53 protein-coding genes, 1 tRNA gene, 2 pseudogenes and 1 riboswitch (1 of these 57 running past the window's edge) are annotated in these 56870 nt (G+C 59.5%); of the genes and pseudogenes, 22 read left to right on the top strand and 34 right to left on the bottom strand.

Annotated elements, in window-relative coordinates:
• The 3 genes from GOB83_RS10715 to GOB83_RS10705 all read left to right on the top strand — a co-directional run.
• Positions 1-619, top strand: partial view of a threonine aldolase family protein gene (locus tag GOB83_RS10715; protein WP_165926061.1) — the 3' portion only. Its footprint begins 461 nt before the window's first position; the window shows 619 of its 1080 coding nt (coding positions 462-1080); the start codon falls outside the window, past its left edge; its stop codon occupies positions 617-619.
• Positions 620-774: 155 nt separating this feature from the next.
• Positions 775-2571 (top strand): aspartate--tRNA ligase, encoded by a 1797-nt coding sequence (aspS, locus tag GOB83_RS10710; protein ID WP_165926060.1) that lies wholly within the window; start codon positions 775-777, stop codon positions 2569-2571.
• A gap of 74 nt (positions 2572-2645) precedes the next feature.
• A complete protein-coding gene (locus GOB83_RS10705; RefSeq protein ID WP_165926048.1) occupies positions 2646-3503 on the top strand; it encodes an EipB family protein in 858 nt (285 codons plus the stop codon).
• A gap of 37 nt (positions 3504-3540) precedes the next feature.
• On the opposite strand, the gene GOB83_RS10700 is transcribed toward GOB83_RS10705, so the two are convergent.
• The 12 genes from GOB83_RS10700 to GOB83_RS10645 form a co-directional block, all read right to left on the bottom strand.
• The gene (locus tag GOB83_RS10700; RefSeq protein WP_206752414.1) at positions 3541-5127 is read right to left on the bottom strand and encodes a hypothetical protein; all 1587 of its coding nucleotides are present in this window, start codon (positions 5125-5127) and stop codon (positions 3541-3543) included.
• A gap of 62 nt (positions 5128-5189) precedes the next feature.
• A complete protein-coding gene (locus tag GOB83_RS10695; protein ID WP_242005832.1) occupies positions 5190-5732 on the bottom strand; it encodes a hypothetical protein in 543 nt (180 codons plus the stop codon).
• A 14-nt stretch (positions 5733-5746) separates the two neighbouring features.
• The gene (locus GOB83_RS10690; RefSeq protein ID WP_194301376.1) at positions 5747-6991 is read right to left on the bottom strand and encodes an aminopeptidase; all 1245 of its coding nucleotides are present in this window, start codon (positions 6989-6991) and stop codon (positions 5747-5749) included.
• A gap of 227 nt (positions 6992-7218) precedes the next feature.
• Positions 7219-7773 carry a DUF1643 domain-containing protein gene (locus tag GOB83_RS10685; RefSeq protein WP_165926045.1) on the bottom strand — a complete coding sequence of 185 codons (555 nt, stop codon included), beginning with the start codon at positions 7771-7773 and terminating at the stop codon, positions 7219-7221.
• A gap of 88 nt (positions 7774-7861) precedes the next feature.
• On the bottom strand, positions 7862-8452 hold the full coding sequence (locus GOB83_RS10680) for a sugar O-acetyltransferase (protein ID WP_086645786.1): 591 nt from the start codon (positions 8450-8452) through the stop codon (positions 7862-7864).
• 66 nt (positions 8453-8518) lie between these two features.
• Entirely contained in the window at positions 8519-9655 is a 1137-nt protein-coding gene (locus GOB83_RS10675; protein ID WP_165926044.1) for a thylakoid lumen protein, read from the bottom strand.
• A gap of 97 nt (positions 9656-9752) precedes the next feature.
• The gene (locus GOB83_RS10670) at positions 9753-10928 is read right to left on the bottom strand and encodes a thylakoid lumen protein (protein WP_165926043.1); all 1176 of its coding nucleotides are present in this window, start codon (positions 10926-10928) and stop codon (positions 9753-9755) included.
• A 25-nt stretch (positions 10929-10953) separates the two neighbouring features.
• Positions 10954-12183, bottom strand: a complete 1230-nt coding sequence (locus GOB83_RS10665) for an MFS transporter (protein ID WP_165926042.1) — start codon at positions 12181-12183, stop codon at positions 10954-10956.
• 197 nt (positions 12184-12380) lie between these two features.
• Positions 12381-14363 (bottom strand): acetate--CoA ligase, encoded by a 1983-nt coding sequence (acs, locus tag GOB83_RS10660; protein WP_242005831.1) that lies wholly within the window; start codon positions 14361-14363, stop codon positions 12381-12383.
• A gap of 52 nt (positions 14364-14415) precedes the next feature.
• Positions 14416-15348, bottom strand: a complete 933-nt coding sequence (prpB, locus tag GOB83_RS10655) for a methylisocitrate lyase (protein WP_165926040.1) — start codon at positions 15346-15348, stop codon at positions 14416-14418.
• On the bottom strand, positions 15345-16514 hold the full coding sequence (gene prpC / locus GOB83_RS10650; protein ID WP_086645780.1) for a bifunctional 2-methylcitrate synthase/citrate synthase: 1170 nt from the start codon (positions 16512-16514) through the stop codon (positions 15345-15347). Before prpC ends, prpB begins: the two co-directional genes overlap by 4 nt.
• A gap of 36 nt (positions 16515-16550) precedes the next feature.
• Entirely contained in the window at positions 16551-18113 is a 1563-nt protein-coding gene (locus GOB83_RS10645; RefSeq protein ID WP_165926039.1) for an MmgE/PrpD family protein, read from the bottom strand.
• 130 nt (positions 18114-18243) lie between these two features.
• Here GOB83_RS10645 and GOB83_RS10640 point away from each other — a divergent pair, with 130 nt between their 5' ends.
• The gene (locus tag GOB83_RS10640; protein ID WP_165926038.1) at positions 18244-19662 is read left to right on the top strand and encodes a helix-turn-helix domain-containing protein; all 1419 of its coding nucleotides are present in this window, start codon (positions 18244-18246) and stop codon (positions 19660-19662) included.
• 497 nt (positions 19663-20159) lie between these two features.
• On the opposite strand, the pseudogene GOB83_RS10635 reads toward GOB83_RS10640, so the two are convergent.
• Positions 20160-20810, bottom strand: a pseudogene (locus tag GOB83_RS10635) (YfdX family protein); the annotation flags it as partial.
• Between the two features lie 492 nt (positions 20811-21302).
• On the opposite strand from GOB83_RS10635, the gene GOB83_RS10630 reads away from it, so the two are divergent.
• The 5 genes from GOB83_RS10630 (at position 21303) to GOB83_RS10610 (ending at position 24258) form a co-directional block, all read left to right on the top strand.
• On the top strand, positions 21303-21878 hold the full coding sequence (locus GOB83_RS10630) for an RNA polymerase sigma factor (RefSeq protein ID WP_165926036.1): 576 nt from the start codon (positions 21303-21305) through the stop codon (positions 21876-21878).
• A gap of 175 nt (positions 21879-22053) precedes the next feature.
• On the top strand, positions 22054-22233 hold the full coding sequence (locus GOB83_RS10625) for a hypothetical protein (protein ID WP_165926035.1): 180 nt from the start codon (positions 22054-22056) through the stop codon (positions 22231-22233).
• Positions 22205-22564 carry a hypothetical protein gene (locus tag GOB83_RS10620; RefSeq protein WP_165926034.1) on the top strand — a complete coding sequence of 120 codons (360 nt, stop codon included), beginning with the start codon at positions 22205-22207 and terminating at the stop codon, positions 22562-22564. Before GOB83_RS10625 ends, GOB83_RS10620 begins: the two co-directional genes overlap by 29 nt.
• Positions 22561-23763 carry a histidine-type phosphatase gene (locus GOB83_RS10615; protein ID WP_165926033.1) on the top strand — a complete coding sequence of 401 codons (1203 nt, stop codon included), beginning with the start codon at positions 22561-22563 and terminating at the stop codon, positions 23761-23763. Before GOB83_RS10620 ends, GOB83_RS10615 begins: the two co-directional genes overlap by 4 nt.
• Before the next feature lie 75 nt (positions 23764-23838).
• On the top strand, positions 23839-24258 hold the full coding sequence (locus GOB83_RS10610) for a hypothetical protein (protein ID WP_086645773.1): 420 nt from the start codon (positions 23839-23841) through the stop codon (positions 24256-24258).
• Between the two features lie 20 nt (positions 24259-24278).
• Here GOB83_RS10610 and GOB83_RS10605 read toward each other — a convergent pair whose 3' ends face one another.
• The 3 genes from GOB83_RS10605 to GOB83_RS10595 form a co-directional block, all read right to left on the bottom strand.
• The gene (locus tag GOB83_RS10605; RefSeq protein WP_242005830.1) at positions 24279-24884 is read right to left on the bottom strand and encodes a YceI family protein; all 606 of its coding nucleotides are present in this window, start codon (positions 24882-24884) and stop codon (positions 24279-24281) included.
• Between the two features lie 117 nt (positions 24885-25001).
• Positions 25002-25685, bottom strand: a complete 684-nt coding sequence (locus tag GOB83_RS10600) for a Fe2+-dependent dioxygenase (RefSeq protein WP_165926032.1) — start codon at positions 25683-25685, stop codon at positions 25002-25004.
• A 70-nt stretch (positions 25686-25755) separates the two neighbouring features.
• Positions 25756-25938: a hypothetical protein gene (locus GOB83_RS10595; RefSeq protein ID WP_165926031.1), complete on the bottom strand. Its 183-nt coding sequence runs from the start codon at positions 25936-25938 to the stop codon at positions 25756-25758.
• Positions 25939-26084: 146 nt separating this feature from the next.
• Here GOB83_RS10595 and GOB83_RS10590 point away from each other — a divergent pair, with 146 nt between their 5' ends.
• Positions 26085-27452, top strand: coding sequence for a GGDEF domain-containing protein (locus GOB83_RS10590; protein ID WP_086645769.1), 1368 nt, complete (start codon positions 26085-26087; stop codon positions 27450-27452).
• A gap of 327 nt (positions 27453-27779) precedes the next feature.
• Positions 27780-28448 (top strand): HD-GYP domain-containing protein, encoded by a 669-nt coding sequence (locus tag GOB83_RS10585; protein ID WP_095349746.1) that lies wholly within the window; start codon positions 27780-27782, stop codon positions 28446-28448.
• A gap of 35 nt (positions 28449-28483) precedes the next feature.
• Here GOB83_RS10585 and GOB83_RS10580 read toward each other — a convergent pair whose 3' ends face one another.
• Genes GOB83_RS10580 through GOB83_RS10570 form a run of 3 tightly spaced genes read right to left on the bottom strand, consistent with a single transcriptional unit; the run spans position 28484 to position 30274 of the window.
• Positions 28484-28804, bottom strand: coding sequence for an antibiotic biosynthesis monooxygenase family protein (locus GOB83_RS10580; RefSeq protein ID WP_086645825.1), 321 nt, complete (start codon positions 28802-28804; stop codon positions 28484-28486).
• 45 nt (positions 28805-28849) lie between these two features.
• On the bottom strand, positions 28850-29632 hold the full coding sequence (locus GOB83_RS10575) for a siderophore-interacting protein (RefSeq protein ID WP_165926030.1): 783 nt from the start codon (positions 29630-29632) through the stop codon (positions 28850-28852).
• Between the two features lie 45 nt (positions 29633-29677).
• Positions 29678-30274 carry a PadR family transcriptional regulator gene (locus GOB83_RS10570; RefSeq protein WP_165926029.1) on the bottom strand — a complete coding sequence of 199 codons (597 nt, stop codon included), beginning with the start codon at positions 30272-30274 and terminating at the stop codon, positions 29678-29680.
• A gap of 154 nt (positions 30275-30428) precedes the next feature.
• A riboswitch (Fluoride riboswitch) is annotated at positions 30429-30509 on the top strand.
• A 105-nt stretch (positions 30510-30614) separates the two neighbouring features.
• Between GOB83_RS10570 and GOB83_RS10565 the strand changes: the two genes are divergently transcribed.
• Both GOB83_RS10565 and GOB83_RS10560 read left to right on the top strand, forming a co-directional pair.
• Positions 30615-31433: a universal stress protein gene (locus tag GOB83_RS10565; RefSeq protein WP_165926028.1), complete on the top strand. Its 819-nt coding sequence runs from the start codon at positions 30615-30617 to the stop codon at positions 31431-31433.
• 31 nt (positions 31434-31464) lie between these two features.
• On the top strand, positions 31465-31878 hold the full coding sequence (locus GOB83_RS10560; RefSeq protein WP_165926027.1) for a CrcB family protein: 414 nt from the start codon (positions 31465-31467) through the stop codon (positions 31876-31878).
• Positions 31879-31905: 27 nt separating this feature from the next.
• On the opposite strand, the gene GOB83_RS10555 is transcribed toward GOB83_RS10560, so the two are convergent.
• From GOB83_RS10555 to GOB83_RS10535, 5 genes are all read right to left on the bottom strand, one after another.
• A complete protein-coding gene (locus GOB83_RS10555) occupies positions 31906-32814 on the bottom strand; it encodes an NAD-dependent epimerase/dehydratase family protein (protein WP_165926026.1) in 909 nt (302 codons plus the stop codon).
• An 18-nt stretch (positions 32815-32832) separates the two neighbouring features.
• Complete coding sequence (locus GOB83_RS10550; protein ID WP_165926025.1) at positions 32833-33228, bottom strand: cupin domain-containing protein; 396 nt, start codon at positions 33226-33228, stop codon at positions 32833-32835.
• A 34-nt stretch (positions 33229-33262) separates the two neighbouring features.
• The gene (locus GOB83_RS10545; RefSeq protein WP_165926024.1) at positions 33263-33805 is read right to left on the bottom strand and encodes an RrF2 family transcriptional regulator; all 543 of its coding nucleotides are present in this window, start codon (positions 33803-33805) and stop codon (positions 33263-33265) included.
• Positions 33806-33936: 131 nt separating this feature from the next.
• The gene (gene shc, locus GOB83_RS10540) at positions 33937-35940 is read right to left on the bottom strand and encodes a squalene--hopene cyclase (RefSeq protein WP_198912002.1); all 2004 of its coding nucleotides are present in this window, start codon (positions 35938-35940) and stop codon (positions 33937-33939) included.
• Between the two features lie 148 nt (positions 35941-36088).
• On the bottom strand, positions 36089-36652 hold the full coding sequence (locus GOB83_RS10535; protein ID WP_086645759.1) for a TetR/AcrR family transcriptional regulator: 564 nt from the start codon (positions 36650-36652) through the stop codon (positions 36089-36091).
• 429 nt (positions 36653-37081) lie between these two features.
• Here GOB83_RS10535 and epsC point away from each other — a divergent pair, with 429 nt between their 5' ends.
• The 5 genes from epsC to GOB83_RS10510 all read left to right on the top strand — a co-directional run bounded on the left by epsC (position 37082) and on the right by GOB83_RS10510 (position 42017).
• Positions 37082-37897 (top strand): serine O-acetyltransferase EpsC, encoded by an 816-nt coding sequence (gene epsC / locus GOB83_RS10530; RefSeq protein ID WP_165926022.1) that lies wholly within the window; start codon positions 37082-37084, stop codon positions 37895-37897.
• A gap of 245 nt (positions 37898-38142) precedes the next feature.
• Positions 38143-39516 carry a family 2B encapsulin nanocompartment shell protein gene (locus GOB83_RS10525; protein ID WP_165926021.1) on the top strand — a complete coding sequence of 458 codons (1374 nt, stop codon included), beginning with the start codon at positions 38143-38145 and terminating at the stop codon, positions 39514-39516.
• On the top strand, positions 39503-41137 hold the full coding sequence (locus GOB83_RS10520; RefSeq protein ID WP_165926020.1) for a cysteine desulfurase: 1635 nt from the start codon (positions 39503-39505) through the stop codon (positions 41135-41137). Before GOB83_RS10525 ends, GOB83_RS10520 begins: the two co-directional genes overlap by 14 nt.
• Before the next feature lie 2 nt (positions 41138-41139).
• Positions 41140-41559: a YeeE/YedE family protein gene (locus tag GOB83_RS10515; RefSeq protein ID WP_086645755.1), complete on the top strand. Its 420-nt coding sequence runs from the start codon at positions 41140-41142 to the stop codon at positions 41557-41559.
• Positions 41556-42017 carry a YeeE/YedE family protein gene (locus GOB83_RS10510; protein WP_165926019.1) on the top strand — a complete coding sequence of 154 codons (462 nt, stop codon included), beginning with the start codon at positions 41556-41558 and terminating at the stop codon, positions 42015-42017. Before GOB83_RS10515 ends, GOB83_RS10510 begins: the two co-directional genes overlap by 4 nt.
• A 24-nt stretch (positions 42018-42041) precedes the next feature.
• Here GOB83_RS10510 and GOB83_RS10505 read toward each other — a convergent pair whose 3' ends face one another.
• A complete protein-coding gene (locus GOB83_RS10505; protein WP_095349735.1) occupies positions 42042-42971 on the bottom strand; it encodes a LysR substrate-binding domain-containing protein in 930 nt (309 codons plus the stop codon).
• 119 nt (positions 42972-43090) lie between these two features.
• Between GOB83_RS10505 and betC the strand changes: the two genes are divergently transcribed.
• The 4 genes from betC to GOB83_RS10485 all read left to right on the top strand — a co-directional run bounded on the left by betC (position 43091) and on the right by GOB83_RS10485 (position 49681).
• Positions 43091-44629 (top strand): choline-sulfatase, encoded by a 1539-nt coding sequence (gene betC / locus GOB83_RS10500; RefSeq protein ID WP_165926018.1) that lies wholly within the window; start codon positions 43091-43093, stop codon positions 44627-44629.
• A gap of 7 nt (positions 44630-44636) precedes the next feature.
• Positions 44637-47048 carry a TonB-dependent receptor gene (locus GOB83_RS10495; RefSeq protein WP_165926017.1) on the top strand — a complete coding sequence of 804 codons (2412 nt, stop codon included), beginning with the start codon at positions 44637-44639 and terminating at the stop codon, positions 47046-47048.
• Entirely contained in the window at positions 47048-48268 is a 1221-nt protein-coding gene (locus GOB83_RS10490) for an MFS transporter (protein WP_165926016.1), read from the top strand. The genes GOB83_RS10495 and GOB83_RS10490 overlap by 1 nt, the downstream gene beginning before the upstream one ends.
• A 135-nt stretch (positions 48269-48403) precedes the next feature.
• Positions 48404-49681: an Hsp70 family protein gene (locus tag GOB83_RS10485; protein ID WP_165926015.1), complete on the top strand. Its 1278-nt coding sequence runs from the start codon at positions 48404-48406 to the stop codon at positions 49679-49681.
• 29 nt (positions 49682-49710) lie between these two features.
• Here the strand turns inward: GOB83_RS10485 and GOB83_RS10480 are convergent, their stop codons facing one another.
• The 9 genes and pseudogenes from GOB83_RS10480 to GOB83_RS10445 form a co-directional block, all read right to left on the bottom strand.
• Positions 49711-50748: a threonine aldolase family protein gene (locus GOB83_RS10480; RefSeq protein ID WP_165926014.1), complete on the bottom strand. Its 1038-nt coding sequence runs from the start codon at positions 50746-50748 to the stop codon at positions 49711-49713.
• Positions 50749-50868: 120 nt separating this feature from the next.
• On the bottom strand, positions 50869-52221 hold the full coding sequence (locus GOB83_RS10475) for an NCS2 family permease (protein WP_165926013.1): 1353 nt from the start codon (positions 52219-52221) through the stop codon (positions 50869-50871).
• Between the two features lie 69 nt (positions 52222-52290).
• Positions 52291-53322, bottom strand: coding sequence for an adenine deaminase C-terminal domain-containing protein (locus tag GOB83_RS10470; protein WP_242005833.1), 1032 nt, complete (start codon positions 53320-53322; stop codon positions 52291-52293).
• Positions 53323-53340: 18 nt separating this feature from the next.
• Positions 53341-53742, bottom strand: a pseudogene (gene exbD / locus GOB83_RS14990) (TonB system transport protein ExbD); the annotation flags it as partial.
• Between the two features lie 5 nt (positions 53743-53747).
• Complete coding sequence (gene exbB, locus GOB83_RS10465) at positions 53748-54494, bottom strand: tonB-system energizer ExbB (protein WP_165926012.1); 747 nt, start codon at positions 54492-54494, stop codon at positions 53748-53750.
• Positions 54491-54781: a hypothetical protein gene (locus GOB83_RS10460; RefSeq protein WP_165926009.1), complete on the bottom strand. Its 291-nt coding sequence runs from the start codon at positions 54779-54781 to the stop codon at positions 54491-54493. The genes exbB and GOB83_RS10460 overlap by 4 nt, the downstream gene beginning before the upstream one ends.
• 542 nt (positions 54782-55323) lie before the next feature.
• Positions 55324-55794 carry a DUF1176 domain-containing protein gene (locus tag GOB83_RS15105; RefSeq protein ID WP_165926011.1) on the bottom strand — a complete coding sequence of 157 codons (471 nt, stop codon included), beginning with the start codon at positions 55792-55794 and terminating at the stop codon, positions 55324-55326.
• Positions 55755-56465, bottom strand: a complete 711-nt coding sequence (locus GOB83_RS15100) for a DUF1176 domain-containing protein (RefSeq protein ID WP_165926010.1) — start codon at positions 56463-56465, stop codon at positions 55755-55757. Before GOB83_RS15100 ends, GOB83_RS15105 begins: the two co-directional genes overlap by 40 nt.
• 264 nt (positions 56466-56729) lie before the next feature.
• Positions 56730-56806 (bottom strand) — tRNA-Met (locus GOB83_RS10445).
• Positions 56807-56870 lie beyond the last annotated feature (64 nt).

The following is a 56870-nucleotide window of genomic DNA, read 5'->3' as shown; positions in this document are numbered from 1 at the left end:
GAGCATAAGCCAGCCGACCGAGAACGGCCTGCTCTACTCGCTGGACGAAATACGCGCCATTGCCAATGCCTGCCACGACAACGGGTTACGCCTGCACATGGATGGCGCACGCTTTGCCAACGCCGTGGCCGCGCTGGAATGCACCCCCGCCGCCATGACATGGCAATCCGGCGTGGATGCGCTCAGCTTTGGTGGTGCCCGCAACGGCATGGCCATGGGGGATGCGGTGGTGTTTTTTACCCCCCAGCTGGCTCAGGGCTTTGCCGAGCGCGCCATGCAGGCCGGGCAGATGGCTGCCAGAATGCGGCTCCTGTCCGCCCCGTGGCGGGGCATGCTCCAGTCCGGCGCATGGCTGGCCAATGCCCGCCATGCCAATGCCAGCGCGCAGGCTCTGGCACAGGCCATAACGGCGCTGGATGGGGTGGAACTGGCATGGCCCGTGCAGAGCAATACCGTGTTTGCGCTCATGCCCGAGCATGTGGCCAACACCCTGCGCGCGCAGGGGTGGCGATTCCATACCCTGTTCGGGGGTGTTTACCGCTTTGTCTGTGCATGGGACACGCGCGCAGACTCCATTACCGCCCTTGCCGCAGACCTGCGCCGCAGCACACAGGGCTGAATAACGCGTAAAATGCCCCACAAGCGCTAAAACAGGCAGGCTAAGCCTGCACCAGCCTTGACATAACGCCCCTGCCCCTGCTTCCTCCACCCCAATTCTCTATGGCAAAACACGTGCCCGCCCGCAGGCCGGGCCACAATTTGTGGGACAAGACCATGCACCCTTACCGTACCCATAGCTGCTCGGCCCTTCGCGCAAGCGATGCTGGCACCACCGCGCGCCTGTCCGGCTGGGTGCATAGCAAGCGCGACCATGGCGGCCTGCTGTTTATTGACCTGCGGGACGAAACGGGCATGACCCAGATTGTCATCCCCGCCGGGTCGGATGTCATGGCAACAGCCGAACACATCCGGGTAGAAAGCGTGATTACCGTAACCGGTGAAGTGGTCCTGCGCGAGGAAGGCACGCGCAACCCCGACCTTGCCACGGGTGATATTGAAGTGCGCGCAAAAGACTTTGTCGTGCAGTCCCACGCCGCCGTGCTGCCCCTGCAGGTAGCCGGGCAGGAACATTATTCGGACGAGCTGCGCCTGCGCTACCGCTACATCGACCTGCGGCGTGAAAAAGTGCACGCCAACATCCGCCTGCGCTGCGCCGTTATTGCCAGCATGCGCAAGCGCATGACGGACCTGAACTTTGTAGAACTGCAAACCCCTATCCTGACCGCCTCCTCCCCCGAAGGGGCGCGCGACTTTCTGGTGCCCTCACGCAACCACCCCGGCAAGTTCTACGCGCTGCCGCAGGCACCGCAGCAGTTCAAGCAGCTGGCCATGGTGGCGGGGTTTGACCGCTACTTCCAGATTGCTCCGTGCTTCCGCGATGAAGCCTCCCGCGCGGACCGCTCCCCCGGTGAGTTCTACCAGCTTGACTTTGAAATGGCCTTTGCCACGCAGGACGAAATTTTTGCGGTGATGGAAGAAGTCATGAGCGGGCTGTTTACCGAATTCGGTAATGGCCGCACGGTCAGCACCGCGCCGTTCGAGCGTATTCCCTACGCCCGCGCCATGAAGGTTTATGGTTCCGACAAGCCGGACCTGCGCAACCCGCTGCTGATTACGGACGTCACGGAAGACTTTGCAGGCTCCGGCTTTGGCCTGTTTGCCCGCATTGCCGCCGATGGTGGTGAAATCCGCGCCATTCCCGCCCCCGGCGCGGGGGACAAGCCCCGCTCGTTCTTTGACAAGCTCAATGCCTGGGCGCGTGAGAACGGGGCTGGTGGCCTGGGCTACATCACCTTCAACGCCGAAGGTGGGCAGGGCCCGATTGCCAAGAACCTTGAAGCCGACCGGGCAGAAGCCATTCGCGCCAAGCTGGGGCTTAAGGCGGGCGATGCCGTGTTCTTTGCCGCAGGCAAGGGGCATGAGGTAGACAAGTTCTCCGGCCTTGTGCGCACCCGCATTGCCGAAGAACTGGACCTGATCGAAAAGAACGCCTTCCGCTTCTGCTGGATCACGGACTTCCCCATGTACGAGCTGAATGAGGAAACGGGGCTGGTGGACTTCTCCCACAACCCGTTCTCCATGCCGCAGGGTGGGCTGGAAGCCCTGAACACCAAGGACCCGCTGGATATTCTGGCCTACCAGTACGACATTGTATGCAACGGGATCGAACTCTCCTCCGGTGCGGTGCGTAACCACCTGCCAGACGTGATGGTGCGGGCGTTTGAAATTGCAGGCTATCCCGAAAGCGAGGTGGAAGCCCGCTTTGGCGGCATGCTCAACGCCTTCCGCTACGGAGCACCCCCGCATGGTGGTTCCGCCCCCGGCGTGGACCGCATTGTGATGCTGCTGGCCGATGAACCAAACATCCGCGAGGTTATTCTGTTCCCGCTCAACCAGCAGGGTGAAGACCTGATGATGGGTGCCCCCGCCCCCGTAGCCCCTGAGCGCATGAAGGAACTCTCCCTCGCGCTCAACCTGCCCAAGCCCAAACCAACGGTTAAAAAAGACTGATAACCGTTTTTTGAGACCACAAACATTCATCCGGCTGGTTGCATGACCACGCCGGATGTTTTTTTGTAGGGGGTATGACCATACGTCCCCCGCGCCACCAGACCACCCTGCTGGCAGCCCTTGCCCCAGCCTGCCTTACCCTTACCCTTGCCCTGCTGTGCCCGGCTGCACGCGCGGCAGCCCCCACATCCCCCCTTGTGTCACAACAGGCGGTATATGATCTGGGGCTGGTGGAATCTGCGGGCGGGCAAACGCTCTCTGCTACCGGGCGCATGAGCTACTCCGTACTCAAGACCTGCCTTGGCTGGTCCTCCCACCAGAGGCTGGACATACAGAGTGTCACCCGCAAGCAGGGCGAGGAGCACCTGCTCTCCGACTATGCGGCGCAGGAAAGTCTGGATGGCCGCCACCTGACCTTTAAAAGCCAGGAAACACGCAACGGCAAACTGCTGCGCGTTGTCAGCGGGGAGGCAAGCCTTACCCCCGATGGGTCCGGGGTTGTGCAGTATCGCCAGCCGCTGGCCAAAACGCTGCGCCTGCCCGTGGGCACCCTGTTCCCCGTAACCCATACGGCCCGTATTTTAAGTGCCGCCCGGCAAGGTGAAAAAGACCTGACCACCCCCCTGTTTGACGGCACCCTGCCTGATGGGCCGGAAGACACCTATGTGACCCTGCTCACATGGTCGCCCCCTCCGGCTGGCAACACGCCGTACCAGCCCTTGCAGAAACTGGCCTCCGGGCACGTGCATATCGCCTTTTACGACCGCAACGCCCACACCATGATGCCTGAATACGAAATGGGCATGCGCTATTTTGCCAATGGCGTGTCTGACCAGCTGCATCTGGATTTTGGCGATTTTAAAATGCAGGGCACGCTCAGCACGCTCGACCTGCCCCCCACCCCCACCTGCACGCAGGATACCGCACCGTAAGCACCCGCACAGCGAGGGCGCACACGGCGGGGTGGGCCTATGCCTCCACCGCGTCGCCCATGAACAGCAGGTTCTGGAAATCCATTTTCTGGTTCGGGCTTTTTCTGCGCCACTTCTTTTTATCTGCCCGCCGCCACACACGCGGCACAAACGGGTAGGCCCGAGGCAGGCAGCCGGACAGAAGTGCCGCCCAGCTCATGATCAGGATCGGGGTCAGGCTGGTGCTGGCCAAAGCCCCCATATAGGGGGAATCTGCCATAAGGTTCTGGGACAAAGCCATGATGGAGGACACATCCAGTGCCTCATCCATCCACTGCTCACGGCTGCGACCTGCAAAACCCCACCCTGCCAGTGCGGCGGCCACGGCTTCGGCCTCCTGCTTGCGGGTTAACTGGAGCGCGTGGTCCAGCAAGGGGGTCTGCACCGCTGCCAGATACGCAGCATTTTTGCGCAAAGCAGCCCGCAACCCCGCCACACCCGGCTGGGCTGTCTGTTCGGTATCTGCCAGTTGCCCCATATCCTCCACCTCCTCCGCCAGAGCAGCGCGGACCAGCCGCCCGCGCTGGGAGGGGCTGAGTGCGGGCATAAGGGCTGCAGCAACCAGCGGGTTAAGCAGGGCCTGAGGAATATCGAGCGTGTTGTCTGCCGTCTCCAGCATCTGGAGCAGGGCGGTGGCGGCGGCTTTTTGCTCATCCGTTGCATTGGTGTTTGTCAGCACGGCAGAAAGCGCTCTGAACAGGTCTGGGAGCAGGGCGCTGCTAAGGGCGTTGGTCAAACTCCCCCCCACTCCTGCGGAGGATGCGGGCATGAGTGCGGCCACAGTCCCGGCCTCCACGTCCTGCGGGAGCTGCACAATACCGCCGGGCAGCACGATTTCCTCCTCCTGAGCGCCTGCCATACCTTGCAGGGCGCTGGCCAGCCTGCCGTCCTGCGCGGTGTTGCCAACCAGCCCGTACAGCCCTGCCGTGGTCACAACCGCCCCACCCAGCGCGCCCGGTGCTTCCAGCTGCGCCCCAAGGGACTGGAGCAGGGGCAAGGCCGCGGCAATTCCACCCGCAAGCGCATTGCCTCCCCCACCAGCGGACTGGCCCGCCATGGCTGTGGCCAACTGCACAAGCCTGCTGGCCATGGCTTTCTGGTCTGCTGTGGCGGCAGGGTCATTCAGCACCGTATTTGCGGCCTGCATAAGATCCGCAACAAGGCTTGTGGTCCCGGCCCCTGTGGGCACACGCCCTGCCATGCTGGCGGCGGTATTCTGGCTGGTTGCTGCCGCAGTGGCCGTATTATCCGCACTGGCCGTGGGCTGTCTGGCAGAGGAGGTCCCGCCAAGCAGGGTTTTTGCCCCTTCGGATAATGTGAGCATAACCTCGGCCTGCTGGGCCTGTGCTGCAACCAGTGCCGTGCGCGCACTCTGCACCAGTGCTGTGGCAGAGGGCAAAGCCCCGGCAAGGCGGGACTGCGCGGTAGCCTGCCCGGCCCCGCCATCGGCCATGCTGGTGCCTTGCCCGGCACTTTGTACAGCCTGCCCCAGCCAGTTACCCACGCCGGGCAGGCCGCCTGATCCTGTGGTTGCTGTCATGGCCTGCTCCGTAGCCTTTATGGCATGGTGGACAAAACCCGCCATGCCCCTGCGCGGTGCATTACCCTGCCACACCGCGCAGGCTCAGGCCAACAGGATTAAGCGGCTTAGTGGACCTGCGCGCTGCTGCTGGCGGGCGCACCCTCGCGCAGAACACCCACCAGTTCCTGCAAAGCCTGCGGGTTGTTCTTGAGAATAGCCACATTGGCCGCATCGGGCACAGGCATTTGCGCGCCCCCCTGGCCGGGTGGAATATTGAGCAGGCTGCCGGTCAGCCCCACACAGGTCAGGCTCATGACAAAGCTGCGCGCATCCAGCCCGTGCGCCTTGAGAATGGCATCCAGCCCCGGCACCTGCCCCACAAGGGCGATCTGCTGGTCAAGCGACATGCCCACATGCCCCGGCGGCTGTATTTTGGCAGCCTGAATAGCCCGGAGTGCGGCACTCAGCCGGGGCAGCACATCGGGGGCCAGTTTGTAGTGCAGGGCTGTATCCATGTCATGCTGCATGGTGGCAACCTGCTCGGGCGTGAGGGAGGGGGCCTGCGGCCTGCTCTCGCCAACGGGGGCAACGCTCTGGGCCTGTGCAGCCCCGGCCAGCAGCAGGGCCATAGCCCCCAGAACAGTGGATGCCTTGCGAATAAAAACCATGTTTTTCAACCTTTTCATGCTTCAATCACCCATTCGCCCTTCCGCATGAGCGGCACGCGGCCACCCTGTGCGTCCAGCCCATCCACATCAATCTCACCCGAACCGATCATCCAGTCTATGTGGATCATGCTGGTATTGGCCCCACGTGCGGCCAGTGCGGCTTCGTCCTGTCCCTGCGTGTCGCGCATGCATTTGGTGTAGGACTGGCCAAGGGCTATGTGGCTGGCGGCGTTTTCATCAAACAACGTGTTCTGGAACAGCAAGCCGCTACGCGAGATGGGGGAGGAATGGGGCACAAGCGCGACCTCGCCCAGCCTTCTGGCTCCTTCATCCGTATCCAGCACGCGCTCCAGCACATCCTGCCCACGGGTTGCGTGCATTTCCACAATACGCCCGGCCTCAAACCGGACCCTGATCCCATCAATCAGCGTACCCTGATGCGAGAGGGGCTTGGTGCTGGCCACGGTCCCTTCCACCCGCAGGCGGTGGGGGGTGGTGAACACCTCCTCGGTCGGGATGTTGGGGTTGCACACAATGCCGTTGCCTGCTTTTTCCGCGCCGCCAGCCCAGTCATGCCCATCGGCCAGCCCGACAAGCAGGTCCGTACCGGGGCCGGAAAAATGCAGCGCGTCGTAGCGCACATCGTTCAGGTAGGCTGCGCGGCGGTGCAGAATGGCGTTGTGGGCCTCCCACTGGGCTACGGGGTCATCCCCCGTAAGGCGGGAGACGGCAAAAATGGCCTGCCAGAGTTTTTCCACCGCCTGCTGTTCGGGCAGGTCCGGGAACACCTGCATGGCCCATGCCGGGGTGGCGGCCGCCACAATGCACCAGTTCACATCAAAATTGGTAATGATCTCCATGGCCGGGCGGTTAACCCGTGCCGCCGCCTTGCTGGCGCGGGAGACGTGGTCCGGGTTCTGCCCCGCCAGCAGGGCCGGGTTGGAGCCGGTAATGGCCATACGCGCAGCCCCCGCGCGAAAGCCCTCCGCCATGCCGGCGGACAGCCAGCCCGATGCCGTATCAAACGTGTTTTCCGCACCATATTTGTAGCGGGCCAGCGTGGTTTCCTCATCCGAATAGAATGTGGTGACCAGCGATGCCCCAGCCTTGTACGCATGTTCCGTAATACGGCGCACCAGCGGCACGGCATGCAGGGGAGCGGTCATGATAACCTGCTGCCCCGGAGCCACATTCAGCCCCGTGCGGGCCGCAACCTCGCCCAGCCGGTCAAGCTGGGCTGCAAATTCGGCCGAAGCCAGATAGCCACCATGGGCCTGCGTGTTGCGTTCTGTCACGTTTATGCCTGTCCTTTTTTGTGGCGTAACCCTTTGGTGCTTATGGGATACGTATGGAGCGCGTCCGTCAACTCCGGGTTTTTACGCCCTGCCCTGCTGGCAGGCTCCATTATGGGCCAACGCATGCTGCAAACCCGCAAGACCTGCCTTTTTTGCTGGCCAGCCGGGCAAAGCCTGCCGGGTGCCCCGGCTTACGCCACGGGCAGTTCAAACGGTTTTAATTCCGCTGGCAGGTAAAGCGGGTGGCACGGCCGCCCAGCGTTGCTCAGCCGTAGCGCACACACCGCAATGCCGTGGTCCTGAAGCATCTGCACAACCTGCGGCCCACGGGCGAGCAACGCCTTGTGGTGGGGCGAGCCATAAGCCGCCACGACCCGATCGGCCTTGCGCGCCATGTCCAGCAAAGCGGCATCGTTGCCGGGGCCTATGGGGTCCGGGGTTTCCAGCAGGCGGAGCTGGTCCGTGCAGCGGTAGGCAAAGGTATTGCCAACATACAGGCCACCATAGCCCCATGCGCGCGCATAACGCTGGCACTTGGCTACGGTCCGGTCATCCCCGTGTTCGGTTGCGACCGATGGGTTCATCATCAGCCACATGACCAGCGGCTTGTCCGCATCCCACACCCGGCGCAGGGTGTAGCGGTAGCAGTCATCCGGCCCGCCATAAGTGGCAGTACTGACAACATCCCCCGACAGTTTGAGCGGGCGGGACTGGCCTACATGGTGGCCTGCAAACAGATCGTTCATGATACTCCGGCTGGCAGAGGGTTAGGCACGGCTTTCTCCCCCTCGTTTACGGTGCATTGGCGTGTGGCACAAACCCGCATGCGCGGAACTAGGGGGCAAACCCGGTACGGTCAGCCGGGGTGAGTGCGCGCAGCACCCGGCACGGCACACCAGCCGCCACCACACCTGCGGGCACATCACGCGTAACCACGCTGCCCGCACCAATAACGCTGCCCTCGCCAATGCTCACACCGGGGGTAACATGCACCCCTGCCCCCAGCCAGACACCGCTGCCAATGCTAATGGGCTGCGCGTAACAGCCCCCTGCCGCGCGCTCGTGCATATCCAGCGCATGGTTGGCTGTGTACAGGCCCACACGCGGGCCAAACAGAACATTATCCCCAATTGTAATGGGGGCCGCATCGAGCAGGATGCAGTCAAAATTGGCGTAAAAATTATTGCCAATGCTAATATTACGCCCGAATTCACACCGTAATGCCGGTTCAAAATGCACCTGCTGGCCAACACGGCCCAGCAGGGTGCGTAAAAGCGCCTCCCGCTCGACGGCCGGGCGGCCAAAACTTGCATTGTAACGGTTGCTCAGCACAACGGCATCCGCACGGGCCTGCACCAGTTCTGGTGCTAGGTCATTGTACATTGCGCCAGTGCGCATGAACGCCATGTGGTTTTCCAACGTCATACCGTGCCATTCTCCCTACCTCCGGCCTCTGACCCAACAACGGGGCGCAAAAGGGTGCACGCAGGCCTAGCCGGGGTGTGTTGCGTGCCAGTGTGCCGTGGTGGCCGCCCGGATTGCATCCTGTTCATGCTGTATTTTTTCCGGATCATACCCAAGGGCCACACATTGGGCGTGCGTAATATACCCGGTTTGCAGCAAAAACAGGGCCAGTTGCTGCGGGTATGGCACCGTACGCACATACGGTGCCGGGCAGGCCGTACGCCCTTTACCCCACGCGGATTTATCCAGCGTGCACCATTTTAGCAGATAAGGTGATTGCGGGTTATAACGTGCCAGCATATAGCGCCACCCGGCCTGCAATTGCCCGGCGTTAGCACTGGTTGCCACATAACCTGCCAGATACCCGTTAACCTCGCGGCTTCTGGGAGCAGGTACATCCTCCTCAGTTGGCAAGATCCTGACGGACAGTTCCATGTACGGCCTGAAGCGGGGCTGCCGGGTGATGACATTAAGCTTCCCCTGCGCGTATTCATAAATAACGTCCGGCCCTACAGACAGATCATGCGAGGGAAAAACGGCATCAAACCGTTTATCCGGAAAAATGAACTGCCGCCCGCCATCATGAGCAACATCCACCACCGAGGGCGGCCCGAACCCATTCTGTTTGGGTAGCTGAACCGCATACCACTGACCCGCATCCCCTGCCCCCACAATAGCACTGACCAGACAGCAATGCGTTCCCCCCGTAAAACCGGACAGGAGAAGCTGTGGCAGCACTGCCCCTTGCTCCAGATAGTAAAAAGACAGGTTGAGATCACTAAGTGTCCCTTTTCCTCCGCCTCCGAGCGCTGCAATAACCTGCCTGAAATCAGGGTGACCCGGAGCACTGGCCACCAGTGTGGCAACCTTGCAAAGCCCCCCTGAGCGTGAAAGCGTAGCCTGCTCCTCCCACTCCAGCAGGCCATGGGAGGGGCAGGGCTGGTGCTCGGCAAACTCCACCCGCATGCTCAACTCCCCGACAGTGACACTCAGAGGTTGAGAAAATGACCGATCCGCAGCGTTAAAAACAATTGCACTGGCAAACGGCCCAACATCCCGAGCGACAGCGGAAAAATCATCCTGCGCGGGAGCAGCCAGAGCCTGCGTGCCGCAGACAGCCGCCAGAAACAGGCACAGATGAAGGGGAAGCCTTAAATAACGCATGAACACATATCTCTTTTTGTATCTTCTCTGCCCGACCCGCTTTGCAGGCGCATGCAGAAGGTTTTGAATAGATTGTTATAAATTAAAGACACTTCTTTTACGGGTGCGCTGCTTTCCACCGGGCCGTTGTGCGCGTAATAACCTGCTCCTGCGCCTGCTGTATTTTTTCCGGATCATACCCAAGGGCCACGCATTGGGCGTGCGTAATATACCCTGTTTGCAGCAAAAACAGGGCCAGTTGCTGTGGGTATGGCACCGTGCGCACGTATGGTGCCGGGCAATCCTCCTGCCCCGCTCGGCTCCATACGGACTTGTCCAGCGCGCACCAGACGACACCGGTATTGTCCGTCTTGCGGTTATAATGGCGTAACATGAACTGCCACCCGGCCTGCAACTGGCCAAGGTTGGCACTATTGGCCACATATGCGGCCAAAAAGCCATTCACGGCCCCATGGTCAAACCTGTTCATGTCATTGGCGGTAAAGTCGTGCCTGAAATACGCGCGCAGGAAAGGCCGGTAAGCCGCCTGCGTGGTGACATTTCGTAACTGCCCCTGTGCGTATTCATAAATCACAATCGGCTTGACCGACCAGACATAGCTTTCAAACCTGTAATTGAAGCGCTCGTCCAGAAAAATAAGCTGCCGCCCGTTATCGTGTTTTATGTCTACGGCACCGGACACGCCATCTCCATCCTGAGGTGGCAGTGCGCTCACATGCCATGTGCCAGTGCGGTCTGTGCCAACAAGAGCACTGACCGTGCAGCAATGCGCGCCACCCGTGTAACCAGAGAGCAGGAGCTGAGGTGGCCCATCGCCCGCCTCCAACTGGTAAAGGGCAAGATGCAGCGTAGCCAGCGCCCCGTTATCCCCGGTCAGCAGGGAGGCAATAACCTGCCGGAACTCCGGATGGTTCGGGGCCTGTGCAACCAGTGTGGCAACCGTGCAGAACTGTCCTGGCTCGGGGGAGGTTCCGCCCTCCTCATCATCCATCAGAATACCACGGGTCGGGCAGGGCTGGTGCTCTGCTAACTCCACCTGCGCGGAGGCATCTGTAAACTTCAGCTCCATGGAACGGGGTTTTATGTGCTCAAACCTGTCAAATACCAATGCGCTGGCCAAGGGCCTAACCGGGGCCGGGTCACGCGGGTCATCCACCCCCACCTTGGTTGCGGCAGGGGCCGCAGTGCTGGCAACAGTAGCCAGCAGCACACCACACAGACCAAGCGACAGAAGGCCACGCAGCCGGGCGAACCAGATGTTTGGGCGGTACATGCATGCCTCTCCGTGTCTGTGGTTTTCAGCCCAGCCTGCTTTGCGGGTGCAGGCGGGCGTTCAGCAGGGTCAGCACCAGCACTCCCAGTGCTGCTCCCCCTACAGTGAGCATAAGGGCGGGAGCAAGCCCTGCCCCGATCCACCCTGCAAGCCGGGTTTGCACAAGTGCGTTGCTAGCCGCAATAAGATTACCGCACTGATACGCCAGCCCCGGAAACGTGGCACGGACAGAAGCAGGGGAGAGTTCGCTCAGATACGCCGGTACCACCCCCCACGCTCCCTGAATACAGAACTGGATGCACACAGCCCCCACCCCAAGCCAGAAAATGGAATGCGGCAGGGTCCATAACGGCAGCAGCGGAATAGTCAGCGCTGCGGCCACAGCAATGGCATACTGCCGTCCGATACGCTGGGAGAGCACGCCAAACACCACCCCGCCCGCAATGGCCGCCAGATTGTACAGCACAGCCAGCAGGGTAATGGAGGGAGGAGGCACATGCCGCTCAAGTGCCAGAAATACCTTGGGATACAAATCCTGCGAGCCGTGGCTCATGAAGTTAAAGGCCGCCATAAGCGCCACCGCAAACACGCACAGGGCCATGTTCTGGCGTGCAACCGCCAGCATGCCCGGCGGGCGCTCGGCCCCCACCCCCTGTGCCTGACGGGCCAGCCAGTCCGGGCTTTCGGGCACACACAGCCAGATGTAAAGGGCCGACACAATAGCCCCGCCCCCCAGCACAAACAGCCCCCGCCAGCCCAGTACGGGCAGGAGCAGGAACATAAGCGAGGCCAGCAGATACCCGGCCGGATACCCGGCCTGCAAAATGCCCGATGCCGTGCCCCGCCATGACGGAGGAACACTTTCCATGATCAGGGAGGTGCCAACCCCCCATTCCCCCCCAAGGGCCACACCAAACAGGGCACGCAGAACCAGAAAAACCGTAAGCGTGGGCGCAAAGGCCGATAAGACCTCGATCAGCGAGTAAATGGTAATTGTGCCGATCAGCACCGGTTTGCGCCCGTACGCATCTGCGGCGCGCCCGCATACAAAAGCCCCTATGGGCCGGGTAATAAGGGTTAGTGTGGGGGCCAGTAGCACTACCTCCAGCGAGGTGGAAAAACTGCGGGCCACATTATCAAGCGTGAACAGGACAATAAAAAAATCGCAAGCATCAAGCATCCACCCCAAAAAGGAGGCGGCCACAACATGCCGGGCTGTTGTACGGTCAATGGGGGAGAGAGCAGTGGCGGCCATGGGGGTACTCCTGCTTGCCGGTTACCCACCTTGTGGCATGCCCGCCATTGGCTTTGCCACGCAGGAATAATCACGAATACGCCAGACCCACGCGCAGACTATGGCCTGAATAAGCAGAAGGGCCGGGGCGTTACCGCCTCGACCCCCCCGGTCTTGCCGCGCTTAGCAAGATTCCGCTGTGTGCTGGCCACCAAGCCTCAGGCTCGGGCCTGCACTGCTTCTGGCTGCCCAAAGGCCATTTGCCCCCACACGCGCTCGCGCAGCATGGGCACAATGGACTGATCGCTCAGGGCAGACAGATCACCCAGTTCATTGGTATCCCCACTTGCGATCTTGCGCAACAGGCGGCGCACGATTTTGCCAGAGCGTGTGCGGGGCAGATCGGGCACCAGATACACGGCCTCCGGTGCTGCGTACCGCCCGATCAACTGCACCACAAGGCGGCTTATGCCCTCCTCATCCAGCCCGGAGGTTACATCCTTGCGGGGGATGGCAAACACAACCAGCGCCTGCCCCTTGACCGGGTGCTCCACCCCCACGGCCGCGCATTCCACAATCCTGTGGTCCGCGCCCAGAGCGTCCTCCACCTCTGCCGTGCCAAGGCGGTGCCCGGCAATGTTGATCACATCATCCATGCGGCCGGTTATCCAGTAATACCCGTCCTCATCCCGCCTTGCGCCATCGCCTGTAAAATACAGGCCCGGTGCAAGGGCAAAATACGTCTGGCAGAAGCGGGCATGATCACCCCATATGGTGCGCGCCTGACCGGGCCATGAGCGCGCAATGCACAAAGCACCTTCTGCGGCACCCTGCTCCACCTTGCCCTGCTGGTCGAGTATGGCCATTTCCACCCCCGGCAGAGGCATGGTGGCCGAACCGGGCTTGAGCGAATGCACACCGGGTATGGGGCCAAGCACAATGCCTGCGGTTTCCGTCTGCCACCACGTATCGGCCACGGGGCAGCGTTTTTTGCCCACGACATCATGGTACCACAGCCACGCATCGGGGCTTATGGGTTCACCCGCAACACCCAGCAGGCGCAGGGAGCCAAGGTTATACCGGTTCACCACCGCATCGCCTTCGGCCATCATGGCGCGTACGGCTGTGGGCGCGGTAAAGAGCATGCTCACCTTGTATTCATCAATCAGTTCAAACCACCGCCCCGGCTGGGGGTGAGTAGGCAGACTGTCCGAGATCATGGTGGTGCCACCATTGGCCAGCGGGCCATACACAACCGAGGTGTGCCCCGTAATCCAGGCCACATCCGCCGTGCACCACAACACATCGCCCGGCTGGTGGGTATAGACCATGCCCATGGTGTAGGCCGCCCAGACCATATACCCACCCGTTGCATGCACAACCGCCTTGGGCTTGCCCGTGCTACCCGAGGTATAGAGCATGAACAGCGGGTCTTCCGCCCGCATGACGGCAGGCACAAAATCCGCCTCGAAATTATCTACAAAATCATGAAAATCGTAGTCCCGGCCCGGCAGCATGGGCACGGCTTCTTCCGATGTGCGCACGACCAGCATGGAGTGCACGCCACTATTACCCCCGGCCTTGCGCAGGGCTTCATCCATGCTCTGCTTGTACGCCACGGGCTTGTTGCCACGCCATGCCATATTGGCGGTAATAACAGCCACAGCCCCGCTATCCACCAGACGTTCGGCAATACCTTCGGCCGAGAACCCGCCAAACAACACCACATGCACCGCACCAATGCGCGCGCAGGCCAGCATGGACACAACCGCCTCTGCCACCATAGGCAGGCAGATGGCCACGCGGTGCCCTTTTTCCACCCCCAGATGGGTCAGGGCATTGGCCAGACGGCAGACCCGTTCGTGCAGGTCCTTGTAGGTCAGGCTTTCCGAGCGGCCTGCGGCCTCGCGCTGGCTGATCAGGGCAACCTGGTCGCCCCGCTCGGTCAGGTGGCGGTCTATGCAGCAGACCGACGCATTCAGCGTGCCATCTGCAAACCAGCTTATGGACACGTCTTTTTCAAAACTGCCGGCAAAGCCCTGTGTGGGGCGCGAGCACCAGTGGATGCGCCGCGCCTGTTGCAGCCAGAACCCGTCCGGGTCGCGCCGGGCATGTTCACGCATGGCCTGCAACTGCTCCGGAGACATAATGGCCGGGTAATGGGGGTAGGCACGCGCCGGGATGAGTGTTTGATCCGTCATGGTCTTGTATCCCCTGTTCTTGTTGTTTGTGTGGGACAGAAGTCTGCGGTTTTCAGGCTGCGTTGCGGTCGGGCTGTCCAATGTGCGGGAGAACCGTGGCCACAATGCCTGCATCGAGTGTTTCATAATCATAATACCGAAGCGTTTTGTACAGCTCCTCGCGGGTTTGCATCCGCTCAAGCATGGCCTGTGTGCCCCCCGTGCGGGCAATGGTGGCATACAGGTCCGCCTGTGCCCGGTTGGCCGCCCGCAGGGAACTGACCGGCCATATGACCATGCTGTACCCCATGGCCTCGAACTCGGAGGCGGTAAAATAGGGGGACCGGCCAAATTCGGTCATATTGGCCAGCAGGGGCACATCAGGCAGGCGGCGCGCAAACTCCCTGAACATATCTTCCGATATCAAAGCCTCGGGGAAGATGGCGTCTGCCCCGGCCTCATAATACAGCCTTGCACGGGCTACCGCGCCATCCAGCCCTTCCGAGCCAGCGGCATCCGTGCGCGCAATCACCACCATATCGCGCCGGGCCCGGACGGCGGCGGCCACTTTTTGCGCCATCTCCTGAGGGGAGACGAGTTTTTTGTCATTCAGGTGGCCGCATTTTTTGGGCAGAACCTGATCTTCAATATGCACGGCGGCGGCCCCGGCCTCTTCAAACGCGCGGACCATGTTCATCACGTTCAGGGTTTCACCATACCCGGTATCTCCATCCACCAGCACGGGCAGGCCCGTGGCACGCACAACCTGACGGATGAAAAAACACACCTCGTCTATGGTAATAATACCAAGATCCGGCAGCCCCATGCTGGCGGTCATGGCCGCGCCCGAAAGATAGAGCGCGCCAAACCCACAGTCTTTTGCCTGCAGGGCCGCCTGCCCGTTATGTGCACCGGGAATTTGCATAATGCCCTTGCGGTGCATCATGTCCTTAAAACGCTGGCCCGCAGGCGTTGCGGGCAGGTCCTTGCCTACCAGATAGGTCATGCGGCGAACTCCAGTCCATCACGTTCACGCAAAGGGATGAGCGGGCGGGCATCTGGCCCGGTATAATTGGCAGAGGGACGGATGATTTTTCCATCCATGCGCTGCTCCATAATATGCGCGCACCAGCCGGTCACACGGGCCATGACAAAAACAGGCGTGAACATGGCCGTGGGAATGTTCATGGCGTTGTAGGAAACAGCACTGAACCAGTCGAGGTTAGGGAACATCTTTTTCTGTTCAGCCATAACCCGCTCTATGCGCTCGGCTACGGTATAGAGCCGCATGGTGCCGTTGCGGCGGGAGAGGTCCCTTGCCGTTTCCTTGATAATTTCGTTCCGCGGGTCGGCCAGAGTGTACACCGGGTGACCAAAGCCGATAATCACCTCTCTGGCCTCCAGCCTGCGGCGGATATCCGCCTCGGCTTCGTCCGCCGTGTGGTAGCGTTGCTGGATGTCCAGCGCCACTTCGTTCGCACCCCCATGTTTGGGGCCACGCAGCGCACCAATGGCAGCCGTTACGGCGGAATACATGTCCGACCCGGTGCCCGCCACAACGCGCGCGGCAAAGGTGGAAGCGTTAAACTCATGTTCGGCATACAGGATGAGCGATGTGTGCATGGCCTGCACCCAGCTATCGGGGGGAGTGGTCCCATGCAGAAGGTGCAAAAAATGCCCGCCTGCACTGGCATCATCCGTATGGGTGTCTATCCGCCGCCCGTGGTTGGAATAATGGTACCAATACAGCAGCATGGATGCGGTGGAGGCCACCAGCCTGTCCGCGATTTCCCGCGCACCCGCGGTGGGGCAGTCGCTCCGCTCGGGCAGGGCACACCCAAGAACGGACACCGCCGTCCGCAGGACATCCATAGGGTGGGTAGAAGCTGGCAGGCGTTCCAGAGCTGCCCTTACAATATCGGGAATATCGCGCAGGCTCATCAGGTGGCGTTTATATCCTTCCAGCTCTGCCGTGTTGGGCAAAAAGCCGTAAATCAGCAGGTAGGCGACCTCCTCAAACGTGCAGGCACGGGCAAGGTCTTTTATGTCATACCCACGGTAATGCAGGTCATTCCCGCTATGGCCGACGGTGCTCAGGGCCGTGTTGCCCGCCACGGTGCCGGACAGGGCCACGGATTTTTTGGGTTTTGTGCGGTGCAGTTCGGTGTGCATTACTGTTGCTCCCCTGCCTTGGTCTTTATGTGTCTGTCAGGACGTGAGGGCCCCGGTCTGCCGGGTATTTTTGGCACCCAGAGCAGACTGGCCGAAGTTGAAAATGCCTTCCACCTTGTTGATCTGCATGTCCTGTGGCGGAATATGCAGTTCAAGCTGGTGGAGTTCCCCCGCCCCGAGTTCTGGCAGGCGCTGCACAGCGGCCAGAAAACGCTCAACTTCCGCCGGAGCTACAATACCTTCCGACAGGGTGCGGAACTTTTGAATGTAATCCGCACGCTGCCACGGCGTTGCCCCCAGCGTATGGGCATTGGCCACGGCCAGCTCGTCTGCCAGCACGGTGCCGTTTTTCAGGCGGATGACAATACGCCCGCCAAAGGCTTTTTTGTCGGGGTCGCTCTCATGGTAGCGTTGTGTCCATTCGGGTTTTTCAATCGTGTGGATTTTTTTCCACAGCCGCACCGTATCGGGCCTGCGCGCCCGTTCGGGTTCGTAGGAGCGCACGTGGTGCCAGCATCCATCCTGCAATGCCACAGCCACAATATACATGATGGAATGGTCCAGTGTTTCCCGCGTGGCCTGTGGGTCAAACTTCTGCGGGTCGTTGGAGCCGGTGCCGATCACGTAGTGGGTGTGGTGGCTGGTTTCGATCAGCACATCTTCCACATCCTCCCAGTTGCTGATTTTTTTGCCCATGCGGAAGGCAAGGTCGATCAGCGCCTGACTTTGGTATTCGGCTGAATGTTCCTTGGTAAAGGAAGACAGGATGGCCCGCTTGGGTTCGCCCATACCCGGCAGGGGCACGGTGTAATGCGCATCTTTACCATCAAGCATCCATGCAATAACCCCATCCTCCCCTTCATAGATCGGGGTTGGGGATGTTTCGCCCAGCATGGCGCGATCGACTGATTCCACAGCCATTTTGCCTGCATGGGCCGGGGCGTATGCCTTCCAGGACGAAATCTCGCCCTTGCGGCTCTGGCGCGTGGCGGTGGTGACATGCAGCGCCTGCCCGATAGCCTGATAAATGACCGAAGGCGGCAGGCGCAGCAACGTGCCAATACCCGCCGCAACCGATGGGCCAAGATGGGCCACATGGTCAATCTTGTGCTTGTGCAGGCATATGGCGCGGGCCAGATCAATCTGGATTTCATACCCAGTGGCAATGCCGCGGATCAGGTCCGCACCGCTGCGGTTACACTGCTGCGCCACGGCCAGAATACCGGGAATATTGTCCCCCGGATGGGAGTATTCAGCCGCCAGAAAGGTATCGTGGTAGTCCAGTTCGCGCACAGCGGTACCGTTGGCCCATGCCGCCCACTCCGCATGGACCCGTACATCCGGCCCCATGCCAAACACCGTAGCCCCGCCGGGCCTGCGGTGGGCGAGCGCTTCTGTCCGGGCACTCATGACCGAATGGCGGTTGACCGAGGCCATGGCTACGGCGGCATTGTCAATCATGCGGTTGATGATCATATCTGCCACGGCAGGTTCCACCGCAACCGGGTCGGCCGCGACCTGTGCAATTTTCCAGGCCAGCTGGTCTGCGCGGTTCAGGCGTTCACTCTCTGGGTGTACGCGCACTTCATGATTTTGCATTGTTCCGGCCCTTGCCATCTTGTGATCTGGGGAAACAGTTGCAGACTGTTGCGTAAAGCAGCAGAGGAATAAGAGTAAAAAGAAGCGAAGGAATTCGCGCCCGTTGCAAAGTCTGTGAAGGTTGGTGAGCATGCCCAGAACCAAAACCAAGCTGTTTGCTGGCAACCGGCTGCGCCAGCTCCGCCAGCGCGAAGGCATGACACAGGCCGTGCTGGCGGAACGTGTTGGCGTCTCGCTCAGCTACCTTAACCAGCTTGAGCGCAACCACCGCCCCCTACCCGACCACCTTTTGCAAAACCTGTGCGAACGCTTTGCCCTGAGCCCCGCATGGTTTGCCGACACGCGCGAAGCCCATGTCGTGCAGGCACTGCGCGAAACCATGGCCGACCCGATTTTTAAAAACTCACCACTACCACTTACCAAAATGGCGGAAGCCGCCCGCCAGACCCCCGAACTGTGCGAGGCTTTTTTAACCCTCTACCGTGCATACACGTTTGAACAGGAGCGGCACGCACACGCCCCCTTGGCCAGCACACCCCCGCTTGAACCTTACGAGGCCGTTGGTAACTGGGTGCAGGACCACAACAACTATTTTCATGAACTTGATTGTGCAGCCGAGGCATTTTACGAACGTCTTATCCGCACGGATACATCGCTGGACGTAGCCCTTGCCCAACACCTGCGCAACCAGCACGGGCTGGGTATAACCCATAATACGGATATGCAGGAACGCGGGCTGGTCTGGCGGATTGACCGGCATAAACGCCAGGTGCAGCTCCCCCATAACCAGCCGCCGGAAAGCACACTGTTTTTTCTGGCCCAGATTATAGGCCAGCTGGAACACACCCGCCTGATGACTGACATTTTGCGCCGCGAAGGCCCAAAGGAGCGCAATGCGCAGGAACTCGCACGGGTGTATCTGGGCAATTATTTTGCCGGAGCACTCATCCTGCCCTATACGCGCTTCCTGCATAAGGCCCAGAACATGCGGTATGATGTGGACGACCTGCGCCGCCACTTTGGCGTCAGTTTTGAGCAGGTCTGCCACCGCCTGAGCACCATGCAGCGCTTTGGTGCGGAAGGGATTCCGTTCTATTTTCTTAAACTGGATATTGCTGGCAATATTCTTAAAAGTTTTTCGGCCAACCGTTTTTCTCAGGCCCGTTTTGGCGGGCCCTGCCCGTTGTGGAACGTGTTCCGCGCCTTTGCAACACCGGGGCAGATTCAGGTCCAGCTTTCGCAGACCACCGATGATTCCATTTACCTGAATGTCGCACGTACCGTCGGGCGGGAAGGACTGAGCTACGCCGACCGCCCCCGGCAGATTGCCATTGTGCTGGGCTGCACCATAGCAGATGCGGCAAAAACCGTTTACGCCGCCGGGCTTGATCTGGCGGACCACACATTGGTTGTACCTATTGGCCCCGGATGCCGGGCCTGTGGGCGGGAACTATGCAGCCACCGCTCGCTCCCTGTTTCTGGCAGGGTGCTGGATACAGGCAGCAATGCGCGCGGGGTTGTGCCCTACAGGGCCGTGCCCGAACACTAAAAAACCCGCTCGATGAGCGGGTTGGGTGCTGGTAGGGCAAGGGGTAGGAGGAGAAGAAAGAACCTTCCGGACTGACCGGGGATGCAAAACAGCCCGGAAGTTTAGGGGGGATAGTTTTTTACGGTAGTCACGACAACCACAGATTGTCGCGGTGATGCCCCTTGCCCCACCAGCAGAAACGCCTTCATCACCGCGACAAGATGATAATAAGAACGATTCTCATTAAAGAGCAAGCGAAAAAACAAGGGGTGGCGAATTTTTTTTCGCCACCCCTCGCGTTATTCTTACAAGCCTTTGGTTTATCAGTGCTTTTAGTGGGCACTTCCCGTAGCGGAATCGGCCTTGGGGGCATCCGGGGTTGCGGCAGCCGGGGCTGCAACACTGGGAGCAGCCGCCGGCGCGGGGGCTGTAGCCGGGGCTGGCGTCTCAGCAGCGCTCCCCTGAGTTGCCGCCTTGGCCGGAGCCTGCGTTGGGGCTTGTGCCGGGGACTGGGCATTTGCGGACTGGTCCACAAAATCGTCCGAGACAAACACAATGCTATCCAGCAGCTGGTCCAGTGCCTCCTTTGCCTGTGCGGCCTGTCGGCCCTCGGTCAGCACCCGGGCGCGGTACAGGGTGCTTTTGGTCTGTTCCAGCGGGGCAAGCGCGATAATAAAGTCGGCATCTTCGCCCACTACCTGCAGGTTCTGCTGGGCCTGCGCGTTCTGCCCGGCCTTGAGAGCTTTGTTGGCCTGCTGGGCAGCGGCTTTTTTATCGGGGGCCAGAGTTTCGGTCAGAATGAACTCACCACCAACGGGAATCCACGTCACAGCGCCGGTTGTGGGCTTATGGGTGGCAGAAACAGGGTGCTGGGGAGCAGGCTGCAACTGGTCTTCCGCCGCATAAAACCGCCGGTTATCCTTTTGTGCCGCAACAAAGCGCTTTTGCGCATCGTAAATCGGGGGGATGGCGGCATCCGTTTTGCCCTGTGCCAGCAGGTCACGCGCGACCAGCACATCCTGCAAGGCTTTCTGCCCATCCACAGACAGGTGGTGCAGGGCGCGCCCGGCCTTGAACTTTTCCCAATCCGTGTGAATGGCCCCGGCATGCGCTGCCGAAGCACTGACCATAAGAGCGGCCACTGCCGCAAGAGATGCCTTAAAACGCATAAAAACAATCCTGACCGAAAATGTTGAACACCAAAGTATTAAGGATTCAAACTCAATATCTGGTTAGCAAAATACGTTTCTCAAGGTGTTGAATGCAAAAGAAAGAGCATTAAAAAATTTATTATTTTTGAAAACTTTGCTTTACTGGCCGTGCAAGTCCTGAACTGACCAACCATTACGCAACACTGCCATGTTGTAAAAACAGGCACAGCACCCCAGACAGGCACGGCTGCGGCCCTGCTCTCCCCAGCCCCCCTGTGCCCTGTTGACGCGCAAAAAAAGCCCTTTGCGTTAGATTCGTCCACAGATTCTGCGGATGCTCCGGTGCATAAGCCTGTGGATAATGTGTACAGTTGGTGTGAATGCCGCGCATCCACCGTGCAGGCACACCACCCCATCGGGCACCCCTTGTCATGCAAGTGTCACACTGCACAGGGTATGCGCTTGCTACATGCCTGCCAATCAACCACACCGGCGGGGCAGAGGGTTCGATTGTTACACACGACAGACGAGTGCAGCATCTGGCTGGCTACCTATATTCTCCCGCATGAAGGCCATATCCGCGCCGGGTTACGCCGCTACGCCAATATTGAAGCTGACGACATTATTCATGAAGCCTATGTTGTTATGGCGCAGGCGCAGTGGTCATCCATTACCAACCCGCGCGCCTATTTTGTTTCGGTCTGCCGTAACCTTGTTATGCAGCATTACAGGCGCGCACGAGTTGTGCCGGTTACCAGCCTTGCTCTTATACAGGCAGATACGCTGGCAGATACGGCCCCCTCCGCCGAGCAGGTAGTATCTGCCCGGCAGGAAATGCGCTTCCTTGAAAAAGCCATTGCAAAACTTCCCGCCCGGTGCCGGGATATTTTTGTTCTGCGCCGCGCACGTGGCCTGACACAAAAGGAATGTGCCGCGCAATTGAGTGTTTCTGAAAATATTGTAGAAAAACAGCTTGCCCGCGCACTTGTTTTTCTTTCCAGAGAATATGCGCAATCAGAGAGGGAAATGACCGTTGAGGTGGAGCAGCGCCCGCGTCTTGTCCACTCTCGCAAGCACCAGCCCTGACGAGGCTGCGGCGCAATGGACAGCCCAGACTGGATAAATCCCTCTCCTTTGCGCAAGCGAGCAGCAGGCATTCCAGTAATGGCTTGAGCAGGATATACGCCACAAAAGCACCTTCCTGCGTGCCAGAGCCATATGGTATGCCAGCGCAACAAAAGAAAAGAATACAGACGAACACATGACCCTTCTGGGCCATGCCATACGCCTGCCCCCCACGGTTGTGCCGCTGGGTATTAAGGAACCCACGTCGCGCATTCAAAGCAACGTCATCAACAATAACATTATTCCGCTAGCCAGCATGGACGACATCATCAAGTTCCAGCCCCAATATGCTGGCTTCTTTTGGCCTGCTCTATGAGAGCGAAAAAGAGGCCTATTTTTCCATTATTGGCAAATATGTTGGCAAACACTGGGGCTTGAACAGCGTGACCAACGCCGCAGGCAATACACAGTTTGCCAACCAGTACAAGATTGGCAGCAACGTAACAGCCGACCTTGCGCCGGGCTGGCGCATCCGCAATGCTGGCAGCGTGTTCCGCGAGATTACGCCCAGCCTTAAAATTGGCACTCTGTTCAACACCCGCGCCATCACCAACTTTGCGGGGAACCAGAGCTATGGTGATGCCCCCCTTTACTGGCGCAACCCCGGGCGCAGCGTATTCTTCAACCTTGCTATGACCGTACCATGAGACATCTTGCCCTGTTCTGCGCACTGTTTGTGGCAACGCCCGCCCTTGCAGCACCCTCTACCCCCCTTCCCTCCACACAGCACGGAGCTGTGCTGGAACGGGTGGTGCTGCTTGCCCGCCACGGCATACGCAGCCCCACCAAACCACCCCAGACCCTGCAGGCCCAGACCGGCCACGCATGGGCACAATGGCCCGCAGCTCCCGGTGAGTTAACCGCGCACGGCAAGCAGGCACTGGCCCAGATGGTGGAGCTGGTGCGCCAGCACTACACGCAGGCGGGCCTGCTCCAGCAGGGCAACTGCCCCGCACCTGCCAGCATTGCCATATGGGCCGATGCCAAGGACCACCGCACGCGCGAGAGCGGGAGCATCTGGGCCGACCAGCTTGCACCGGCCTGCGGCTTGCGCGCCAGAGGCCTGCCCGATGGGCAGGAAGACCCCATTTTTGCAGGCTCACCAGCACCACTCAGCACGCAGGAACAAAGCGCCATCACGCGGGAGTTTGACCAGCGCGCGCGCACCCTGCCCCCCACGGTGGAAGCCAGCATGAGCACGTTGCAGGCCGTTCTGGCCCCCACCGCCTGCACAACCGATACCCCCCACTGCCTGAGCGCCAACAAAGCCAGGCTGGCATGGAAAAAGGGCAAACCCCACCTGGAAGGCGGCATTGCCACCGGCGGCACAGCGGCCGAAAACCTGCTGCTGGAATATACACAGGGCATGCCCGCACAGGCCGAACCGTTTGGGGGGCATGACCCCGCAACCCTGATCGGGCAGGTGTTCCCCCTCCATACGGAGGAAAGCTGGCTTGTCCGCCGCCTGCCCACACTGGCCGCACACAAAGGTGCCCCCATGGCCGCAGCCGTGCAAAATGCGCTGGACGGCAAACCAGTGGAGGGTGTGCCCGCAGTAACCGGGCAGACAAAACTGTTCGTGCTGGCCGGGCACGACACCAATCTGGATGCACTGGCCACGCTGTACGGGCTGGACTGGTCCTTTGCCGACCAGCCAGACCCCACAGCCCCCAACACAACGCTGGCCTTTGAGCTGTGGCGCACGGCACATGGCCCCTACATTGTTGTCCGGCTGTTCCACCAAGGGCTGGAAGCCCTACGCACTCTGGCCCCACCCACTCCGGCACTGGCCATGCAGGTCATTGCCGCTGGCACGTCCCTCCAGACCTTGCAGCCTACCCGATAGGCACCACACCACCGCGCATATGGGGGGGGGCGAGGTGCCTTTGCAAACACCCCGCTCACACCCCATATCTGTACCATGACCGATGCACGGACCCCAACCGGGGCGGCCCACCCCACCGAACTCCTGCGCCAGCGCCGCATGGCGCTGCTGCTTGTGCGGCTACCGGACAAAACACGGGGCTGGCTGTTCTGGCTACGCGAACCGAGGCAGAAGTGGCTGCGCCTGCCCGCTGGCTCATTGCTGGTTGTAGGGGGGCTGTTTTCCTTCCTGCCCGTGCTGGGGTTGTGGATGCTCCCCTTGGGCATTGCCCTGCTGGCAGAGGACTTTGCCCTGTGCCGCAAGGTTTGCGCCCATATGCTGGACTGGGTTATCAAGCGCAAACCCCACTGGCTGGGCATAGAACCGGACGAAACGGAGGAGGATGCCTACCTCCGCATCCGCCCGCAAATCCCTCCCCACCACCGCACAGGCATGGACGAACAGGCAAACCTGTAGGCTGCTGCTCAGGCCCGCACTCAGCGGGGTGTGGCAGGCGGGCAGGCCGGGCTTGGGCCAAGGTTTATAAGCGTTTGCGTGCGCACCATGGGGTCCACTGTATGCAGGAGCGTACTGACCCCCCACTGGCGTTGGTCAAACGTGGCATCACTCTGGATCTGGGTGAGGGTATTGCCTGTAAAATGCATGGCCACATCAAAGGTGAGCGGGTGGGTCTGCCCCCGCATGCTCAGCTGGCCCACAAGCTGGGTGTGCGGTTTGCCCTGGCGGATTGTGGGTTTGCAATCCCCGACAAACGTCATGCTCGGGTGGTCGTCCCCATCCAGCATGATGCCTGAAAGCATGATCCCCCGCAGCGCGGACGACCCGACCTTGAGAGACTGCACAGCCATGCTCAGCTCCACATGGCAGCTCTGGTCCTCGGGGTTGTAGGTCAGGTTGCCTTTGAGCTGTTCAAAGCTCCCTTCAATACTGGTCACGGCTGTTTTGGCGTACAGGTGGGCCTGTGTATTGGCCGGCCCCAGCACCACATGCTGGGGCTGAGCCAGCGCGCGCGCATATGGCAGGGCCATGCCTGCACAAGCGACCCCCATAAGCAATACTGCCTGAGCTGTACGTCTTGCCATAAAACCTCCCTCATGGCGGCATCCAGCCATTGGGCCGCTCCATACCCCCTGTTAACGCTCCATGGGCCAAAAGGCTGCCCGGTCCATGGTGCGCCATCTGTGGCGGTGCCTGATGCGTTACAGCTCCGCCCACTGGCGCATGAGGTTGTGGTAGGTTGCGGTCAGCTCCAGTACGGCGGGGTGGTTATCGGGCAGGGCCTTGCGTGTTTCCATAATCGAGCAGTCAAACTGGTACAGTAACGCACGTTGTGTGTCGTCCCGCACCATGGACTGGGTCCAGAAGAATGATGCCCAGCGGCTCCCCCGCGTAATGGGGCTGACCGCATGCAGGCTGGTGGACGGGTACACCACCATATCCCCCGCTGGCAGCTTGACACTCTGCTGGCCGTACGTGTCCTGAATAACCAGCTCCCCTCCGTCATACTCATCCGGTCCACTTAAAAACAGGGTGGAGGAAACATCCGTGCGCAGGCGGAACCCCGTGCCGGGCACGGGCCGAACGGCATTATCCACATGCATGTCAAACTGCATGCCCTGATCGTAACGATTGAACAGGGGAGGATAAACACGCAGTGGCAGGGCCGCACTGTGGAACAGCGGGTTGCGGCCCAGTGCCTGCAAAATCAGGTCCCCCAGATATTTACTGGCCTCACTGTCCTGCGGAATCTGGAGGTTGTATTTGGCTTTGGCGGACTGGTCCCCCGCGGTTACCTTGCCATCCACCCAGTTCTGCTGCTCCAGAATCTGGCGGAAACGCGCGACCTCCTCCTCCGTCAGAACTTTGGGAATATGGACCAGCATGCGCCTGTGCTCCTTGGGTTGGCTATGTGGGCCGCTTATAGGTGATTATGAGAATGATTATCAATAAAAATTAGCAGTCACCCACCTGCTCCCGCCATGCACGCACCCCTTGCATCCATGCCGTTAGGGTATAAAGTCCGCCCCCTTGCACGGCATGCCGCATGCCCCCGACCACACAGCACAAAAAGCATAGAGCCATGTTATAAACACCAAACCACAACAGCCACACAGGCACATTGGTTGTGATATGCATAAATACCACAGGCTGTGCTTTGTATTATAAACGCGGTTGGTATTATACTGTGCCGTTCGTCAACTGATTTGGTTCTTGTCCCGCGTTATTAACACTCCGTGCCGAATCATATTTTATATAGTGCTTTCAAAGGGTTCCGTTCACATATGTCTCCCGCATTCATTACCTTGTCCCCCCTCGATCAAATGAAGGAGACAATGAACGAGACACCGGCGCATGTTCGCGAGCTGTTGCGCGCTGTGGTCACACAATCCGGGCCGACCTGCGTAAACCTTTTTTACTCCGCACTGTTCCAGCACAAACGCGCCGCTATTTTTCTGGAAAAGGAAACGGTTGAGGTCAAAATGCGGCCCCAGCTTCTGGCCTGGATCCAGAGCCTGTTCTTTACCGATGCCGACCATGTTGAGGACCTGAGCGAACTCCAGTGCCGTGTGGGGGCAGTTCATGCCCAGCTTGAGATTCCGACCGATATTGTGGTGTACGGGATCTACATTATCAAACAGGCACTGATTGAGGGCATAAAAGCCGCCACATCAGATAAAGACGACGTTATTGCCGCCATTATCTACCTGAACAACATGATGGACTTTGCCTTCAAGTTCATGATCAAGGCCTATGACGTCAGCTTCCGCAAGAAGGTGGAAAGTGACGAGGCCTTCCGCCTTGTCTCGCTCGGGCACAATATTTCCTACGAAAAAGAAACACAGATCAGCACCTTCTCGGGCTGGAGCACGCAGGCATTCTACTGCCTGTGCAAAGGCCACCCCGAAGACCTGCCCACCATTGCGGAATCCGAGTTCGGTCTGTGGCTGACCCATAAAGGCATGAGCCTGTTCAAAGGTACGCACGAGGCCAATGAAATCCAGCGCAAGGTGCGTGAGCTGGATGCCAAGATTACGGCCATCCGCCAATCCGGTGTTATTCCGTCGGACTTCCCCACCGAACTCCACAAGGCCATTACCAAACTCACGTTCCTGATCGGGCGCGTGTTCCGGCATCTGGAGGAAGTGGAAAACGGGCGCGACCCGCTGACCAAGGTGTTCAACCGCCGGTTCCTTGATGTGGTGATCCAGAACGAAATTACCTTTGCCCTGACGCACGAAAAACCATTCAGTCTGGTTATTCTGGACATTGACCACTTCAAAAAAATCAATGACCGCTTTGGCCATCTGGTGGGCGATGAAGTGCTATGCTTTGTGGCCGAGATTATTGCTGCCAACGTCCGCGCCAACGACTTTATCTTCCGCTACGGGGGCGAGGAGTTCCTGATTGTCCTGACCGAGGCCCCACTGGCGGATGGTCTGGCCTGTGCGGAGCGTATCCGTCATGCGCTGGCGGAACAGGCGCTTACGCTCTCCTCCAATGATCAGGTGCATGTCACTCTCTCTGGCGGGGTCACCACGTTCGAGGGCGAAACCAATGCCCGCCTGCTGATCCATCAGGCGGATGAGGCGCTTTACAAAGCCAAGAACAATGGCCGCAACCGCATTGTAACAACGCACCACGCCTCTTAAAAACGCCTGATTATATTACGAATATATCAGCATTGCTGCTCGCGTTCCTTGCTACACACAAAAGGAACGGAGGCGGGAGGCTGCATCCCGCGCATGGCGGATTTATGCACAGTGCATTGAATAAAAACAATTTTATATGCCTTTTCCCGCGTTTTTCCTGTACGCTGGGCTGTGTTTCCCTTCTGGCATTGCAACAATTGCAGTGCAGAAGCGCCATGTTTTCTTGGTAATAATTTTTTTTCTGAGTTTACTGCGTATTTTATTGCTTATAAAATCACCCAACGAAAACTGAATAAATCGCATTCAATCTCCACGAGTAAACTATGTATGCCTGACTGTACCATTGCCCCTATGTGGGATGCCGGAACGCTTCCCCCTCCATCACTCCCCCACAAGGAGTTTATTAAGGGTGTGAGCAATATCCAGAACGGGCATGGTCGTCGCGTTGGGTTGCTGGCTACGCGGATCAACGAACTGGCGGGACTGGGGCTGGACCAGGACATTATCCAGCTTGCCGGGGAACTGCACGACACAGGCAAGGTGCTGACCGGGCGGGACATCCTGCACGCACCACGCCCACTGACCCCGGAAGAAAAAGGCGTTATTCGCAAGCACCCTCTGCTGGGGCTTGGCGTGCTGCAATGGTACGAGCACGAATTCCCGCGTGAAGTCATGGATGCCGCCCTGCTCCACCATGAACGGTGGGATGGCACAGGCTACCCGCTTGGGCTTAAAGGGGCACATATTCCGCTATGGGTGCAGGTTATATCCGTGGCGGATACCATTGATGCCTGCCTGTCCAAGCGCAATTACAAGCACTCCTGGACACCCGAAGCGGTCAGGAAAATTCTGCAACAAGAAGCCGGGCGCGCGTTTGAACCCAAGCTGGCCCTTTTGTGCGCCACCCATCTGGATGACCTGCTGGAAGTCTGGAATGCCGATTACGCGTGGGAAAAAATGGGGAACAAGCTCCCCGACAACCTGCATTCAAACTAACCCCCGCACACGCAGGAACAGGGGTTGGTTCCCGCTCAGGCCGGTACGTTCTGTAACACCGTAAAGCCTTCAAACACCGGCGGGCCTGCGGTCAGGGCACGCCCCTGCCCGGCCCCCGCATGGGCCTGACGGAACTGCTCGGACTGGGTCCAGCCTACAAACGCATCGTATGACGCCCATACGGTATGGGAGGCATAAAGCCTGCCGCCTTCCTTTTCCGGGCCTTGCAGAAACTGGAAGCTGATAAAACCGGGCACACTCTGCAACAGCACCTCGCGCTCCAGCCAGCGCTGGCGGAAGGCCTCCTCGTTTTCAGGCGGGACCACAAAACGGTTCATGGCAATGTAATGGGGCATGGTCTGTCTGTTCCTTTCCATACAGGTGGCGGGGTGGCCTGATCCTTAAAACTCCGCGACATCCCGGACCGAGGCATCCCCCTGCCCCATAATCCAGTATCCCGCTGCCTTTATCCACTGGGCGGGTACGCAACGTTCTTCCAGCAGGTACTGCCGCACGGCCCGGGCAACATGCGCTTCTGCCCCAACCCAGACAAAGGTGCCCGGTTCAATACAGACCTTGTCCAGTGCCGCCACAAGGGCCTGTGCCTGATCCGCCTGCGCCATGGGCCGGTGTACCCAGTACGCGCCATGGCTGGCAGAGGTTGCAAAACTCTGCTCATCTTGCGGCCCGGGCACGGCAACAACGGTTGTTACTGCTGCATGGGCGGGAAGTTCCTCCACCCTGCGGCCAATGGCTGGCAAAGCTGTTTCATCCCCCACAAGGAGCCATTGCGCGACCGGGCCTGCAATAACGCGCGAACCTTTTGGCCCACCAATATCCAGTTGTGCACCTACGCTGGCCGTGCGCGCCCATGCCGCGGCCGGGCCTGCGTGATGGTCCACAAAGTCCAGCACCAGCGTTGCATTCTGCCGGTTATAGCGGCGTGGTGTGTAATCCCTGCGCACTTCCACACCATCGGCTCCGAGCAGGAAGATTTTAATATGGTCATCGGGGGAAGCACTGACAAAATCCGCCATATCCGGCCCGCTCAGGGTTATACGGATCATATGGGGGGTCAGGCGCTCCACAGCCACCACGCTCAGGCTACGCCTGCGTAGCGGGTGGCGCACGGACTCACTTGCTGGTGCAGATGGCCATGCCTGTTCTTTAGCTGTGTTGTTCATCTCTGTCTGGTCCCTGAATGAGCGTGGAGGATGCTCCAATGGCGCTTATGTCTGGCTGATTGCGCGGGCGGCCTCGTCCAGCAGGGCGGCAATCTGTTCCGCTTCCTGCGCACTTAGCCCGCCGTTGCGCAGCTTCAGGCGAAGGGCGGTTTTCAGGTTTTCCATCGCGCGCAGCACGGGTACCGGTGCATTCCGCCGCCCGCCATGTTCTGGCGCATCGGTGCTGGCAGCACGGGTAAGAATGGCGTGCAGGTCCGCACTATTAGCCGCCAGATACGCCTCCCCTTCGGGCGTGATGTGGTACGTCTTGCGCCCACTCTGCTCTGCGGGGCGGATGTGCCCGGCTTCTTCCAGCCATGTGAGTGTGGGGTAAATCACACCGGGGCTGGGCGTGTAGCTGCCTGCAAACTTGTCTTCTATGGTTTTGATCAGTTCATACCCATAGGTCGGGTTTTCCCCGATCAGGCTCAGTACGAGCAGACGCATCTCCCCGTAATCGAACAGTCTGTGGCGGCCACCCCGCCGTCCGCCGCCGCCCCGCCCGTGGTGGTGGCGGCCATGCCCTGCCAGATCGGACCGACCTTCGGGGGCAAAAAACTGGTGGCGGTAGCGACCGCCTGCGTGTCTGTTTTTGTGTTTCATAACTCCGATATACATTCCGATATATCGTAAGTAAAGATATATCGGGATATGTTTTTAAAATCCGTCCCTAACCCCTGCAAATCCGCCAGAGACTCCCCCGCGCACGCCGTGCCAATACAGGCAGGATTGACTTGGTAGGCGTGTTTTATTCATACTCAGGCACGGCAATGGACTCTGCCGGATTTTGGCCCGCCAAAATCGAACCGCCTTACTGGCTGATGATTCCTACCCCGCAAAACCATGCGTGAGGGAGGAGTGCGTCCAAAACCATGCCCCGCATACACAACCAGACCGGGCTTTGCCCCACCCCCACCAACCGCACAGGCAGGAACCCCTTGCAATGCGCCTGATCGCTGTTCTGGACGATGCCCAGACCGCAGCCTTGACCCTGCACACCGCAGGCCAACTGGCTGCCCGGCTGGGAGGGGCGGATATTTGCGCCTTCCACCCCATGCCCGCCACGGACCCTGATTTTCAAAGCCCGGATGAAGGGCTGCCAGACCCCGCACAACAGGCCCACTTTGCGCAAACGGTTGCCACCCGTGCCCGCGCCATCCGCCAGATTTTTGAACACTGGCGCAGCACAGCGCAGGGCAGCCCCCATGCCCAATGGGTGGAACAGGCAGGCCCACCGCGCACAACCCTGAGCCTTGCCGCCAGCAAAGCCGATTTTGTTGTTCTCGGCCCGGCCAGCGCAGCCACTACACCAACAACCCGGCAGAGCTTTGCCGCTGCCCTGTACGATGCACAGGCAACGGTGCTTATTGCCCCACCCACACCACAGCCGGGCTTTGGCCAACACCCCGTTATAGCCTGGCAGGACACCCCCAACCTGCACCGCGCCACCGCCGCCGCCATGCCCCTGCTCCGCACGGCTGAGCGCGTGAGCATTCTGTTAGGGGAACACCACCCCAACGCGGTTGCAGACCCCACATTACTGGCCACACTGCGCACGCTTGGCGTGGCGGTCACGCTGGAGCGGTTTGTTCTGACAGAACAAAGCGTGGGCGAGCAACTTCGCGCACGCGCCACGCAGGCGGGGGCAGACCTGCTGGTTATGGGAGCATACGGCCGACCGCATTTTATTGAATGGCTATTTGGCGGCCCCACCGTGGACCTGCTTGCCCATGCCACATGGCCAATACTGACCCACCATTGATAAACACAGAACCACAGGCACAGAGTTTTCCATGTTGACCAACATTTTACCCTCTCTTCTTATCGGTCTGGCCGGGGCTGCTGGCACATTGCTGCGTTACTGGGTGGGGCTGGCAACCCTGCGCTGGAGCCAGGTTCTGCCATGGGGGACAATTGCCATTAATGTATCCGGTTCGTTTGCCATTGCCTTTTTTGGCACCCTGACCGCAGCAGGCGGCCGCCTGCCCGTGTCCGAAACCGGAAGGCTGGTGTTTATGGTCGGGCTATGCGGGGGGTACACCACGTTTTCCTCCTTCAGCCTGCAAACGCTTGACCTGCTTAAAAACGGAGCACCCGGGCGGGCACTTCTCAATATCGGTCTGTCTGTCGGGCTGTGCATGCTCAGTGTGAGCGCAGGCTACGTTGCCGCGCAGGCCATAAATACCGCAAGCGGCACCGAAAACTGATTTACAAGGCCGTATTTTTACCAGTACCTACACTACGCCCCATGGCTGCGGACGTGGGTTAAGGCCCAGAACACGCCGCGCCTTGTGGTTGCTCGCACCATCAAGCTGGTTCTGGTAATATACACTTTCCGGCCCCAGTTGCTGCATGGCAGTTTGCTCATCCATATGCCCCGGCGGGGGAGCACCAACCCACCGGGCATAGGCTGGTAGCCATGCCTGCACCCGTACTGGCTGGTCATCCACCACATTGTAAATACCCTTTGACGCAGTCAGGGCAGATACGGTTGCTGCTGCGGCATCCTCTACATGAATAAAGGAGAACACGCTCCGCCCTGCCCCAATTATGGCCACCTCGCCCCGGCGCATATGGGTGGTAAAGGCCCCTTCGGGGTCGTACCATGTATGGGGGCCATAAAAAAAGCCGTATCTCAGGGCTATTCCCTGCATATCTGTTGTGTTGATAACCCGGTTTTCCAACGCAGCATACATGCGTGCACTCTCCCCCACATGGCCGGGGGCTGTGGTTTTGAGTGCAGCCGTATCGTCCGCCAGCGCACCGGCTCCATCAAGATAAAAGCCGCAGGACTGCTGGATATATCGCTTTACGCCACAGGCCTGTGCCGCATCAAACAGGTTGCCGCCCCCTTGCAGGCGTATAACCCGGTCGGCAGGCAGCCTTTGGGGCAGGTCAAACGGACTGGCCGGGAGCGATGTTAGCTGGTCCACCACGCAGTCGGGGCGCACCTGCTCCATAATGGCAAAAACTGCTGAGCGGTCCAGCGCATTCCCCTGCACTACCCCCGCACCAAGCGCGCCAACCACCTCCACCCCACACGGGCTTTGTGCCATGCCCCATACTGTATGCCCTGCATGGCGCAACTGCGTGATCAGGGGACGGCCCAGCGCACCACTGGCTCCGGCTACAAGAATCTTCATGCCTGTTTATCCGTCTGTTCAAGGGGCGGGAGCAACAAAGGGAGCAGCCTTGTTCTTGACGAAAAAGGCAATAAACCGCGCAGGTGCAATAGTACTGGCATTACGCCCCACAAGATGCACATCTGCCGGGCCTTCAAAAAAGCTTTGTCCCTCATGCAGTGTTACAGCAGCCTGCCCTTTGACCTGCATAATCACACTGCCCTGAAGCACATACACAAAAACAGAGGCATTATGCCGGTGCACAGGGTCTGCCCCACCGGGTGGGTAATCCACCAGCACCATAGCCCCCTCCTTGCCTGCAAGGCCGGGCAGGTCGTGGGTCAGCAAAGGGGTCACGCCGGTAGCGGGAGCGGCATGTGCTCCTCCGGCCACAACACAAAGCACCATGCCGCAAAGGGCCATGAATTGACGCATAATCGAACCTTTTTTACAAAATCTGTCTGGGCTATCAGGCGGATGCCACACGTTTTTTCTGCCGCACCCTGCTGGTTCTGCGGGTGCGGGCCCGCTCCCCAAACCAATGTTCTGCCTCCCCCATAAAAGCCGTGGGGGCTTTATTGCGCACGGTCTGCGCCAGATCGGCCAGTGTGGTCTGGGCCAGTTGGGCACGCATGGCCTGCTCGGCCTGCAACATGGCGGCATGAATACTGCATACGCCCCGCTCGGCCCATTCTGGCGGGCAATTGCCAAACAGGGCACAACGCCCACGGATTTCCTGACAGGTAAAAAGCGCTTTGCGCCCTTCTGCCGCATCCACTACATCCAGCACGCTAATCTGTGCGGCGGGACGTGCAAGCTGGTAGCCCCCACGCAGCCCTTCCGCGGCAATGAGCAGCCCGGCTTTTTCCAGCCGGGGCATGAGCTTAGCCATAAAAGCTGCGGGAATCCCCTGCATGTCCGCCAGGTCCAGACTGCTCACCGGCTCGGTGTGTTCCACCAGCCAGAGCAGGCTGTGCAAAACGTATTCAGTGCTTGCGCCATAAAGTGCCATACGCAGACCATATTAGTCCGCGTTTTGATTCGCAAGAAAAAACCGCCCCAAAAAGGGCGGTCATCCTGAACCATACGGTATGGTGGCCTGCCCCGCCCTTTACTGGCAGGCGGGGCAGGCCATAGCCGCCATTACTGGCCCACGGGCATAATCCGTGCCGCACGGCTAAGCGCCATAAGCGGGAAGAACTGGCGATACAGGTCATACCGCAGCATGAACGCGCGGGAGAGTTCAGCCCCCTGCTGCAGGCGTTTGGCCACTGCCGGGTCATCAAGCTTGATGGTCTGCCCCACCCCGTAACCGGGGAAGCCAGTGCCGGTAAACTCTTCTTCCGTCCAGCTACCATCGGTTTCCTGCCGGTCGATCAGGTAGCGGCAGCCGCGCGCAATGGCGGGGTGGTCCTGCTCACGGTTGGCAGCAATCAGCCCCATAAGCGCCCACGCGGTTTGCGATGGCGTGGTTGTGCCCCACCCGATGGAGGAAACATCCATATAGGATGCACAACTTTCACCCCAGCCGCCATCTTCCTGCTGGTGGGCAATCAGCCAGTCACACGCGCGGGCAATGTAGGGCTGGGTCATGTCCTCGCCAATGGCGGCAAGGGCGGGCAGTACGGCGCCGGTGCCGTACAGGTAGTTCACACCCCAACGCCCGAACCATGCGCCCGATGCTTCCTGCTCGGCACGAATATACGCAAGCCCGCGCTGGAGGGCGGGGGTCTGGCGGGACACACCCAGCAGGCCAAAGGCTTCCAGCACATGGGCGGTCACATCGACCGAAGGTGGATCAAGGGCCTCACCAAAGTCACAGAACGGGATTTTGGAAAGCAGGCTGCGGTTATTGTCCTTGTCAAACGCACCCCAGCCGCCGCAACTGCTCTGCATGGCAATCAGCCAGTTCACACCGCGGGTTATGGCGTCTTCAACACCTTTTTCCTTCCATTCCTCCCGATTACGGCAGGAGGAAAGGGCAATCAGGGCTACGGCTGTATCGTCCGTATCGGGGTAACGGTCATTGGCGTATTCAAACGCCCAGCCGCCCGGTTCCACATCCGGCAGCTTGATCGACCAGTCCCCTTTAACACGCACCTGCCGCGCGAGCAGCCAGTCCAGTGCCTTGTCCATCTGTGGGGTGTAGCGTTCCTCGGCATTGGCATCATGCAAGGCCATAAGGGCCAGCATTGTGTCCCATACCGGGCTGTTGGTGGCCTGCACCCATGAGGCGTCGCCCTGATCACGCCGCCAGCCCGGGTCATCCAGTGCGGCCAGAGCCTTGGCCATAACCGGGTGATGGAACTGGTAGTCCTCCCCATGCAGGGCCATCAGGCCGTAAACCCACGGGGGTTGAATCCCACCCCATCCGCCATCGGCATCCTGATGGCGGATAATCCATTCCAGCATATGGCGGATAGCCGCCTCACGCACCGTATTCCGTTTGAGGAACCGGCTCTGGAGCCAGTGCAGCCCCTTGTCTGTGGTGCGGAAAAAGCTTGACCACAGATCCACCCCTTCCTTTTTGGGCAGAACGTAATCAAAGTTCTCACGCCCCTGGGGGAAGAGCGCATCCAGCCGGTCCTGCGGGCGCAGGGGGCGGCTTGGCCTGCGGGCGGAAAGAATGGCCAGCGGCACCAACGTTGCCCGCGCCCATTGTGCAAAGTTATAGATGGAAAAAACAAATTTGTTCGGGAACCAGATAACCTCGGGCGGGAGGTTGGGGGTCTGCTCCCACGGCCATTCACCAATCAGCGCCAGCCAGTAGCGGGTAAACACCCGTACGTTGCGCAAGCCCCCCATGCGCATGATCCATGCACATGCCTTGCTCAGTTCTGGTGTATCGGCTGCGTAACCGAGCGAGCGCAGGGCGGCGTAGGCTTCCACCGTTGCGTTAATGTCGCCATTACCAGCACCCCAGTATGTGCCCCAAGACCCATCCTCGCGCTGCATGTGCAGCAGGGCTTTGCCAAGGCGGGGGCGCAGGGGGTGGTCTTCCAGCCCAAGGTACCACAGGGCCAGGCACCACTCCGCCTCCATGGAGGCGTTGGACGCCACAGGCCCCACCCAGTGCCCATCGGCTTTCTGCTCCCCTATCAGCCAGTCGCAGGCGGCTGCCACGGTGTGGGCCAGACTGTTGCCCATGCCCGTAAACGGTGTGGGAGTTACACAGGAGGGAGTGGGAGGAACTGTAGCAGACACGGCCGCCTTCACTTTCGAGGGGTGAGAAATCGTATTCATTGGTGGTGACCCGAACACACTATACAAAGTTCAGTCATGCAAGGCCCTGCGCTTATGCGAGACTGGCTTCCATGGGTAAAGCCAGTTTTTGAATATCCGCAAAAACGCTGGTCCATTCTGCATCCTGCATATCGACAAACCCGAGACTTCTTAGAAAAAAAGCCCCTTCAGCGGCAAAAATCATTGTGCGTATCTGCCGTGCTTCCACGGTATGGCCTTCCCCCTGCCCCAGACCCAGCCAGCGCGCATACCACGCCTTGATCGGGGCCAGATGCCGGGGGGACTGGAGCAGCGTCACCAACATACCCACCATGCGCGCACGTGCGGCATCATCTATGCGGGCACAGGCCTGCACATAGGCGCGGGCAAGGCTGGCCGGGCCTGCGGCAGCACTACGGCAACGCGCTACATGGGTATCAAACACCAGAATCCAGCGTTCGATCAGCGCTGCTATCAGGTCATCCTTGCTGCCAAAGCAGTATTGCAGGCCGCCTTTGGTAATCCCCGCCTCGCGCGCCACGGCATCCAGCGTAAGGGCGGTTGCGCCATTGCGCTGCACAAGGTGCTCGGCACAGGCCAGCACTTTTTCGCGGTCTATGGTTCTGGGACGGGCCATACCTTTGCAATACCCTTAGCTGGTTTAATTCCGTCCAGATGGAATTAAACCAGAGCGCAAGCGCTTTCAACCCCCCGCCACACATGGCCTATGCGCACCCCGCCAAATAAACTAATTTATTGCGTACATTTCCGCCTTCAAAATAACTCACGATCTTGCGTATTTATATTGACTCCCTATTTCATGGCGCTAAATTGCCTATACAGTTTTGGAGCACAACAACCACAGGCAAGGCGTAAGCGGGTTTTTTCATGCTTGTTCATCAGCACATTCCCCTGACCGCCCGATGTCGGGCCACCCAACGCAGCCCTGACTAACAGGGGCTTGCCCCGCCCCATGCCCAGGCTGGCTCCCGCCACGCATACGTAGGAACCGGGATGTCTGGCCCAATACAGTTTCCGACCCTGTTTTCGGAAAAAGGCAGGCATCATGGTTGATACGATGCTCTTTGCACAGCCCGCCAGAACCGACGGACAAACCGACACGTTTGCCCACACGGTATGGCGCAAACTGTGCCATGAACTGCAAGCCGCGCAGACTCCTTTATGGGCGGAACACAGCACGCCCCAGTCCCTTCTGGCGCGGCTTTTGGCCGAAAAACTTGCCGAACCCATTATACCTTTTGCAAGCCTGCACCCTCTGTTCTGCCAGATTTTGCAGCAATCACCCGCCATTATGGCAGCCGCAGCACAGGACCTGCACGCCTACGCCACCATGGACCCAGCGCGTGAGGGATATGTTGCGCCGTTTTTGCACCTCAAAGGTTTTCAGGCCGTGCAGGCGTACCGGATAGCCCATGTTTTGTGGCGGAACGGGCAACGCCTTTCCGCGTTACACCTGCAAAGCCGTGTTTCTGAAGTCATGGGCATAGATATTCACCCCGCCGCTGTTCTGGGGCACCGGCTTGTACTGGCCCCCGGATACGGCCTTGTCATTGGTGAAACTGCATTGGTGGAAAACGATGTTGTTCTTATGTCGGACATAACATTGGGCGGGACGGGCAAACAGGCTGGCAGGCGGCACCCTACGCTCCGCCGTGGCGTGCTGGTTGGGCCGGGCACGCAAATTCTGGGGGCAATAGAAATTGGGGAAGGGGCAAAAATTGGTGCGGGGGCTGTGGTTGTCAAACCGGTCAGCCCGTTTACCGCTGTTGCTGGCAACCCGGCACGGTATGTAAACAGCCATACCCATTGGCCTGTTTTGACAATGGACCTATCCTTCCCGGCCATTGACTATCTATTATAACCCATATTTTAGTGAATAATAATAATTAACATTTTTCTTCCGTTTAATGTTGACCTTCTTTTTGTGGGTGCTAGGCTGAACAGACAAACCGAATCAGGCCATCTGGTCGGTTATTAAAAAGGAGCATGACCATGTATCCTATTTTACTTTTCATAAATCGATGTTGACCGGGCCATAACGCTCGGAAACCCATTTCCAGCACAGCACATCTTTAAATAATACCTCTTTATGAAAGACTATTTGCCGTGACTGAAGCACAGTCCACCCGTGCCGTCAGTGCCTCTGCACTGGACCGCAACCTGTCTGCCCGCCAGCTTTCCACCGCCCATGTCACCCGTGTGCAAAATCTGGAGCGCAGCCCGCGCTGGCTGCACCTTCTGCTCCCCTGGGTGAATGTTGGCGGGGGCGTATTCCGCGTTAACCGCCGGCGTCTTGTTTCCTCCCGTTTTGGAGGTGTGCTCTTTACGGGTGAAGGGGATGCTGCACGCCCCGTGCCTGAAAGCCTGCGGGCACTTCCCGAGTTTTCGCAGGCAACGGATGCCCAGATTCATGAACTTGTAAGCAAGTTCCAGCACCACACCCACCCCGATGGGGCCGATTTTACCTTGCCCGAAGGCACTCTGGCCCTTGTTGCCAGCGGTGCCGTGCAGCACCATACCAACAACGGAGCAGCACGCGCCGTGCGGCACCTGTTTGCGGCACCGGGGCAGCATTTTCTTGCGCCCTCCGGCCTGAGTGGCAAAGACCTGCGCGCCGTTGGCAAAACAACCCTGCTCACCCTCCCCCCCGAGCAGATCGCCAGCACTCCGTGGCTGAAAACCGCCCTGACCGCGCAGGACGTGGCCAGCCGCGCCGACGTAAACCAGTATGGAGAGGCCGCCATTCAGGTCCTTTCCAGCGTGGATGGAGAGCCAAAACTCCCCACCACTTTTGTCGATTATCAGGACCACCCGCGCGAATACTATATCCATTCCATTCAAACCGTTCTGCGCACGCATACCCGTATTACCGACCTGTACAGCAACGAATTTGACCAGTTGCGTGAACAGGTGCGTGTGGTGATTGACGTTATCCGCGAGCGCGAGGAATGGGAGCTGCTCAACAACCCCGAATTCGGGCTGCTGAACGAAACAGCCATTGCCCAGCGCGTGCCCACACGCGGCGGCCCACCCACCCCGGATGATCTGGATGAACTGCTGACAAAGGTCTGGAAAAAACCGGGCTTTTTCCTTGCCCACCCCAAAGCCATAGCGGCCTTTGGGCGCGAGGCCACGCGCCGTGGCGTGCCACCGCCGACCATTAACCTGTTTGGTTCACCCTTTATTACCTGGCGCGGTATTCCCCTTGTGCCCTCAGACAAAATTCCCGTCACGCCCGATGGCCGGACCAGCATCCTGCTCCTGCGTGTGGGTGAGGAAGAACAGGGCGTTGTGGGCCTGCACAATACAGGCGTTACGGGGGAAGTGGAGCCCGGTCTTTCCGTGCGGTATAGCGGCACGGACCAGCATTCCGTGGCATCGCACCTGATCACACGCTACTTCTCCGCCGCTGTTCTGGTGGAAGACGCCATTGCCCGGCTCGATAACGTGCAGATCGGGAGCTATTATGACTACACCTGACACATTTGCAGACCCGCAGGCGCTGGCACAGCAGCATGCGGTGGAGCAGGCATTCCGCGATGTGCTGGGGCATGGGGCGGCACCTGCCGCTCCACGCACGCCCCTGCCCCCCACACAGGGGGGCAACACCCCCCACCCGTTTGCCTCGGGGGCGGATGCCTCTATTTACGAACCTGTCTGGTCCAGGCACCCGGTTTCACAAAACAAGGCGGAAGAACGTCCCCCTTTGTGGGAGGAACCCGCAACATCGCCCTTTTTTAGCGGCACATTCGCGCTCCCACGCACCACAACACCCCCAGCCCCCGCGCCGGCCATAGCGGAGGCACCACACCATTCCGTGCCGTATTTTTTACGCCACGCAAAAGGTGCCGCCAACGCCGCCCCCCAGCATGCGCCCCACCCCGCACTGGGTGGGTACGATGTGGCGCGTATTCAGGCGGATTTTCCCATCCTGCACCAAAGGGTTAACGGCCATAAACTGATCTGGCTGGACAACGCGGCCACAACCCAGAAACCCCGCGCGGTCATTGACGCCACCTCCGCATTTTATGAGCAGGACAACTCCAACATCCACCGCGCGGCCCATACGCTGGCCGCCCGTGCGACCGATGCGTTTGAGGGGGCACGCACAAAGCTCCAGCATTTTATTGGCGCGCGTGAGGCAGCGGAAATTGTATTTGTGCGCGGCACAACCGAGGCCATAAATCTTGTGGCCCAGAGCTATGGCCGGGCCAACATTGGCCCGGGTGATGAAATACTGATCACCACCATAGAGCACCATGCCAATATTGTGCCCTGGCAGCTCCTTGCCCGCCAGACGGGGGCCGTGCTCAAGGTTGCTCCGGTCAATGACCGGGGGGAACTGCTGCTGGAACATTTTGCAGCACTCCTTTCTGGCCGCACAAAGCTGGTTTCGGTCACGCATGTTGCCAATGCGCTGGGCACCATTAACCCGGTTGAGCAGATCATAGCCCTTTCGCACGCAGCCGGGGTGCCTGTGCTGGTTGATGCGGCGCAGTCCTCCCCGCATCTGCCGCTCAATGTGGCGGCCCTGGATGCGGATTTTCTGGTTCTTTCGGGCCATAAAATATACGGGCCAACAGGCATTGGCATTCTGTATGGCAAACGCCACCTGCTGGAAGCCATGCCCCCCTGGCAGGGAGGTGGGCATATGATCCGCGATGTAACCTTTGCCCATACCGAGTTCCAGGGTCTGCCAGAAAAGTTTGAGGCCGGAACCCCCGATATAGCCGGTGCGGTCGGGCTTGGAGCGGCGGTGGACTACCTGCAGGGCATTGGCCTGCCCGCCATTGCCGCGCACGAGCACGCTCTGCTCGAATATGCCACGCAGCAGTTTGAGCACCTGCCGGGTGTGCATATTATTGGAACGGCGCAGGCCAAGGCCAGTGTGCTTTCCTTTATTGTGGATGGGCACAGCGTGGGGAATGTTGCCAAACATCTTGACCGGCACGGCATTGCCGCGCGCTCTGGCCATCATTGCGCGCAACCAGCCTTGCGCAGGTTTGGTGTAGAGGCCACAGTGCGGGCTTCCTTTGGCCTGTATAACAGCTTTGAAGATGTGGACGCCTTGATAACATCCCTTAGACAACTGGTGCGGTAGGCATGAGCGCAGCGTGGCTGGCAGCACTGGGCGGCGGCGTGCTTATTGGCACAGCCGCCGTATTGCTTATGGCCTTTGAAGGCCACATTCTGGGGGTGAGTGGCATACTGGGCAATGCCTTGCGCCACCCCACCCGCAACTGGCGCTGGGCCGTGCTGGCCGGTCTGGTTGCAACCGGCGTGCTGGCCCGTATGGCAGGTGCGGCCGTGCCAACACAATTTGCCCAGACTGGCTGGCTCCGCCTTGCTGTTTCGGGCGTGCTGATTGGCCTTGGCACCGCGCTGGCCAATGGCTGCACCAGCGGGCACGGTGTTTGCGGGCTGGGTAACAGGTCTGGCCGATCGCTGGTAGCGGTTGCCATTTTTATGGCGGTAGCCGTAGCCACGGTGTTTATATCCCGGCTGGAAGGGTGGGCGTTATGAACGTGGCTATCGCGTTTTTTTGCGGCCTGCTGTTTGGGGGCGGCCTGTGGCTTTCCGGCATGGCGGACCCTGCCAATGTTCTGGGTTTTCTGGATGTGGCGGGGCACTGGAACCCCATTCTGGCAGGCGTTCTGGGGGGCGCGGTTGGCGTAACCCTGCCCGGCTTCTGGCTGTTGCGCCGTAAAGGGCGGGATGCCAGCGGGCAGACACTCAACTGGCCGCGGCGCTGGCCACCCGATAAGGGACTGGTCGCAGGGTCCGTGCTGTTTGGTGTGGGTTGGGGGCTGAGTGGGGTTTGCCCCGGCCCGGCTCTGGTCCTGCTCGGGCTGGACGGCGCAAAGGCCGTACTGCTGATAACCTGCATTGCACTCGGCTGGCTGGTGGGAAAGCTGGGGTGGGAACGCCTTTACAGCCCCGCAGCGCCCGCAGGCCCACACGGGCAAGGCACACCCCCTTAACCCCACAGCCCATTGGGGCTGCACTTATGCCGGTGCAAACGGGCTGGTTTGCGCCTGCTCCAGCAGCCAGAGCTTAAAGGCGGCGGCACGGTTCTGCTTATCGGGATTGATGGTTAAAAAATACCCTCTCTCGCTACAGATCGGCACAGGCCATGCCAGCACAATCTGCCCGCTTTGCAGATAGTCATCTATTAACGGCCGCCAGCCAAGGCCAATACCCTGCCCTTGCAAAATAGCCTGTAACAGCAAGGGGTAATTCCCAAACAGCATGGAATTTTTGGTGCGGGCCGCAGGCCGGGCAGACTGCCCTACAAGCCTGAACCAGTCCTCCCACGTAAACCAGTGCTGGGCCGGGCTATCCAGGTCCAGCAGGCGGCCACGCGCCAGATCGGCGGTGGTGGACAGCGCACCCATTTGCGCCAGATAGCGGGGGCTGCATATGGGGTAGGCTTCCTCGGCGAACAAGCGGAGGCTCTCCCCCCCTGCGGCCTCGGGTTTTTTACCAAACAGGATGGAAATATCCGCCTGATCAGCCACGCCCCCCATCTGGCGGGCCTGTGTGGTTAGCAGGCACAGGTCCAGTTCGGGGTGTCGGCTCTCAAAATCCGCCAGACGGGGGAGCAGCCAGTTAGCGGCAAACCCGTAATCGGTCAGCACGGTCAGGCTTTTGGGCGTGTTGCGGGCATCTATGGTCTGCATGGCGGCCTGCAACCGGCTGAGCACATCTGCCGCCACAGCGTGCAGAACCTGCCCCGCATCACTGGGGGTAACCCCCCTATGAATCCGGCGGAACAGGGTCAGGCCCAGAACCCCCTCCAACTGGGCAATCTGCTGGCTTATGGCGGGCTGGGTCATGCCCAGCTCTGTTGCCGCGGCACTAAAGCTGCCGCGCCTGCCTATGGTTTCCAGAATCCGCAGGGAGCGGAGCAGATACTCGGTCTGGTTGGGGGTCATAACGCCAGCTTATACCACGGATAAGTATGAACATACATCACAAATAACATATTTTATGTGCTTATATAAAAACCAACGATCATCATAGTGTTGTTTTGTGGTTCGGGATAATTCACGTTATGAGCAAGCAGTCCGCAGCGCCTCTGAACTTTCTTGTGGTTGTGGCCGACCAGCTTACGGCCTGCGTTTTGCCTGCGCTGCTGGGCGGGCAGGACCCCAGCGTTGTTAAGGTGCCCACGCTCAGCAGGCTGGCAAAAAACGGCACGGTTTTTGCCAATGCCTATACGGCCAGCCCCCTGTGCGGGCCCTCCCGCAGCGCATTCATGACCGGGCTGCTGCCCTCCGCCAATGGTGTGTATGACAATGGCTGCGAATGGCATTCCGACATTCCAACCTTTGGCCACCGCCTGCGCCTTGGCGGCTACCAGACCATTCTGGCCGGCAAGATGCACTTTGTCGGGGCGGACCAGCTCCACGGGTTTGAAGAGCGCCTGACAACGGACATTTACCCCGCCGACTTTACATGGGTGCCCGACTGGAGCGACCGCAATACCCGCCCGGACTGGTACCATTCCATGGATTCCGTGCTCAATGCCGGGCCTGTCCTGCGCAGCAACCAGCTCGATTTTGATGAAGAAGTTGCCTTTGCCACCCGGCGCAAACTGTACGATCTGGCCCGCACAAAAAACCAGCAGCGCCCCTTTTGCCTTGTGGCTTCCTTTACCCACCCGCACGACCCGTTCAACATTACCCCCAGATGGTGGGATCTTTACGAGAACACCCCCATCCCCCTCCCACGTGTGGCTGCGCCCGATCCTACGCACCCGGCCGAGCTGCGCATCCGCGAAGCCTGCGGCATTAACGCAGCCCCGCCAACGGAGGCAGACATCCTGCGCGCCCGCCGCGCCTATTTTGGAGCGATTTCCTACATAGATCATCAGCTCAAACAGCTGCTGGACACATTGGCCGAAACCGGGCTGGACAAGACAACCGCCATTATTTTCACCAGTGATCATGGTGAAATGCTGGGCGAACACGGCCAGTGGTACAAAATGTCCTTCCGCGAGGGAGCAGGCCGCGTGCCGCTTATTATTGCCCTGCCAGAGCAGGCGCAGGCCCACCGCATTGCGCAGGCTGTCAGCCTGGCCGATGTGGGGGAAACCCTGTGCGCTCTGGCCAATGCCCCGGCGGCCCCCTCCACTCATGGTCGCGACCTGAGCCCCTGCCTTGAAGGCAAACCTCTGGAAAAAGACGAGATTTTTGGGGAATATCTGGGCGAAGGCACCTTTGCGCCAACCGTCATGATCCGCCGTGGCCCATGGAAGTTTGTCCACACCCCCGAAGACCCGGACCAGCTGTACAACATCCACCATGATGCGGACGAAACCCGTAATCTGGCCGCCCACCCCGAGCACGCCCAGACCGCCGCCGCATTTTTGCACGAAGCCTACCAACGCTGGAACTTTGCCGCCCTGCACCGCAACGTGCTGGCCAGCCAGCAGCGGCGCGCCCTGATCAAACAGGCACTGGCCACGGGGCACTGTACGCCATGGGACTACCAGCCCCCCGCAAACGCACACCGCCAATACATCAGAAATCACAAACCTCTGGAACAGCTCGAAGCCGAATCACGGCTGCCTTACCAGAGGAACGGATAGAACAGCCATGGTTCACACCCCTTTTACGCACCGGATCACCTTTGCTCTGGTGCTCTCCACCGGTACGGTTTACGCGGCCAGTGCGGCCCAGCAGAGCCTGCCCAGCGCACAACAGCAGGCCAAGGCCAACGCGCCCAAAACCGCCCCACGCCCTACAGCCGCCAAATCCGCTGTGGCACAGGCTACCGCGCCGCAGAACACAGGCAAGCTGGAGGAAATAACGGTCCGCTCCAACAAGCGCGCGCAGCAGGCCAATACAACGCCCGCATCCATTGTGGCACTCAGTGGCAAAACCCTGCAAACAACCGGGGTGCGTGACGCACTCAGCCTTGCACGGGATGTACCCGGCCTTATGGCGGAAACCACATCCGGTTCAGCCAACCCGCGCTACCGCCTGCGCGGTATTGGCACCAACGATTTTTCGGCCAACATGACAACCGCCGTTGGTGTTTCCGAGGATGATGTGTTCCTCGATAGCGGGGCATCGCAGGGTGTGCCGATTTATGACCTGGACCACGTAGAGGTTTTCAGGGGTCCACAGGGCACCTTGCAGGGCAAGAACACCACGGCGGGCATGGTTTCCTACTATACCAAAAAACCCACTAATAAACTGGATGGTTACGTACGTGGCACAGCAGGCAATTACGGCCTGTGGGGGGAAGAAGGTGCCTTGGGCGGGCCTATTATAAAAGACAAGCTGATGGCCCGCTTTGCCATAGTCAACCGGGATTACGACGGACAGTACTATAATGGCAGCCACAAGAATCCCACGGGAGGCTACCAGTATTACGATATGCGCGGGCAGATTCTGGCCAAGCCTGTCGATAATTTGTCCATTCTGGTTAAAATGCACCTTGGCCGCAACAAGACCAAGGTGCCCATAGACCATGTGGGCCTGCTGCCCGGTGGGGAGGATGCACAGGGTTATACCCAGACCTCCACCCGTAATATCCAGAACAACGGGCGCACGGATGCCACCACCCGGCGTGCGGGCCTGTCGGTCAATGCCAAATATGATTTTGAAAACGGCTGGAGCCTTGCCAACATTTTTGCGCTGGAGTGGAACCACTTCAACGTTTTTTCGGATGATGATGCAAGCCCCGCCCCCGTGGATTATCAGGAAAACATAGGCGGCGTTGCACGGGTTCTGAGCAACGAGGTCCGGGTTGTTTCTCCCCAGAACAAAAAAATACGTTATGTGGGCGGCGTCTATTACATGCGCAACCTCACCCAGTCCTATAGCCAGCAGCCCCTGTACAGCCCCATAGACAGCAGCTTTGGCACGGGGGGCAATGCCTCCAGCTTTAACATCAGCACGCAGGATGCTGCCGTGTTCTCGGCCCTGTCCTTTGACCTGACCTCCCGCCTGACACTGGATATTGGCGGGCGCTTTACCTCGGAAACACGCAGCGCCAATGGGGAGGCATGGGCTTATAACACGGACCCTTCCAACCCCTACAACACCAGCAACCGTGCGCTCACCTACATCAACACAAGCACCAACACCTACCTCAACCCCAATACGGGGCAGGCCATGGTTGGCCCACCCCTAAGCAAGACGTTTAACAAGGACAGCGAGGACGCCAGCCTTAAATACCGCATAGCACCGGGCATTATTGCCTACCTGCGCTATGCCCGTGGCTTCAGGACCGGCAACTACAACACCTATGTGGCCACCACATCCGACTTCAGCCTGTATAACCCTGAAGAGCTGACGGACTACGAAGGCGGGGTAAAGGCACGGATCTGGGGCGGCAAGGCGCAGCTCAACCTTTCTGGCTTTCATTACGACTACAACAACATGCAGGTCACCATCCTGCAAAATACGGGAACCCACACGACCAATGCCGCACAGGCGGTATCGAACGGTTTTGAATTTGAAGGGCAGGTACGCCCCTTGCAAAACCTGTTTGGCTCCTTTGGCGTAACCTACCAGGACGCACACTACACCAACTTCAAAAACGCCAGTGCGCCAACGCCGTTTAATGGCGGCAACCCGGTGGACCTGTCCGGCCAGCCGCTTGAACGCGCACCACACGTAACTGCCAACTTTTTGCTTAGCTATAAAATCCCTGTCTCCTTTGGGGATTTTACGGTGCAGACAGACTGGCGCTACACAAGCCGCTACCGTTTTCAGGCATGGTCGGACAGCCACGCCACAACCCCTGCCGCCTTTTTGGCATCCCCCCAGATGCAGGCTCTGGTGCGGCATGCTTTTTCGCAAAACCCGGTTATTACGGGCAATGTGCGCGTGGCATGGCACTCGGTGGATGAAAAAACGGAAGTGGCCTTCTGGCTCCATAACGTAACCAACCAGATGACCTACACCAACGCGTTTGGCGAATTTTTCAATCGCAATATCAGCCGCTATCCGGGCGACCTGCGCGCCTTCGGGTTTGAAGTCATGCGGGCGCTGTAATGGTCGGGGGGCTACGCAACCGGGCCGGGCTGCTGGTGCTGGCCGCAATCAGTGCGGCAGACTGCGCAGCCCATAGCATGAACTCGCTTGGCCCGTTTGCCGTGGGCGAGCTGGTCCGTGGCGGGCGGTTCAGCATCATGCAGGCCGGGTTATGGAGCTGTGTGGAAATGCTGGCCTATGCCGTGGCCATGACCGCCATAGCCCCCCTGTCTGCCCGGTTAAGGCTGCGTCTGGTGGCCCTGCTGGCAGGCATTGGGCTGGTTGTCGCACAGGCAGGCTCCGCCTTTGCTGTGGGGGTGTGGCCCCTGCTGGCCCTGCGCGTGCTCTCCGGCGGCTGCCTTGGCGGGTTGAATGCGGTAGTCAATATCGGAGCCAGCCGGTTGGGCAAACCTGTGTTTGTGCTGGCGTTTGTTATGGTGGTGCAGACTGTTGTTTTTAGTCTGGCAAGCCTGCTGCTCCCCCATGCCAGTGCACTGGCGGGGCAGAAAGGTATTTTTCTGGCACTGGCAGGGCTTGTTGTTGTGCTGCTGCCACTCCTGTTTTTTCTGCCCGATACGGTTCTGCCCACCCCCGGCGCCAACCCGCAGGCCGGTTATGCCGCCCCGGCTCATGCGGCCCCTGTGTGGGCTTTGCTGGCCGTGCTGTTTTACACCGGGGGCAGTCTGGCGGTATGGCCTTTTACCCAGCGGATTGGCCTTTCTGTTGGGCTGGCACCCTCTTCTTTTGGGGTTTTGTCGGCTGTTGCCAATATTGCGGGGCTTGTGGTCTGCCTTGCTACGGTGCTGCAAAGCCGCAGGCACATAACCAACCCCCTGCTTGTGCCCGCCCTTGTGCTGGCAGGCGGCGTTTGCGTGGTGCAGGCCTGCCCACCCACGCCATGGCTGTTCTGCACCGCCTTTGTCCTGAATTATGCTGCGTGGTTCTTTGTGTACCCCAGCCTTGTCGGCCTGACCTGCCTTGTGGACCCCACGGGCAAGCTGGCCTCCCGCGCTGGAGGGGCGTGGATGTTCTCTCAGGCGGCAACAACGCTCTTTGCCAGCGCCACCCAAACACATGGGCTTTACCTGTGGACCGGCCTGTTCAGCCTTGCCCTATGCCTTTGCGCGGCACTGGCCACCCTGCGCGTAACCCGCCCCCATGCGGGCAGGCCCGGCATGCAGCAGGCCACCCAGCCCGCCTATTCCGCCTGTGGGCCAAACACGGGCACAGGCCCGGACTAAAGCCACAACCAGCCCCAGACGGCACACCGCGTAAGGCATGCCCCATGCAGGCGGCACAAAAGGCAGCATGGCTTGCCCGCCTGCGCATATAAGGCATGGACAAGCAGGGGGAGCGGGTTCTATTTTCCGCCGGTTATGACCTCCTTACCCGCCCCCACCCGCATCGGCATTGATTTTGGCACAACCAACAGTGTTATTGTCATTGCGCGCCCCGACCGCACGATCCAGACCATCCGCTTTGCCACGCCTGATGGTGAGCCTTCGGAAACCTGCCGCACACTGCTGGCCTTATGGCAGGACATGGAGGGCGGGCGGCGCGTGCAGCACCGCGCAGTTGGCGCGCATGCCATTGAAGCACATCTGGATGACCCGGCCGAGACGCGGCTGATCATGTCCATGAAATCCTATCTCGCACAGGCCAGCTTTCGCGAGACACAGGTTTTTGGCCAGCGCCTGTCGCTTGAAAGCCTGATTGCCACCTTTTTGCAGGAACTCATGGCCCTTGGTGGGCTTTCCCCCGCCCGGTGCCATGTTACGGTGGGCCGCCCCGTGCATTTTGTGGGGGATAATGTCGATGATGCTCTGGGGGAAACCCGGCTCCGCGCCGCCTTTGCCCAGGCAGGCTTTGCCGATGTTACGGTTATGATGGAGCCAGAGGCCGCGGGCTGGCGCTTCATGCAGCGGCTGGACCGGCCCGCAACGGTTCTGGTCGGGGATTTTGGTGGTGGCACAAGCGATTTTTCCGTCGTGCGTTTTGACCCCAAAGGCCAGACCGCAACGCAGCCACTGGGCCATGCAGGGGTTGGGCTTGCAGGGGACCAGTTTGATTTTCGGATCATAGACAACGTGGTGGCCCCCTACCTTGGGCGGGACTGCACCTTCCGCATCATGGGGGGGGAACCATTACCCGTACCGGTTGAATGGTACCATGCACTGGCGCGCTGGCACCGGCTCTCGCTCATGCGTACACCGCGTATCCTGAACGAAATCGAGGATGTGGCGCGCACTGCCACCGAGCCCAAGAAGCTAAAGAACCTGATCGAACTCGTGCGTGAACAGCGCGGGCAGGAACTCTACAACGCCGTATCGGCCACCAAGCGCGCGCTCTCCACCCACACATCGGCAGACCTGCACTTTACGCAGCCGGGGCTGGATATTCACACCACCATCCAGCGTGAGGATTTTGACCGCTGGATCGCGCCCGACATTGCAAGGCTGGGCGCAGGCATAGATGCCGCCTTGCAGGAAGCAGCCCTCCCCCCCGAGCAGATCGACCGCGTGTTCCTGACCGGTGGCACATCGTTTGTGCCTGCGGTACGCGCCCTGTTTACCTCCCGCTTTGGGGCCGAAAAGGTGGAACTGGGCGGGGAGTTTGTCTCGGTCGCTGAAGGGCTGGCTCTGGCGGCAGCGTAAAAGCTGCCTGCCCTCCTGCCCTTTGGGGGTTAGGCCGCACTGGCGCAGGCTTTTATGTCTGCTGCCAGCCGGTCCACCTCCGCCATGTCCGCATCCCATGCGAACATAAAGCGCGCCCCTCCGCCGATAAAAGTATAAAAGCGCCAGCCGCAGGCCCGGAGCCGCTCCAGCACAGCAGGCTGTGCATGAATGAAAACACCATTGGCCTGCACCGAAAACATGAGCGAAACACCGGGCAGGCCCACTACCTGTTCGGCCAGCCTGCGTGCGCAGGTATTGGCATGCCGGGCGTTACGCAGCCATGCCCCGCTCTCGAGCATACCCACCCATGGGGCGGATAAAAACCGCATTTTGGAGGCCAGTTGCCCGGCCTGCTTGCAGCGGTAATCAAAACCATCAGCCAGGGCGCGGTCAAAGAACAGAACGGCCTCGCTTACGGCCATGCCATTTTTGGTGCCGCCAAAACACAGCACATCCACCCCGGCCCGCCATGTCATGTCGGCCGGTGTGCAGCCAAGGGCTGCGCACGCATTGGCAAAGCGCGAGCCATCCATATGCAGATACAGCCCGAGTTCACGGCATGTCTGCGCCAGTGTGCGAATTTCGGACAGGGAATACAGTTCCCCCGTCTCGGTCGGTTGCGTAATGGTTACGGCCCGTGGCTTGGGGTAATGAATATCGCTCCGGCAGGTGGATAACAGCCTGACATCCTGCTCGGTCAGCTTTGCACTTTCCGTCCGGGCGACAAGCAGCTTGGAACCGTTGGAAAAAAACTCGGGTGCTCCACACTCATCCGTTTCCACATGCGCGTAGGAGGAACAGATCACGCTGTTATAGGACTGGCAGAGAGCCGCCAGCGCCAGTGAATTGGCCGCCGTGCCGTTAAAGACAAAAAAGACCTCGCACTCCTTTTCAAACAGGGCGCGAAAAGCGTCTGCCGCCCGGCTGGTCCATTCATCCTCCCCATAGGGGATCAACGAGCCAACATTGGCCTGCATCATGGCCTGCCATGCCTCGGGGCACATCCCGGCGTAGTTATCGCTTGTAAATTGCTGGCGCGTGTTCATCGCTCATCATCTTTACCGCATTGTGGCAGGCACGCAGCCTTAACCACTGTGGACAACAGGGGGCCACGCGCAGGCTGCGCACATGGCCTTTTACATCAATACGTCTGGCACAGGGGCGCGTTAGTTGACCGTGTAGGTCACCAGCACAAGGTAGATCACCAGCAGGACATTGGTCAGCAGGAAAACCGGTGTCAGCCGCGCCCAGCTCCGGGTAGCAACCGCCATGACCGTATAGGCAAAGCACCCCGCGCAAATCCCGATCATGAGGTTGGCGGTTGTGACCGTCAGCAGCACGATCATGCCAGCAGAAACACTCTGGAGCGGGTCGGATATATCCAGCTCCGTCAGGCCTTCCATCATCAGAATCCCCACCATCACCAGCGCTGCGGTGGTGGCCTGTGGGGGAATACAGGCAATAAGGGGCCAGAAAAACGCGCTCAGGCCAAACAGTATGGCTACGGTCAGGGTTGTCAGGCCCGTGCGCCCGCCTGCCTCCACCCCGGTTGCGGATTCAACATACGCACCCACGGTCGGGCTCCCCAGACACGCCCCCACAATGGAGGCCAGCCCATCGGCCAGAAACGCACGCCGGGAGTTCATGAAATTGCCTTGCGCATCCATCATGCCCGCCCGCCGCGTAACCGCGATCATGGTCGCTGTGGCGGAGAAAAAGTCGGACAGGAAAAAATAAAGGGTCAGGGGCAGGACCAGAAAAAAGTTGTGGAAGAACTCGGTCGTATCAAACGCAAACAGGTACGCGCTGGGCGCATGGGGCAGGGCCACCGCCTGCGCAGGCAGAACGGTCATGACATGACCCGGAGAGGTCTGGATAAACAGCCCCGCCACCGTAACCGCCAGAATGGACAACAGCATGGCCCCCCGCACACGGGCCGCCACCAGTGCCGCGATAAGCAAAAGCGAGAGAAAAACCACCATAACCGAGGGGGAGCGCAAATCCGCAAAGGCAACGCCCCCGTCTGGGTCCGTTACAATCAGCCCCCCGCTGCGCAGGCCCAGATAGGCAATAAACAGGCCAATACCGGCCTGTAACCCAATACGGATAGAGGCGGGAAAGCCCCGCACAATATGCTGGCGCACATTGCTGAGCGACAGGCAGGTAAACAGAATACCCCCCACCAGCACCATGGTAAGCGCCGTGCCATAGGACAGGCCCATTTTAACCACGACAACCTGAGCAAAAACCGCGTTGGACCCCATGCCCGGTGCCAGCGCAATGGGCAGGCGTGACAAAAACGCCATAAGCAGGGAGCCACACATGGCGGCCAACACGGTTACGGTAATCATATCCGCCCGGTTGGCACCCGTTGCTGCCAGAATGGCCGGATTGACCGCAATAATATACCCCATGGCGCCAAAGGTTGTGAGCCCGGCCAGCACCTCCGTGCCCACGCTGGACTGGTGGCCCGCTACATTAAACCGGAAGAGCTTTTGCAGGGATAAAACGGCTCTCATAATCAACAGCACTCCAGTTTTATGCGACCAGTGGGCTGCTCCGCCACACCGGCGCGCTGCCCGTTGCCCCTACCAGACAATGGGGTGTGTCTGCCCGGTCTGAACATTAACAAACCCTTCGGGCACGCTGGGGTTGGGGGCCACCAGCACCCACCGCCACGGCGAGCAGGTAAGCGTTGCAAAGCACAGCCGCTCGGGAAAACCCTCCGGCCAGTTTTTGGAATAGGTGGGCTCATGCATCCACTCTATTGTCCGGGCCTGTGCGTAAAGTTCCTGCATGTCCGCGTCCAGTGCTTCGGCCGGGCGGGCGGTCATTAACCCGCCAACCTCGTAGCGGACCGTGGCCAGCACGGTATTGTCCCGCACCAGTGCCCAACCACCCTGCTGCCTGCGGATCTGGTTGACCACCTGCGCCATGGCGGCATCGGACGACCCGACGACCCATATATTATGCTGGTCATGCGCAACCGAGCAGCCCACAGCCGTATCGGGCGTGCTGGGGCCACAGCCGCGCCAGAACATACGCCCGACCCTGCCCTGCCCGGAATAGCGGTCCACAACCGCAAACTTGGTAATGCACTGGCTGGTATCACGCTGCACCTGCCCGTCCTGCACGGGCAGGGTTTCCACCAGAAAATCATCCGCCCAGTGGAACGGGCGCAGCACGGCGGCCTGCATGGTCTGCCGCCCCGGATCAGCCGGAATGGCAAAATCCTCCGCAACAAGCTCCCGCGTGATGTTGATGGTCTGGCTGGCCCATGCGGGCCATGCAATAGCGGGCACGGGCGCAATATAACGCCCGTTCTGCGCCACGCACTGGCCATCTGCCCAGACCTCCGCAATGTCCAGCGCTGCCACATCGGACAGCAGCACAACATCAGCAAAGCGGCCGGGGGCCAGACTGCCCACCCACGGGGTCAGGCGCATATGCCGCGCGGGGTTGATGGTCACACACTGAATGGCAATTTCTGGCGGCAGGCCAGCCTCCATGGCTCTGCGCACATTATAGTCTGTGGCTCCCATGCGCAATGTGTCGCTTGCGGAACGATCATCGGTGGTCAGCGCAATCTGGGAAAAATCCTCAAAGCCTGCATCCAGCATGCCCCGCACCAGTTCGGGAAGGGTCACGAGGGCAACCTTGAGGTAACCGGCAGCGCGCAGCTTATCCATCACGCCCATCAATGTGCCGTAATCAACCGTTTTGTCGGCCCGCAGAAAAATACGCTCGTCCTTGTTGCCCTTGGTCGCACCGTCCAATGCACCCGCCAGACCATCCATGCTGATGTCATCCTCCCCCAGCGCCAGGCCATGGTCGGCCTTGACGGTCAGGAACACTGGATCATCCGGTCGCGGTGTTGGCTTCTCGGCCGAGGAGGGCAGGTCCACTGGCACGTTCACCGTGGTCAGCGGAGCCGTGACCATAAAAATCACCAGCAGAACCAGCATGACATCAATAAACGGCGTAACATTGATCTCGCTGGCTTCATGCGGGTTTTCATCGGTATGGCGGATACGGACCATGCCGCTTACTCCCCGGCAACCGTGTGGGCATTCTGCGCAGCGCCAAGCCGCACCACCTGCCCGCTGGCACTCAGCGCCTGCATGCGTCCCAGATCGCGCGAGACAAGGCGCATCACCAGCGCTGTAATATCCGCGACCTGTGCCCGGCACGTAGCCGTTTGGCGGGCAAGATGGTTGTAAATCACTACAGCAGGAATAGCCGCGACCAACCCAAGGGCTGTTGCCAGCAGTGCCTCGGCAATACCGGGAGCTACAACGGCAAGGCTGGTGGCCTTGCTGGCAGCAATACCGGTAAAGGAGGTCATAATACCCCAGACCGTGCCAAACAGGCCGATAAAGGGCGACGTTGCACCAATTGTGGCCAGCACACCTGTGCCGCGCATAAGCCTGCGGCCTTCAGCTGCCTCCAGCCGTTCAAGGTGCAGAACAATCCGTTCCTTCAGGCCCTCGCGGTCATCGGGAATATCAGCAGAGCGCTTGCGTTCGGTTTCAGCAGCCATAACCAGTGTATGGGCTATGCTGCTCTGGCGCGTGCCTGCCGCACCAAGCTCCAGCGTGCTGGCCTGCTCCAGCGCCTGCTCGGCCTTGGTCAACCTCACCCGCACCCGTTGCAGCTCTACCGATTTGGCAATGAGAATAGTCCAGGTCAGCACGCTGGCCACAACCAGCAGGGTCATCACACAACGGACCACCGGCCCCGCGTTGAGGAACATCTCCCACGGGGAAAAAGCAATAGGGGCAAGATCGGTCATGACAGACCTCCTTTGGAAGACGGTCTGCGCCAATCCGGGGTCAGGCAGATAACCGTAACGATAGAGGGAATGAACAGGGCAACCCAGAAAAAGACCAGCCAACTGCCGTAATGGCCCAACGGGGCGGATAGCAGGCCGAAAGCAATAAACAGACCGACCACACACACGATCAGCCGGGACGGCGTGCTGGTCAGGCTCGTCCATTTATGGGCCGCAAGACAGGGGCATAATGGGCGGATAGTCATGAACACGGCACGCACACAAATGCGCGTAAGAGTAAGTCGCAACTCCGTTGTGCGTAAAATTGTGCCCGGTCCATGTATCTGCGCGCCTTCGAACAGGTCGGAAATCAAGGAGGTTCATGGCTCACCGCTTGCTTACAAACGGCACACAACGACTCCCTTACCTACAAAGACGATCAGAACCTCACTTTTTTCCCCTGAACTTTATTTTTTTCCAGATCACATGCTCAAACACCAGTATGCCCCAGCTCTGGATCAGCGCATGTATTATGCTCGCTGAAAGCACTATGCCGAAAAAGCAAGGGACGTCATGGCGGCCAAAAACTTGACCGCGGAAGTAGACATTACAGTTGTTTACAAAACCGGATTCTTCAGCCGCCGTGCCCTGACCACAAAAAACCCGCCTTGAGTGGACGGGGTGATGTATCCTACCAAGGACTTATGCACAATTTCAGATGATTGCCGGGGCAGGCAACCAACGATGCTTGCAATTGGTTGTCTTCCCCGGCTTGCTGCATGACATGGCAACAATACCAGGCAAGCGGCAGCGTCCAGACAGAACCGGCCTGCTCCGCCTTCTGTTCTCTTTACTGGACCCTCGATCGATACAGAACAGGCCAGTCACCCGACATGCTGCCACCACAGCCAAGCTGAAAGGTCACCCTTGTCAGAACGAAATGGTGGCCATCCCACCGCCATTCATGAGAAGCACCGCAATAAGCCAGCCCCATGCCTTTGTAAAAGTCCGTAAAAGTTCCAGTCGCCAGGTCAAAATCAGGGCTTGTCACAATACTTCCTTCGTCGCCTGTATCCCCTTTGATCAGGACGGGATTTGGCAAGTCGGCGGGCTCAGGTTGGCCATTACCGGTGCGCGGGACGACAAAAACCAAGGACGTCCCCTGATATACCGCCATCGAACACCCGAACAAGATAAGTGCATTGTTCTTGTCCAACCCGTAAACTCCTGTTTCCAGAAGGTTATCAGCTCCTTTATTCAGGCTATCACAACTCTGCTTTTTTATGAGCTTAGCCTGCGTTCTTTCTGTCCATGCCAGCAAGTGGGCCGCTCTTTGCGGGTAAGAACGATGGAGTGATGAGCGGATGGAGCAGGCGGCAGTAATGGCGCAGGAGGGACAACGCTGGCTGGTTTTGTCCCCGTGCGAATCAGTGCCGTTACACCGCCCAATCTTCCTTGTCGATCATCCATATGCAACAGTGCAGCACTTAACCCGTTCAATGGCACAATCCCATCACGCACCTGCAGCATTGTTCCGTTCCGCAACTGCGTCACAAATGCCACAACGACTTCAGGCTGTTTTCCAGACAAGGTCGTGATTCCGTCCTGTGTCTTGAGTGACCATGCCGAACGATCCAGCAGCAACGACCTGCCGTCCACACGCAAATCTGCCAGATCAAAGGGAAACCCGGCAATCAGCCGCGCTTCAATCACACCATCCGGTCCGGCATCACGAAGAAAGCGTAGATCAACCGATCCGTTGATTGGCCTGTTATCCGGCGTGGTCGAAGTAACATCGTCATCACCCTGCACGAAGCCCTTAGCTTCGCAGGTTAAAATATTATCGCATGCAACCAACCAGGATCCGTATTCATCATAAGATGGCGTGGCGGCGTGACCTACCCCGGTCATAATCAGAAAAAGCAAGAATAGAGGCATACATTGGCCTACTCGCCTCATTCCCTTTTTCAGACGCCCAATGTTGTTAGCCATACAAGACCTGTCATGTTGCTCGGTGACTACCATAGCCGAGACAATCTTGGCTGCGACAGATACATATTCCAGTCACTTTGTCCCAGCCCCAGCAAGCAATAAACGATGTTATCTGTTACCTCCCTCGTGTCTAGATTTTTTCACGGTGATCTAGCTGCTGAGGCTGGGATGATTTTCCGTTTTTCCTGCGGTGTTCAAGCCACAAAAAAACCCGCCGTGGTTGGGCGGGTTTATCGTATCCTATTGAGGACTTGTTGCTTCATCTGGTTGCGGGGGCAGGATTTGAACCTGCGGCCTTCAGGTTATGAGCCTGACGAGCTACCGGGCTGCTCCACCCCGCGGTTGAGAGAGTGCTGATTTTGTTTTGGCTTAGTTTTGTGAGGGTAGACTGGAAGACCTGGCGGC

Origin of the sequence: Acetobacter fabarum (assembly GCF_011516925.1) — a bacterium.
GTDB lineage: Bacteria > Pseudomonadota > Alphaproteobacteria > Acetobacterales > Acetobacteraceae > Acetobacter > Acetobacter fabarum.
The sequence above is the reverse complement of the archived record's forward strand: the minus strand, read 5'-3'. Positions and strand labels throughout refer to the sequence as shown.

Excerpts from the sequence above, each read along its gene's own strand:
- GOB83_RS10535 (WP_086645759.1), bottom strand. The coding sequence starts at position 36,652 with ATGGCCCGTCCCAGAACCATAGACCGCGAAAAAGTGCTGGCCTGTGCC.
- GOB83_RS10515 (WP_086645755.1), top strand. The coding sequence starts at position 41,140 with ATGAGCGCAGCGTGGCTGGCAGCACTGGGCGGCGGCGTGCTTATTGGC.
- GOB83_RS10490 (WP_165926016.1), top strand. The coding sequence starts at position 47,048 with ATGGTCGGGGGGCTACGCAACCGGGCCGGGCTGCTGGTGCTGGCCGCA.
- GOB83_RS10610 (WP_086645773.1), top strand. The coding sequence starts at position 23,839 with ATGACCGATGCACGGACCCCAACCGGGGCGGCCCACCCCACCGAACTC.
- GOB83_RS10475 (WP_165926013.1), bottom strand. The coding sequence starts at position 52,221 with ATGAGAGCCGTTTTATCCCTGCAAAAGCTCTTCCGGTTTAATGTAGCG.
- GOB83_RS10625 (WP_165926035.1), top strand. The coding sequence starts at position 22,054 with ATGACCCTTCTGGGCCATGCCATACGCCTGCCCCCCACGGTTGTGCCG.
- GOB83_RS10555 (WP_165926026.1), bottom strand. The coding sequence starts at position 32,814 with ATGAAGATTCTTGTAGCCGGAGCCAGTGGTGCGCTGGGCCGTCCCCTG.
- betC (WP_165926018.1), top strand. The coding sequence starts at position 43,091 with ATGAGCAAGCAGTCCGCAGCGCCTCTGAACTTTCTTGTGGTTGTGGCC.
- GOB83_RS10680 (WP_086645786.1), bottom strand. The coding sequence starts at position 8,452 with ATGACGTTGGAAAACCACATGGCGTTCATGCGCACTGGCGCAATGTAC.
- GOB83_RS10700 (WP_206752414.1), bottom strand. The coding sequence starts at position 5,127 with ATGGCGGGTTTTGTCCACCATGCCATAAAGGCTACGGAGCAGGCCATG.
- epsC (WP_165926022.1), top strand. The coding sequence starts at position 37,082 with ATGGTTGATACGATGCTCTTTGCACAGCCCGCCAGAACCGACGGACAA.
- prpC (WP_086645780.1), bottom strand. The coding sequence starts at position 16,514 with ATGCACACCGAACTGCACCGCACAAAACCCAAAAAATCCGTGGCCCTG.
- GOB83_RS10560 (WP_165926027.1), top strand. The coding sequence starts at position 31,465 with ATGTTGACCAACATTTTACCCTCTCTTCTTATCGGTCTGGCCGGGGCT.
- GOB83_RS10545 (WP_165926024.1), bottom strand. The coding sequence starts at position 33,805 with ATGGCACTTTATGGCGCAAGCACTGAATACGTTTTGCACAGCCTGCTC.
- GOB83_RS10485 (WP_165926015.1), top strand. The coding sequence starts at position 48,404 with ATGACCTCCTTACCCGCCCCCACCCGCATCGGCATTGATTTTGGCACA.
- GOB83_RS10575 (WP_165926030.1), bottom strand. The coding sequence starts at position 29,632 with ATGAACAACACAGCTAAAGAACAGGCATGGCCATCTGCACCAGCAAGT.
- GOB83_RS10705 (WP_165926048.1), top strand. The coding sequence starts at position 2,646 with ATGACCATACGTCCCCCGCGCCACCAGACCACCCTGCTGGCAGCCCTT.
- GOB83_RS10670 (WP_165926043.1), bottom strand. The coding sequence starts at position 10,928 with ATGTACCGCCCAAACATCTGGTTCGCCCGGCTGCGTGGCCTTCTGTCG.
- GOB83_RS10520 (WP_165926020.1), top strand. The coding sequence starts at position 39,503 with ATGACTACACCTGACACATTTGCAGACCCGCAGGCGCTGGCACAGCAG.
- GOB83_RS10510 (WP_165926019.1), top strand. The coding sequence starts at position 41,556 with ATGAACGTGGCTATCGCGTTTTTTTGCGGCCTGCTGTTTGGGGGCGGC.
- GOB83_RS10480 (WP_165926014.1), bottom strand. The coding sequence starts at position 50,748 with ATGAACACGCGCCAGCAATTTACAAGCGATAACTACGCCGGGATGTGC.
- GOB83_RS10620 (WP_165926034.1), top strand. The coding sequence starts at position 22,205 with ATGCTGGCTTCTTTTGGCCTGCTCTATGAGAGCGAAAAAGAGGCCTAT.
- GOB83_RS10645 (WP_165926039.1), bottom strand. The coding sequence starts at position 18,113 with ATGCAAAATCATGAAGTGCGCGTACACCCAGAGAGTGAACGCCTGAAC.
- exbB (WP_165926012.1), bottom strand. The coding sequence starts at position 54,494 with ATGACCGATCTTGCCCCTATTGCTTTTTCCCCGTGGGAGATGTTCCTC.
- GOB83_RS15100 (WP_165926010.1), bottom strand. The coding sequence starts at position 56,465 with ATGGCTAACAACATTGGGCGTCTGAAAAAGGGAATGAGGCGAGTAGGC.
- GOB83_RS10470 (WP_242005833.1), bottom strand. The coding sequence starts at position 53,322 with ATGCTGGATGCAGGCTTTGAGGATTTTTCCCAGATTGCGCTGACCACC.
- GOB83_RS10605 (WP_242005830.1), bottom strand. The coding sequence starts at position 24,884 with ATGGCAAGACGTACAGCTCAGGCAGTATTGCTTATGGGGGTCGCTTGT.
- acs (WP_242005831.1), bottom strand. The coding sequence starts at position 14,363 with ATGACGGATCAAACACTCATCCCGGCGCGTGCCTACCCCCATTACCCG.
- GOB83_RS10595 (WP_165926031.1), bottom strand. The coding sequence starts at position 25,938 with ATGCATATCACAACCAATGTGCCTGTGTGGCTGTTGTGGTTTGGTGTT.
- GOB83_RS10615 (WP_165926033.1), top strand. The coding sequence starts at position 22,561 with ATGAGACATCTTGCCCTGTTCTGCGCACTGTTTGTGGCAACGCCCGCC.
- aspS (WP_165926060.1), top strand. The coding sequence starts at position 775 with ATGCACCCTTACCGTACCCATAGCTGCTCGGCCCTTCGCGCAAGCGAT.
- GOB83_RS10550 (WP_165926025.1), bottom strand. The coding sequence starts at position 33,228 with ATGCGTCAATTCATGGCCCTTTGCGGCATGGTGCTTTGTGTTGTGGCC.
- GOB83_RS10665 (WP_165926042.1), bottom strand. The coding sequence starts at position 12,183 with ATGGCCGCCACTGCTCTCTCCCCCATTGACCGTACAACAGCCCGGCAT.
- GOB83_RS10495 (WP_165926017.1), top strand. The coding sequence starts at position 44,637 with ATGGTTCACACCCCTTTTACGCACCGGATCACCTTTGCTCTGGTGCTC.
- shc (WP_198912002.1), bottom strand. The coding sequence starts at position 35,940 with ATGGGCAACAGTCTGGCCCACACCGTGGCAGCCGCCTGCGACTGGCTG.
- GOB83_RS10505 (WP_095349735.1), bottom strand. The coding sequence starts at position 42,971 with ATGACCCCCAACCAGACCGAGTATCTGCTCCGCTCCCTGCGGATTCTG.
- GOB83_RS10570 (WP_165926029.1), bottom strand. The coding sequence starts at position 30,274 with ATGAAACACAAAAACAGACACGCAGGCGGTCGCTACCGCCACCAGTTT.
- GOB83_RS10590 (WP_086645769.1), top strand. The coding sequence starts at position 26,085 with ATGTCTCCCGCATTCATTACCTTGTCCCCCCTCGATCAAATGAAGGAG.
- GOB83_RS10565 (WP_165926028.1), top strand. The coding sequence starts at position 30,615 with ATGCGCCTGATCGCTGTTCTGGACGATGCCCAGACCGCAGCCTTGACC.
- GOB83_RS10695 (WP_242005832.1), bottom strand. The coding sequence starts at position 5,732 with ATGGTTTTTATTCGCAAGGCATCCACTGTTCTGGGGGCTATGGCCCTG.
- GOB83_RS10585 (WP_095349746.1), top strand. The coding sequence starts at position 27,780 with ATGCCTGACTGTACCATTGCCCCTATGTGGGATGCCGGAACGCTTCCC.
- GOB83_RS10640 (WP_165926038.1), top strand. The coding sequence starts at position 18,244 with ATGCCCAGAACCAAAACCAAGCTGTTTGCTGGCAACCGGCTGCGCCAG.
- GOB83_RS10685 (WP_165926045.1), bottom strand. The coding sequence starts at position 7,773 with ATGAACGATCTGTTTGCAGGCCACCATGTAGGCCAGTCCCGCCCGCTC.
- GOB83_RS10675 (WP_165926044.1), bottom strand. The coding sequence starts at position 9,655 with ATGCGTTATTTAAGGCTTCCCCTTCATCTGTGCCTGTTTCTGGCGGCT.
- GOB83_RS10580 (WP_086645825.1), bottom strand. The coding sequence starts at position 28,804 with ATGCCCCATTACATTGCCATGAACCGTTTTGTGGTCCCGCCTGAAAAC.
- prpB (WP_165926040.1), bottom strand. The coding sequence starts at position 15,348 with ATGACCTATCTGGTAGGCAAGGACCTGCCCGCAACGCCTGCGGGCCAG.
- GOB83_RS10600 (WP_165926032.1), bottom strand. The coding sequence starts at position 25,685 with ATGCTGGTCCATATTCCCAAAGTTCTGACGGAGGAGGAGGTCGCGCGT.